This is a genomic window from Enterobacter sp. S-33 (genome assembly GCF_028735835.1).
In the GTDB taxonomy this organism is placed as follows: domain Bacteria; phylum Pseudomonadota; class Gammaproteobacteria; order Enterobacterales; family Enterobacteriaceae; genus Enterobacter; species Enterobacter vonholyi.
Window position 1 is genome coordinate 57,266 of record NZ_CP117838.1, and the last position, 57,671, is coordinate 114,936.

Annotated in this window: 51 protein-coding genes and 1 tRNA gene (2 of these 52 running past the window's edge); 21 read left to right on the forward strand and 31 right to left on the reverse strand. The window is 55.5% G+C overall.

The features are described 5' to 3' along the window. Both PUP35_RS00260 and PUP35_RS00265 read left to right on the forward strand, forming a co-directional pair. Positions 1–7,736, forward strand: partial view of a hemagglutinin repeat-containing protein gene (locus tag PUP35_RS00260; protein WP_274241493.1) — the 3' portion only. It extends 4,429 nt beyond the left edge of the window; the window shows 7,736 of its 12,165 coding nt (coding positions 4,430–12,165); its start codon lies beyond the left edge, outside the window; it ends in the stop codon at positions 7,734–7,736. Further along, positions 7,733–7,963 carry a hypothetical protein gene (locus PUP35_RS00265; protein WP_047651828.1) on the forward strand — a complete coding sequence of 77 codons (231 nt, stop codon included), beginning with the start codon at positions 7,733–7,735 and terminating at the stop codon, positions 7,961–7,963. Before PUP35_RS00260 ends, PUP35_RS00265 begins: the two co-directional genes overlap by 4 nt. 40 nt (positions 7,964–8,003) lie before the next feature. Here the strand turns inward: PUP35_RS00265 and PUP35_RS00270 are convergent, their stop codons facing one another. The 4 genes from PUP35_RS00270 to PUP35_RS00285 form a co-directional block, all read right to left on the reverse strand. After that, on the reverse strand, positions 8,004–9,092 hold the full coding sequence (locus PUP35_RS00270; RefSeq protein WP_274241497.1) for an AAA family ATPase: 1,089 nt from the start codon (positions 9,090–9,092) through the stop codon (positions 8,004–8,006). Positions 9,093–9,237: 145 nt separating this feature from the next. Further along, on the reverse strand, positions 9,238–10,197 hold the full coding sequence (locus PUP35_RS00275) for a YbgA family protein (RefSeq protein ID WP_111964276.1): 960 nt from the start codon (positions 10,195–10,197) through the stop codon (positions 9,238–9,240). A 102-nt stretch (positions 10,198–10,299) separates the two neighbouring features. After that, the gene (gene uraH / locus PUP35_RS00280; RefSeq protein WP_045907932.1) at positions 10,300–10,713 is read right to left on the reverse strand and encodes a hydroxyisourate hydrolase; all 414 of its coding nucleotides are present in this window, start codon (positions 10,711–10,713) and stop codon (positions 10,300–10,302) included. 99 nt (positions 10,714–10,812) lie between these two features. Continuing rightward, positions 10,813–11,538 carry a MerR family transcriptional regulator gene (locus PUP35_RS00285; protein ID WP_111964278.1) on the reverse strand — a complete coding sequence of 242 codons (726 nt, stop codon included), beginning with the start codon at positions 11,536–11,538 and terminating at the stop codon, positions 10,813–10,815. Between the two features lie 117 nt (positions 11,539–11,655). Between PUP35_RS00285 and PUP35_RS00290 the strand changes: the two genes are divergently transcribed. Further along, positions 11,656–12,180, forward strand: coding sequence for a lipocalin family protein (locus tag PUP35_RS00290; RefSeq protein WP_109845916.1), 525 nt, complete (start codon positions 11,656–11,658; stop codon positions 12,178–12,180). A 3-nt stretch (positions 12,181–12,183) separates the two neighbouring features. Here the strand turns inward: PUP35_RS00290 and PUP35_RS00295 are convergent, their stop codons facing one another. The 6 genes from PUP35_RS00295 to PUP35_RS00320 are packed head-to-tail and all read right to left on the reverse strand — an operon-like array spanning position 12,184 to position 18,220. Continuing rightward, a complete protein-coding gene (locus PUP35_RS00295) occupies positions 12,184–13,194 on the reverse strand; it encodes a fimbrial protein (RefSeq protein ID WP_274243359.1) in 1,011 nt (336 codons plus the stop codon). After that, complete coding sequence (locus PUP35_RS00300) at positions 13,194–13,712, reverse strand: fimbrial protein (RefSeq protein ID WP_274241506.1); 519 nt, start codon at positions 13,710–13,712, stop codon at positions 13,194–13,196. Before PUP35_RS00300 ends, PUP35_RS00295 begins: the two co-directional genes overlap by 1 nt. Further along, on the reverse strand, positions 13,703–16,228 hold the full coding sequence (locus tag PUP35_RS00305; RefSeq protein WP_274241508.1) for a fimbria/pilus outer membrane usher protein: 2,526 nt from the start codon (positions 16,226–16,228) through the stop codon (positions 13,703–13,705). The genes PUP35_RS00300 and PUP35_RS00305 overlap by 10 nt, the downstream gene beginning before the upstream one ends. Before the next feature lie 20 nt (positions 16,229–16,248). Further along, complete coding sequence (locus PUP35_RS00310; RefSeq protein ID WP_111964281.1) at positions 16,249–16,926, reverse strand: fimbrial biogenesis chaperone; 678 nt, start codon at positions 16,924–16,926, stop codon at positions 16,249–16,251. 53 nt (positions 16,927–16,979) lie between these two features. Then, a complete protein-coding gene (locus tag PUP35_RS00315; protein WP_115876728.1) occupies positions 16,980–17,564 on the reverse strand; it encodes a fimbrial protein in 585 nt (194 codons plus the stop codon). Positions 17,565–17,617: 53 nt separating this feature from the next. Beyond that, positions 17,618–18,220, reverse strand: a complete 603-nt coding sequence (locus tag PUP35_RS00320; protein ID WP_143344467.1) for a helix-turn-helix transcriptional regulator — start codon at positions 18,218–18,220, stop codon at positions 17,618–17,620. Positions 18,221–18,926: 706 nt separating this feature from the next. Here PUP35_RS00320 and PUP35_RS00325 point away from each other — a divergent pair. From PUP35_RS00325 to PUP35_RS00345, 5 genes are all read left to right on the forward strand, one after another. Further along, positions 18,927–19,688, forward strand: a complete 762-nt coding sequence (locus tag PUP35_RS00325) for a winged helix-turn-helix domain-containing protein (RefSeq protein ID WP_127729064.1) — start codon at positions 18,927–18,929, stop codon at positions 19,686–19,688. A gap of 1 nt (position 19,689) precedes the next feature. Beyond that, positions 19,690–20,169, forward strand: a complete 480-nt coding sequence (locus PUP35_RS00330; RefSeq protein WP_127729066.1) for a hypothetical protein — start codon at positions 19,690–19,692, stop codon at positions 20,167–20,169. Positions 20,170–20,358: 189 nt separating this feature from the next. Beyond that, a complete protein-coding gene (locus PUP35_RS00335) occupies positions 20,359–21,297 on the forward strand; it encodes a GlxA family transcriptional regulator (RefSeq protein WP_115876788.1) in 939 nt (312 codons plus the stop codon). Between the two features lie 85 nt (positions 21,298–21,382). Beyond that, the gene (locus tag PUP35_RS00340; RefSeq protein ID WP_274241515.1) at positions 21,383–22,381 is read left to right on the forward strand and encodes a class I SAM-dependent methyltransferase; all 999 of its coding nucleotides are present in this window, start codon (positions 21,383–21,385) and stop codon (positions 22,379–22,381) included. 72 nt (positions 22,382–22,453) lie between these two features. Beyond that, positions 22,454–22,909, forward strand: a complete 456-nt coding sequence (locus PUP35_RS00345) for an acetyltransferase (protein ID WP_274241517.1) — start codon at positions 22,454–22,456, stop codon at positions 22,907–22,909. On the opposite strand, the gene PUP35_RS00350 is transcribed toward PUP35_RS00345, so the two are convergent. Beyond that, positions 22,899–23,936, reverse strand: coding sequence for a virulence RhuM family protein (locus PUP35_RS00350; protein WP_274241519.1), 1,038 nt, complete (start codon positions 23,934–23,936; stop codon positions 22,899–22,901). The two genes, PUP35_RS00345 and PUP35_RS00350, sit on opposite strands and share 11 nt — an antisense overlap. Positions 23,937–23,995: 59 nt before the next feature. Further along, entirely contained in the window at positions 23,996–24,337 is a 342-nt protein-coding gene (locus tag PUP35_RS00355; protein ID WP_274241522.1) for a SymE family type I addiction module toxin, read from the reverse strand. A 128-nt stretch (positions 24,338–24,465) separates the two neighbouring features. On the opposite strand from PUP35_RS00355, the gene PUP35_RS00360 reads away from it, so the two are divergent. The 3 genes from PUP35_RS00360 to PUP35_RS00370 all read left to right on the forward strand — a co-directional run bounded on the left by PUP35_RS00360 (position 24,466) and on the right by PUP35_RS00370 (position 27,481). Next, positions 24,466–24,627, forward strand: coding sequence for a YlcI/YnfO family protein (locus PUP35_RS00360; protein ID WP_219284393.1), 162 nt, complete (start codon positions 24,466–24,468; stop codon positions 24,625–24,627). Positions 24,628–24,698: 71 nt separating this feature from the next. Continuing rightward, positions 24,699–26,786 (forward strand): DEAD/DEAH box helicase, encoded by a 2,088-nt coding sequence (locus PUP35_RS00365; protein WP_274241525.1) that lies wholly within the window; start codon positions 24,699–24,701, stop codon positions 26,784–26,786. Beyond that, the gene (locus PUP35_RS00370; protein ID WP_219284392.1) at positions 26,783–27,481 is read left to right on the forward strand and encodes a DUF2290 domain-containing protein; all 699 of its coding nucleotides are present in this window, start codon (positions 26,783–26,785) and stop codon (positions 27,479–27,481) included. The genes PUP35_RS00365 and PUP35_RS00370 overlap by 4 nt, the downstream gene beginning before the upstream one ends. A gap of 30 nt (positions 27,482–27,511) precedes the next feature. On the opposite strand, the gene PUP35_RS00375 is transcribed toward PUP35_RS00370, so the two are convergent. Beyond that, positions 27,512–27,606: transfer RNA gene (locus PUP35_RS00375), tRNA-Sec, on the reverse strand. Positions 27,607–27,894: 288 nt separating this feature from the next. Between PUP35_RS00375 and PUP35_RS00380 the strand changes: the two genes are divergently transcribed. After that, complete coding sequence (locus PUP35_RS00380; RefSeq protein ID WP_274241528.1) at positions 27,895–29,286, forward strand: glycoside-pentoside-hexuronide family transporter; 1,392 nt, start codon at positions 27,895–27,897, stop codon at positions 29,284–29,286. A 12-nt stretch (positions 29,287–29,298) separates the two neighbouring features. After that, complete coding sequence (gene yicI / locus PUP35_RS00385) at positions 29,299–31,617, forward strand: alpha-xylosidase (protein ID WP_274241530.1); 2,319 nt, start codon at positions 29,299–29,301, stop codon at positions 31,615–31,617. Positions 31,618–31,671: 54 nt separating this feature from the next. On the opposite strand, the gene PUP35_RS00390 is transcribed toward yicI, so the two are convergent. Together PUP35_RS00390 and xanP are read right to left on the reverse strand one after the other, a co-directional pair. Continuing rightward, positions 31,672–33,375 carry an AsmA family protein gene (locus PUP35_RS00390; protein ID WP_274241533.1) on the reverse strand — a complete coding sequence of 568 codons (1,704 nt, stop codon included), beginning with the start codon at positions 33,373–33,375 and terminating at the stop codon, positions 31,672–31,674. A gap of 119 nt (positions 33,376–33,494) precedes the next feature. Then, entirely contained in the window at positions 33,495–34,886 is a 1,392-nt protein-coding gene (xanP, locus tag PUP35_RS00395) for a xanthine/proton symporter XanP (RefSeq protein WP_023309879.1), read from the reverse strand. A gap of 225 nt (positions 34,887–35,111) precedes the next feature. Here xanP and gltS point away from each other — a divergent pair, with 225 nt between their 5' ends. After that, positions 35,112–36,314 (forward strand): sodium/glutamate symporter, encoded by a 1,203-nt coding sequence (gltS, locus tag PUP35_RS00400; protein ID WP_274241536.1) that lies wholly within the window; start codon positions 35,112–35,114, stop codon positions 36,312–36,314. Between the two features lie 2 nt (positions 36,315–36,316). On the opposite strand, the gene recG is transcribed toward gltS, so the two are convergent. The 5 genes from recG to gmk are packed head-to-tail and all read right to left on the reverse strand — an operon-like array spanning position 36,317 to position 42,183. After that, positions 36,317–38,398 (reverse strand): ATP-dependent DNA helicase RecG, encoded by a 2,082-nt coding sequence (gene recG / locus PUP35_RS00405; RefSeq protein ID WP_274241538.1) that lies wholly within the window; start codon positions 38,396–38,398, stop codon positions 36,317–36,319. A gap of 3 nt (positions 38,399–38,401) precedes the next feature. Next, positions 38,402–39,091, reverse strand: coding sequence for a tRNA (guanosine(18)-2'-O)-methyltransferase TrmH (trmH, locus tag PUP35_RS00410; RefSeq protein ID WP_047059694.1), 690 nt, complete (start codon positions 39,089–39,091; stop codon positions 38,402–38,404). Between the two features lie 4 nt (positions 39,092–39,095). Beyond that, on the reverse strand, positions 39,096–41,210 hold the full coding sequence (gene spoT / locus PUP35_RS00415) for a bifunctional GTP diphosphokinase/guanosine-3',5'-bis pyrophosphate 3'-pyrophosphohydrolase (RefSeq protein WP_133293505.1): 2,115 nt from the start codon (positions 41,208–41,210) through the stop codon (positions 39,096–39,098). Positions 41,211–41,229: 19 nt separating this feature from the next. Further along, positions 41,230–41,505 carry a DNA-directed RNA polymerase subunit omega gene (rpoZ, locus tag PUP35_RS00420; RefSeq protein WP_000135058.1) on the reverse strand — a complete coding sequence of 92 codons (276 nt, stop codon included), beginning with the start codon at positions 41,503–41,505 and terminating at the stop codon, positions 41,230–41,232. Between the two features lie 54 nt (positions 41,506–41,559). Next, positions 41,560–42,183: a guanylate kinase gene (gene gmk / locus PUP35_RS00425; RefSeq protein ID WP_010426438.1), complete on the reverse strand. Its 624-nt coding sequence runs from the start codon at positions 42,181–42,183 to the stop codon at positions 41,560–41,562. 251 nt (positions 42,184–42,434) lie between these two features. On the opposite strand from gmk, the gene ligB reads away from it, so the two are divergent. Then, positions 42,435–44,105 carry an NAD-dependent DNA ligase LigB gene (ligB, locus tag PUP35_RS00430; protein WP_274241546.1) on the forward strand — a complete coding sequence of 557 codons (1,671 nt, stop codon included), beginning with the start codon at positions 42,435–42,437 and terminating at the stop codon, positions 44,103–44,105. Positions 44,106–44,107: 2 nt separating this feature from the next. Here ligB and PUP35_RS00435 read toward each other — a convergent pair whose 3' ends face one another. Then, positions 44,108–44,725 (reverse strand): trimeric intracellular cation channel family protein, encoded by a 618-nt coding sequence (locus PUP35_RS00435; RefSeq protein WP_023334014.1) that lies wholly within the window; start codon positions 44,723–44,725, stop codon positions 44,108–44,110. A 205-nt stretch (positions 44,726–44,930) separates the two neighbouring features. Continuing rightward, the gene (locus PUP35_RS00440; RefSeq protein WP_090420358.1) at positions 44,931–45,794 is read right to left on the reverse strand and encodes a YicC/YloC family endoribonuclease; all 864 of its coding nucleotides are present in this window, start codon (positions 45,792–45,794) and stop codon (positions 44,931–44,933) included. A gap of 125 nt (positions 45,795–45,919) precedes the next feature. Here PUP35_RS00440 and rph point away from each other — a divergent pair, with 125 nt between their 5' ends. Together rph and pyrE are read left to right on the forward strand one after the other, a co-directional pair. Next, positions 45,920–46,636 carry a ribonuclease PH gene (gene rph, locus PUP35_RS00445; protein WP_048975619.1) on the forward strand — a complete coding sequence of 239 codons (717 nt, stop codon included), beginning with the start codon at positions 45,920–45,922 and terminating at the stop codon, positions 46,634–46,636. 67 nt (positions 46,637–46,703) lie between these two features. Further along, positions 46,704–47,345 (forward strand): orotate phosphoribosyltransferase, encoded by a 642-nt coding sequence (gene pyrE / locus PUP35_RS00450; protein WP_111964296.1) that lies wholly within the window; start codon positions 46,704–46,706, stop codon positions 47,343–47,345. 40 nt (positions 47,346–47,385) lie between these two features. Here pyrE and slmA read toward each other — a convergent pair whose 3' ends face one another. From slmA to coaBC, 3 genes are all read right to left on the reverse strand, one after another. Then, entirely contained in the window at positions 47,386–47,982 is a 597-nt protein-coding gene (gene slmA, locus PUP35_RS00455) for a nucleoid occlusion factor SlmA (protein ID WP_008502690.1), read from the reverse strand. A 120-nt stretch (positions 47,983–48,102) separates the two neighbouring features. Further along, positions 48,103–48,561: a dUTP diphosphatase gene (dut, locus tag PUP35_RS00460; RefSeq protein WP_008502691.1), complete on the reverse strand. Its 459-nt coding sequence runs from the start codon at positions 48,559–48,561 to the stop codon at positions 48,103–48,105. Continuing rightward, the gene (coaBC, locus tag PUP35_RS00465; RefSeq protein ID WP_127732708.1) at positions 48,539–49,750 is read right to left on the reverse strand and encodes a bifunctional phosphopantothenoylcysteine decarboxylase/phosphopantothenate--cysteine ligase CoaBC; all 1,212 of its coding nucleotides are present in this window, start codon (positions 49,748–49,750) and stop codon (positions 48,539–48,541) included. Before coaBC ends, dut begins: the two co-directional genes overlap by 23 nt. A 172-nt stretch (positions 49,751–49,922) precedes the next feature. Here coaBC and radC point away from each other — a divergent pair, with 172 nt between their 5' ends. The 4 genes from radC to mutM all read left to right on the forward strand — a co-directional run bounded on the left by radC (position 49,923) and on the right by mutM (position 52,118). Continuing rightward, entirely contained in the window at positions 49,923–50,591 is a 669-nt protein-coding gene (radC, locus tag PUP35_RS00470) for a RadC family protein (RefSeq protein WP_248175463.1), read from the forward strand. Positions 50,592–50,809: 218 nt separating this feature from the next. Next, a complete protein-coding gene (gene rpmB, locus PUP35_RS00475) occupies positions 50,810–51,046 on the forward strand; it encodes a 50S ribosomal protein L28 (RefSeq protein ID WP_002436699.1) in 237 nt (78 codons plus the stop codon). 22 nt (positions 51,047–51,068) lie between these two features. After that, positions 51,069–51,236, forward strand: coding sequence for a 50S ribosomal protein L33 (gene rpmG, locus PUP35_RS00480; RefSeq protein WP_003024094.1), 168 nt, complete (start codon positions 51,069–51,071; stop codon positions 51,234–51,236). A gap of 72 nt (positions 51,237–51,308) precedes the next feature. Further along, positions 51,309–52,118 carry a bifunctional DNA-formamidopyrimidine glycosylase/DNA-(apurinic or apyrimidinic site) lyase gene (mutM, locus tag PUP35_RS00485; protein ID WP_111964297.1) on the forward strand — a complete coding sequence of 270 codons (810 nt, stop codon included), beginning with the start codon at positions 51,309–51,311 and terminating at the stop codon, positions 52,116–52,118. 2 nt (positions 52,119–52,120) lie between these two features. Here mutM and coaD read toward each other — a convergent pair whose 3' ends face one another. The 6 genes from coaD to PUP35_RS00515 form a co-directional block, all read right to left on the reverse strand. Further along, a complete protein-coding gene (coaD, locus tag PUP35_RS00490; protein WP_111964298.1) occupies positions 52,121–52,600 on the reverse strand; it encodes a pantetheine-phosphate adenylyltransferase in 480 nt (159 codons plus the stop codon). A gap of 3 nt (positions 52,601–52,603) precedes the next feature. Next, entirely contained in the window at positions 52,604–53,374 is a 771-nt protein-coding gene (locus PUP35_RS00495; protein ID WP_271369140.1) for a glycosyltransferase family 2 protein, read from the reverse strand. Continuing rightward, positions 53,374–54,648, reverse strand: a complete 1,275-nt coding sequence (gene waaA / locus PUP35_RS00500) for a lipid IV(A) 3-deoxy-D-manno-octulosonic acid transferase (RefSeq protein ID WP_029740803.1) — start codon at positions 54,646–54,648, stop codon at positions 53,374–53,376. The genes PUP35_RS00495 and waaA overlap by 1 nt, the downstream gene beginning before the upstream one ends. A gap of 66 nt (positions 54,649–54,714) precedes the next feature. Continuing rightward, positions 54,715–55,704, reverse strand: coding sequence for a glycosyltransferase (locus PUP35_RS00505; RefSeq protein ID WP_143344487.1), 990 nt, complete (start codon positions 55,702–55,704; stop codon positions 54,715–54,717). An 11-nt stretch (positions 55,705–55,715) separates the two neighbouring features. Continuing rightward, a complete protein-coding gene (locus PUP35_RS00510) occupies positions 55,716–56,816 on the reverse strand; it encodes a glycosyltransferase (RefSeq protein WP_271369141.1) in 1,101 nt (366 codons plus the stop codon). A gap of 2 nt (positions 56,817–56,818) precedes the next feature. After that, positions 56,819–57,671: the 3' portion of a glycosyltransferase family 4 protein gene (locus tag PUP35_RS00515; protein ID WP_149367271.1), read on the reverse strand. The gene runs 275 nt beyond the window's last position; the window shows 853 of its 1,128 coding nt (coding positions 276–1,128); the start codon falls outside the window, past its right edge; it ends in the stop codon at positions 56,819–56,821.

Genomic DNA, 57,671 nt, shown 5'->3' on the forward strand with positions numbered 1-57,671 from the left:
GCGGGCTGATGCAGGGAACGAATGGCCTGGCGCTCACCGGCACCACGCTGACCACGGGCGCGACCTCGCGCACCCTCTCCGGCGGCATGCTGACGCTGGACGCAGGCCAGCTGACCACCCAGGGCACGCTGCAGGGGAACGGCGCGGACATCCGCGCCACCGGCGACTGGACGCACGGCGGGTCCCTGCTCAGCCAGGGAGCGCTGACGGCCACGACCGGCGGCACGCTGACCTCAGCCGGCTCGCTGATGAGCCAGGGGCGGGCGGATATCACCGCACAGACGCTGGACAACCGCGGGCAGCTCCTCAGCGAGGGGGATGTGACGCTCGGCGGCAGCACGCTTAAAAACAGCGGCACCGTGCAGGGGAACACCCTCACGCTGCATCAGAACAGCATTAACAACCAGGGCACGCTGACCGGCCTGCAGAGCCTGACCGTTCAGGGGGAGCAGCGGCTGATGGCGCGCATGGCGATGGCCGCGCCGCAGCAGGCGCTGATTAACGGCGCAGGCGGCAGGCTTCTCACTCAGGGCGTGCTGACCATGGCATCCGGCGCGGTGACCAACGCCGGGAGCTGGCAGGCGCAGAACATTCTGCTTAACGCGCAGTCGCTCACCAACAGCGGCACGGTGCAGAGCGCCGACGGGCTGCAGATGACGCTGGCCGACACGCTCACCGGAACCGCGGGCAGTAAGATCACCGCGCTGGGTGCGGCGACGCTGCAGGCCGCGACGCTGGCGAACCAGGGGCAGTGGGCGGCGAAAAACCTGACGCTGACGGGCGGCACGCTCAGCAACAGCGGCGCCATCAGCGGCGTGAATGGCCTGACCCTCAGCCAGACCGGCGCGGTCAGCCAGCAGTCTGGCGGCACCCTGCTGTCCGGCGGGGCGCTGAACGTCACGGCGGCCTCCGTCACCAGCGACGGCAAAATGCAGGGGGGCACGCTCGGCATCACCACCGGGGCGCTCACCAACGGCGGACGTCTGCAGGGCGATAACGGCGCGACGCTGGCCCTCAGCGGGACGCTCACCAACAGCAGCGGAGGCGAAATCGTCAGCCGCGATGCGCTGACGCTGACCACGCCCGCGCTGTTTAACTACGGCCTGATTCAGGGCGGCGGCGAGACGCGCGTGACAGCCTCCTCGCAGGCGCGTAACGACGGCAGGCTGCTCTCCGGCGCGCGCCTGACGCTCGGCACGCCGCAGTTCACCGGCACCGGCTGGCTGCAGGCCACCGACCTGATACTCAATGCGGCAAACGCCACCAACGGCGGCACGTGGGTGGCCGATCGCGCCACCCTGACCGGCACCGCGTTTGCCAGCCAGGGCACCACCCAGGCGGGACAGCTGACGGTTAACTACGGCCAGCTGAACAACAGCGGCACGCTGCTCGGCAACGCGCAGCTGAACATCAATGCCGACCAGGTAATCCAGAGCGCGGGCGGCAGGCTGCTGAGCGGCGGCAACCTGTGGCTGCAGAGCCGGGGGCTGGACCTGACCGGCCAGCTGGTGTCCCTGGGGGACTTAACGCTGCAGCTGACGAACGCGTTTACCAGCCGGACCGCCGTGGCGGCAGGCCGAACCCTGACCATCAGCAGCGGCGGCGACATCGATAACCGCAGCGTGCTGCAGGGGCAGGCGGTTAACCTCAGCGCGGGCGGGCAGCTCAGCAACAACGGACAAATCACCACCGGCGGCGGCACCAGCACGCTCTCCGGCAGCAATGTGGCGCTGAACGCCGCGGGCTCGGTGCAGGGCGGGGGCGACATCACCATTGCCAGTAGGGGCAATATTACCGTCGACGGCTTCACCGGCACGCGCGGCTCGCTGACCCTCAGCGCGCCGGGCTCCATCGTTAATACCGCGCTGCTGTACGCGGCGAATAATCTGGCGCTGTTTGCCGACAGCATCACTAACCAGCGCGGCGACATCATGGCGGGGAACAACCTGTGGATGCAGCGGGATGCGGCGGGGAATGCGAACAGCCAGGTGGTGAACACGTCGGGGAATATTGAGACGCAGGGGGGTGATATTGCGATCAGAACGGGGCATTTGCTGAATACCCGTGATGGACTTTCGGTAAATAGCTGGACGGAGACTTCACAACTGGCTGAAAACGTCGGTGATGCAACGATTGAACTGCTTGTCCTGAGTCTCCCTTCAACGTCTTACAGAATCAGCAATACGAAAACCAAAGGATATCGCAACTGTACTTGTGCAATTGAGTACGATATTTACAGTTCATCTTTTGTTCCTACCGCAGAGAGCAGCCAAATGCGCTTTGCTGGCTCAGTGGTACATCTTGATGTAAGTGCGAGCGGTGGCGCGGGACGCATCGCTTCCGGGCGCGATTTGGTTATCAATGCTGGTACTCTGGAAAATAAATCAAGTCAAATACTGAGTGAACGTAACGCATCTCTTTCAGGCTCGCAGCTGAACAATGAGAGCTATCAATCGGGAACAACGGGGACTTTTTATAATTATAAGTATCTCAGTTCTACTGGGGGTTCATCTTCGGAATCGGGATATCCTGGACCAAAAGCTAACTCGACCTTTATTTATGAGTTACAAGGTCTGACGACTGAATCTGTGGAGGGCGAAACCTTACGCGCCGTCATCCAGGCGGGCGGCAACGTCACCGCAAACTTCACCAGCAACATCAGCAACACTAATACCACCGCTAACGCGGGCGGCGTCAGCAACGTTATCTCCACCCCGTCGCTGAACACCCTCAGCAACCAGACCATCGGCAGCGGCGTGCAAAAACAGGGGCTGAACGCTACCGGCACCGTGGCGGTGAACTCGCCGCAGTGGAACGATCGGCTCCAGGGCGCGCTGCAGCAGCTTAACGGCGGCGGCGCGCTGGAAAACGGCGGCGCGTCCGGCACGCTTCTCAGCAACATTGCCACCACGCAGAAAGGCAACGCGAACCTCGGCCAACTGGGCGCGCTGGCGAACGCCGGGGTCACCACCGCCGATCTCCGAACCGCTCAGGGCGGCGCCGTCGGGCATTATCAGGGCCAGCGCGTCGATACCAGCGCTTACCCGCTGCCGTCGGGCAACAACGGCTATTTTGTCTTCTCCGACAACCCGAAAAGCCCGTACCTGATCAGCATCAACCCGAAACTGAACGGTCTCGGACAGCTTGATCCCGCCCTGTTTGCCGACCTGAACGCGATGCTCGGGATCAAACCGTCGTCCACTGCGCCGCAGGAGACGCGGCTGGCGTTTACGGACGAGAAGCAGTTCCTCGGCTCGTCTTACATGCTGGGCCGCCTCAACCTGAACCCGGACTACGATTACCGCTTCCTCGGCGATGCGGCGTTCGATACCCGCTACGTTTCCAACGTGGTGCTCAACCAGACCGGTAACCGTTACCTGAACGGTATCGGCTCCGATCTGGATCAGATGCGCTACCTGATGGACAACGCCGCGGCGGCGCAGCAGTCGCTGGGCCTGCAGTTTGGCGTCTCGCTGACCGCCGATCAGATTGCCGCGCTCGACCACAGCCTGCTGTGGTGGGAGAAAGCCACCGTCAACGGCGAAACGGTGATGGTACCGAAACTCTACCTGTCGCCGAAGGACGTCACCGTCAACAACGGCAGCGTGATCGCAGGCAACAACGTCACCCTGAAGGGCGGCAGCATCACCAACGGCGGCAGCACGCTGCTGGCGAAAAACAGCCTGACGCTCGACAGCCAGAACAGCATCAGCAACCTCAGCAACGGCCTGATGAAAGCGGGCGGCGACCTGAACCTGAGCGCCATCGGCGATATCAATAACATCAGCTCCACCATCAGCGGCAAAACGATCGCGCTGGAGAGCCTGGACGGCAGCATCAATAACCTGACCCAGGTTGAGCAGATTGATATCAACGCCGGCGGGAAGTACGGCAACATCGGCCTGAAAGACACCCTGCTGGGCAACACGGCATCGATTACCGCGCAGGATGGTCTGTCCCTTGAGGCGGGGAAAAACATCACCGTTACCGGGGCGAACCTGGCCTCCGGCGGCGATATGCTGCTGAACGCGTGGGGCGATATTGCCGTCAACGCGAATCAGATCAACGACGCATTCAGCTCCAGCCGGGCGAAAACCAGCCGTTCGTCCGTCACGTATCAGGGCAGTAACGTCACCTCGGGCGGCAACCTGCTGGTGAACGCCGGGCACAACCTTGACGTGACCGCCAGCGACCTGAAGGCGGGCGGCAGCGCGGGGCTGAGCGCGGGCAACGATCTCAACCTGAACGCGGAGCAAACCAGCGAAAGCAGCCGTAAAGGGAAAAGCGAGTCCCACAGCACCGGGCTCGACCGCACCACGATTTCCGCAGGCGATAACCTGGTCCTGAAGGCCGGGCAGGATATCAACGCTCAGGCCGCCGCGCTGGCGGCGGAGAAAAGCGTCGGGCTGCAGGCGGGTCGCGACGTGAATCTGGCGGCGGAAGAGACCACGCAGGGCGACAGCTATAGGTCAGGCAAGAAAACCGTCATCAACGAATCGGTACGCCAGCAGGGAACCGAGATCGCCAGCGGGGCGAATACCCAAATCCTCGCCGGGCGCGATGTCACCACCGAAGCCGCGCAGGTGACGGCGAAGGGCGATATCGGCGTGGCGGCAGGCCGTGACGTCAATCTCAATACCGCAACCGAAAGCGACTATCACTACAAAGAGCAGACCAAAACCAAAAAAGGGTTCCTGAGCAAGAAAACCACCCACACCATCGAGGAGAACAGCGCGACGCGTGAATCTGGCTCATTGCTGAGCGGTGACAACGTGCAGGTGGTTGCGGGCAATAACCTGTTGGTGTCAGGCTCCGCCGTGGCGGGCGATGGCGACGTGCAGCTTAAGGCGGGCAACAACGTTGATATTGTGGCGGCCACGAACAGCGATACCTCCTGGCGCTTTAAGGAAGAGAAAAAATCCGGCCTGATGGGCTCGGGCGGGATTGGCTTCACCATCGGCAGCAGCAAAAGCACGCACGATCTCCGTGAGAAGGGCACTACCCAGAGTCAGAGCTTCAGTACGGTGGGTTCGACGGGGGGGAGCGTTGATATCGCCGCCGGTAATCAGCTGCATGTGGGCGGCGCGGACCTGGTGGCTGGCAAAAATATGGCGCTCACCGGTGACAGCGTGGTGATCGAGCCGGGTCATGACAAACGCGCCCGCGATGAGAAGTTTGAACAAAAATCCAGTGGCCTGACGGTGGCTCTGTCTGGCGTAGTGGGTAGCGCAATCAACAGCGCTGTTACCACTGCACAGGAGGCGTCTAAAGAAAGTGATGGACGTCTGGCTGCCCTGCAGGCAACGAAAGCGACACTTTCGGGCGTACAGGCAGCGCAGGGAGCGGTTGTTGCCCAGCAGACTGGCGATCCGGCGAACGGATTTGGTGTCAGCCTCTCTCTGACTAGCCAGAAATCGAAATCTCAGCAGCATGCCGAGAGCGACACGGTAGCGGGCAGCACGATCAATGCCGGAAACGATCTTTCCATTACCGCCACGGGCAAAGGTAAGAGTGCGAATAGTGGCGATATCCTGATCGGCGGTAGTCAGCTGAAAGCGGGCGGTGACGCCGCGCTGAATGCTGAAAACGACATCCTGCTGACGGGAGCGGCCAACACGCAGAAAACCACCGGCAAAAACAGCAGCAGTGGTGGTGGTTTGGGCGTAAGTATTGGGGGCGGCAGCGGCGGGATGGGGATCAGTGTCTTCGCCAATGTGAATGCGTCTAAAGGTAATGAAAAAGGTAACGGCACCGCCTGGACCGAAACCACGCTGGACAGCGGCGGCACGGTCTCCATGACCAGCGGTAGAGATGCCATTCTGAACGGGGCGCAGGTCAACGGTGAGAAGATTGTCGCTGATATTGGCCGCGATCTTTTGGTGAGTAGTCAGCAGGACAATAATGATTACAAATCTAAGCAGACCAGCTTAGCGGCGGGCGGCAGCTTCACCTTCGGCAGTATGACTGGCTCCGGTTACATCAGTGCCAGTCAGGACAAGATGAAGAGCACGTACGACTCCGTTCAAGAGCAGACGGGGTTGTTTGCCGGTAATGGTGGATTTGACGTCACGGTTGGCCGTCATACGCAGCTGGATGGCGCGGTTATTGCCTCCACGGCGACGGCTGACAAAAATTCGTTGGACACGGGAACGCTGGGCTTTAGCGACCTTCACAACGAGGCGGATTATAAGGTCAGCCATACGGGTGTGAGCCTCAGTGGGAGCGGTAGTTTTGGCGATACGTTTAAAGGCAAAATGCCGGGCGGCATGATTTCAGGCGCAAGCCACAGCGGTCATGCGGAAGGTACCACCCAGGCAGCGGTGGCTGACGGCACCATTATCGTTCGCGATCGGGATAATCAGAAGCAGGATGTGGCAAATCTGAGCCGCGATACCGAACATGCTAATGACAACATCAGCCCAATCTTCGACAAGGAGAAAGAGCAAAATCGCCTGAAAGCAGTCGGGCTTATCAGTGATATCGGCAGCCAGGCGGCGGATATCGCGCGGACACAGGGAGCGATAGCGGCACGGAATGCCATGACCGATCCAGAGGCGCTGAAGGCGGCCAAAGAGAAGCTGAAATCGGAAGGTAATGCTAACCCAAGTGATAAGCAAATCGTGAATCAGGCTGGCCAGACGGCAATGGAGAAGTACGGTACAGGCAGCGATATTCAGCGCGGTATTCAGGCGGCAACGGCGGCACTTCAGGGCCTGGCGGGCGGTAATATTGCGGGTGCCTTGGCAGGCGCGTCGGCGCCTGAGCTGGCGCATCTGCTTAAAGCAACCGAAGGCGATCCAACCGTCAATACCGTTGCGCACGCAATTCTGGGCGGCGCGGTGGCGGCTCTTCAGGGTAACAGCGCCGCTGCGGGAGCTGCAGGGGCGGCAACGGGCGAGCTAGCTGCGCATGCTATAGCCAGCCTGCTCTATCCGGATGTTAAAGACCTGTCGAAACTGAGCGAAGATCAAAAGCAGACGGTCATTACTTTGGCATCAATATCGGCGGGGATGGCTGGAGGAATTGCGGGGAATAAGACGGTCTCGACAGCAACGGGTGCACAAAGCGGGAAGAATGCGGCTGAGAATAATGCCAATTCTTTCCCTCTACCTGATGGTCTGGCCAAATATATGACTTCTGCAGGCTCATTGAACAATTATGCGGAAGCCAAAGGTGCATCTGCGGATGAAAAGCAGGCCATGATGAATAAGCTGGCAAAAGGAGACTTGCCTGAAAATCAGCAACCCGCTACCGGGCTGGTTAAAGCATGGGGTGCGGGTATGTCAAGTGTAGTTGCTCCAGCACTATTACCTGGAGCGGCAACGGCAGGATCCGTCGTGGCTTCTGGAATGATTGGTGGCACAGCAAATGTGTGGTCTCAATTAAACACTAATGAACCCTTCAGCGTAACCGACGCACTTATAGCAACAGGGGTTAGTGGATTAACACAAGGTCGTGGGTTCTGGTTTACAGAAGGTGCGAGTATGGCTGGTGCTTATGCGGGGGCTGTGTTGCAAGGGAAAGATCCGCTTGCTCCAACTGTTGGCGCAGGATTTGGAACTTTAGCGGGGGCGGGAATAGGTAAGGGATATGAGAAATTGCAAAATTACTTCCCGCAATATTCTTTGCCAAAATATACTAGTACTATTACCGAAGCTGTTGGTTCCGAATTTATTGGTAGCTACGCCCAAGCTTTAACTGAAAAACTACAAAAAAACCAGAGTAGCAATAAATGATGATTAATCCGCGACTAAAACTTTTCTTATTACTGGTATTACTCTGGATGTCAGGTCTCTTTATCACTATGGCTGCAGGCCGTCTGCTAATTGCAGCGGCCTCGTATCTCTTCCTTAATGATTTTGATTTCAAGTGGAGCGACTTGATTACTGCGCTCAAAATCTCTGTAGGCGCAGGGTTCATCATTGGAGGGGGGCAGTCCCTGCAGGTGAAAGAGAAAAAATGAAAATTTCATTTTACTGGGCTTTAAAAGAAGAGAATGCGGCCTACCCCAGCCTCTCCACCCTCGTCTCCCCCTCCGCCATAGACAGCTGATACAGCGAAAACGATCGCTGCTTCTCAATCAACTGCGCCAGCTCCGGCGAGTGGCTGGTGAGCCAGATCTGAGAGTAGCGGCTGGCCTCGGCGATTAAGCTCGCCAGGGCGGGCAGCATCTGCGGGTGCAGGCTGTTTTCCGGTTCGTTCAACGCGATAAACGCCGGTGGGCGCGGGCTTAACAGCGCTACCGCCAGGCACAGAAAGCGCAGGGTACCGTCGGAGAACTCCGCGGGTTCCAGCGGCCTGCTCAATCCCTCGCGCTGCATCATCATGCGAAAACGTCCGCCAGCGTTGTCGCTGTAAAACACGCAGCCGGGGAAGGCCTGGTCAAGGATGCGCATCAGCAGCAGCTCGTCGCCAATCTCGACGATAGTCTGAAACGCGGCCGCCAGGTTTGCACCGTCGCTGGCCAGCACCGGGGAACGGAAACCGACCTGCGGGGCCCGCATCGCCGAGCCGATTGATACAGAAAACTCATGATAAAAGCGCCAGTTACGCAGGGACTCGCGCATCTGCGACACTTCCGGGTAAAGGTGCGGTTCGCCGAGCTGGCCGAATACCGATTCGTTCTCGTACAGCGTACCGCTGTGGGTCACCTTCTCGTGATGCACGTTGTTCAGAAACACCGCCTGGTTCTTACGCTTCATCAGCTGTGACGAAGGACGACGGTGCTGGCCGCTCAGCCAGATGGACTCCTCTTTAATCACCGGGTCGAGCTGAAACTGCGAGGGATAGGGCAGCTTCTCCACAAACCCGACCTGCAGCTCGTATTCGTAGGCCTCTGTTTCCACCGCGAGGTTCATCCGCCGCAGCTGGTCGCTGCGGGTTTTGCCTGCCCAGAACACCTTCAGAATGCCGCCCTCGTTCGCCAGCGCCTGGGAAAACTGCCCTTGGGCGGCACTGTGCATCAGGTGTATCGCCTTGTAAATATTGGATTTCCCGGTGCCGTTCGGCCCGAAGACGATATTGAGCTGCTCCAGCTCCAGCGACATCTCGCGGATGGAGCGGTAGTTTTGAATGTGCAGGGTGTGGATCACAGGCAGGCCCCTTTCGCAGAATAAGCCTGTATATAATCACAGTCTTTGAGATGAAATGCAAAAAAGAGACGACAGTGAGGATGTCGTCTAAACGGGGTACTGCTTTGGGCCTCTATGGGTCAATGGGGCCTTCGCATTTTTTTCATCACTTGACTGCCAGACGCAGACCCAAATCATCAGGATAGGGATCAAAGTAGTTTTGCGTCATCAGATACCGGTCGGGGTATTCGGCCAGGTAGTGCTTCAGCAGCGTGATCGGGGCGAGGATTGGCAACTGTCCGTTGCGATAGTGCAGGATCACGTCGCGCAACTCGCCGCGCTGGCGGGTGTTAAGCTGGTTACGAAAATACCCCTGAATATGCATCAGCACGTTGGTGTGATTCTTCCGCGAGGCGGGTTTTTTCAGGATGGTCATCAGCTTTTCCCGGTACGCCACGAAGAAGGCGTCCAGGTCTTCCCACTCGTGCAGCGAGGCAACGAACGGGCCGATTTCACGGTAACCCGCCTGATGGTGCGCCAGCAGCTGGAGTTTGTAACGGCTGTGGAAGTCCAGCAGCGCGCGGCGCGTGAGGCCATTTTTACGCAGCGTGTTGAGTTCGTGCAGGGCAAAAACACGTTCGACAAAGTTTTCACGCAGCACCGGATCGTGCAGGCGTCCATCCTCTTCCACGGGCAGCCACGGCCAGGTTTCAAGGAGGGCAGCGGTGAACAGCCCGACCCCCTCCTTGCGGCCCCGGTTGCCGTTTTCATCGTACAGCCGCACGCGTTCCAGGCCGCAGCTTGGGGATTTTGCACAGACGATAAATCCCGACAGATCGCCGATTTTTGGCAGATAGTCCGCCGTAAAGTCGGCCATTTTCTGCGTGAGGTCATCATGAGGCGGCTTGCTAAAACGGAGCTGCGTTTCGCCGCTTTCCGTCAGCGTCAGGCGTATGGCCGGGCGAGGCGTCGGCAGGCCGATGGCCATCTCCGGGCAGACGGGCCTGAAATTTACCCACTGGGCCAGCTCATCCATGACGAAGCCCATACGCTTGTGTCCGCCGTCAAAGCGGACGGCGGATCCGGTCAAACATCCGCTAATACCCAGCACTGGTTTCGTCGTCATGGTGTAGTCCTCCCGTTCATATAATTAAAACTTACACAACATGACTAATTTGTCCAAGTATTCGCGGAACTATTTTTTTTATTCCTTTAGAATCAATGCGCCTTAGCTGCCTTTATAGGTCGAGTAACCGTACTGGCTCAGCAGAAGCGGGATGTGCAGCTTCTCGTTGGTGCGGGTCACGGTAAACAGCACCGGGATCTCCGGGAAGAAGGAGTCCAGTTTTTTGCCGTGGAAGTACTCTGCGGTTTTGAAGGTCACTTTATACACGCCAGGCTGCATGTCCTGGTCCTGCGGATAGAGTGATTTGATGCGTCCGTCCTGGTCAGTTTTACCGCTGGCGATCGGGGTCCATTTGTCCTGCTGCTGCTTTTCCAGCGTGACGGTGACGCCCGGTGGAGGCGTGCCGGTTTGCTGGTCGAGGATGTGTACGCTCAGGGTGCCGGCCGGGGCGGCGCTAAAGGCGGCAGGGGTAAAGGCCATCGCGGCCAGCATCAGCAGAGGGGCAGTTTTTTTCATGGTATTTTCCTGTGGAGTTATACGTCACAGGAAAACGTTAGCATCTGCGGCGCGGGAAAATATTCAACTTTTCGTGAAGATTCCCGCAGGAGAAAATTATCAGAGGATAATTACTTCAAGCGATACCTGCTGCTGCCACTGCTCCACCTGCTTTTTCCGCGCGGCGGTGAGCTTGCCGCTGGTGACCAGAAGCCATTTACGCTCCGGGAAAATTTCCGGCGCCAGCGCGTCAGGCGGAACCGGCAGGATGTCGATGCGGTGGCCCTGGCCGGTGCGCGTTAGGGCTTCGAGCCAGATCTCGCACGGGTCGTTCAGGTGCCAGCCGCTGAGCAGAATATTATCGCCCGGCGCTTTTTTATCGCCTTCGAGGCAAAACGAGGTGTAGGCCATGATGATGCCGTCGAGGATCGCGCGCAGGGTCATGGCGGCGGCGACGTTGGCCGAGACCTGGCTGCGCAGCGGGCGCAGCACGTTCGCGACCAGCTCTGGCCTTGGGTACTCGCGTCCGGCGTCGTAAATCATCTGGCGCAGGGACTCGACTTTGCCGTCCTGCAGGCGTTGCAGCATGTTCTGCTGGAGGGTTTGCCAGTTGTTGGTCCGTCCCGGCGTCGGGCGTTCCAGCAGCGGTTTGACCTGGCCGATCGGGACGCCTTTTTTTACCCAGTCGAGGATTTTGAGCGCCTGCTGGACGTCCTCATCGCTGTACTGGCGGTGGCCGCCTTCCGTGCGCTGTGGCTTGAGTAAACCGTAGCGACGCTGCCACGCCCGCAGGGTGGTGGCGGTGATGCCGCTGAGTCTGGCGAATTCGCCGATGGAGTAAGCCATGTCCGTGTCCAGAGTGGAGGAATACTCTCAATATACTACGAATTTTCCCGAACGGGATGAAGCGCCGAAACGGTGCACTACACTTAACATCCAACCGCGCAAATGAAAGGAATTCTCATGAAGCTATGGCCCGTTGTGACCGGTGTTGCGATTGCTTTGACGCTGGTCGCCTGTAAATCCCCCACGCCGCCGAAAGGCGTGCAGCCTATTACCAACTTCGAAGCCAGCCGCTATCTCGGCAAATGGTACGAAGTCGCCCGTCTGGAAAACCGCTTCGAACGCGGGCTGGAGCAGGTGACGGCGACCTACGGCGAGCGCAGCGACGGCGGCATTAGCGTGCTTAACCGGGGCTACGATCCGGTGAAGAACAAGTGGAACGAGAGCGAAGGCAAAGCGTACTTCACCGGCGAGCCGACCACGGCCGCGCTGAAGGTGTCGTTCTTCGGCCCGTTCTACGGTGGCTATAACGTCATCAGGCTGGACGATAAGTACCAGTACGCGCTGGTGAGCGGCCCGAACCGCGATTACCTGTGGATCCTGTCGCGCACGCCAACCATCCCGGATGCGGTGAAGCAGGATTACCTGAACACCGCGCGCAGTCTGGGCTTCCGGGTCGACCAGCTGGTGTGGGTGAAGCAGTAGCCCCTACTGGTAGGAAAACGTAATGCTGGCCAGCGCGTTGGCCGAGCCGGGGACCAGTTCGCCGGTTCGGATGTACTGCGCCTGGAACGGTAACGTGAGCGTCTGCGCCGCCGTGGTGCTCTGGATGAAGAACTGGCCGGTCGCACCAGCGGCCGAGCTGTCCGGCCCCATCGTCAGCGGCCCGCTGCCGTTGTAGAAAAACTGCACCCCAACGCCGGACGCCGTGGAGTCTCCGGTCAGCGTCACCACCGACGAGGTGTTCGACGGCGTGGTCTGATCGGTCATCACCGCGTGAACCGCCACGTTCGCGTCGCAGGTCAGGCCGACGGTAAACGTCCCTGATGGCGACGTGCTTCCTACCGTGGGCAGGGTGCGAATATCAATGGTGCCCAGCGCCACGCTGGCGTTTTTGCTGCCGACCGTACACCCGCTGGCGGTCACCGTGATGGTGGTCGGGCTGATAATCACCTGCGCCGTTTTTGTCTCGTTGTTATAGGCGGTGAGCACCGCGGCGTTGATGGTCGGGATGTTATAGACGCCGGATTTAAGGGCGGCACCGGTTTTAATAAAGGTGACCTTTGCCGACCATCCCAGATCCTGGGCAAACCCACTGGTGCCCTCTGCCGGGTAGCTTTGCGTGATACCGGTCTGCAGGGGAATATATTGTGTACTCTTAAAATCCTTCAGCCCGATGATATATCCCACGCCCGGTACGCCGGTCTCAAAAATGGTGTAATTCGCGCCGTCGACGGTGACCGTCGCACCGCTTGAGATGGCGCTGCTGCTGGGCTGCAGCGTGCCTTTGTTGCAGGTAAAAATAAGCCCGCACCAGAACACCTGCTGCACGCTGGCGGTGGCGCTCCAGGTTGAGCCGATAATGCTGCCCGGCACCACGGAGTCCGCTGGCCCGCTGTAGGTCATCGGCTGAGGGGAGAGCGTAATGTCCGATTTCCAGTCCAAAGCCTGCACGCTGGTGCAGAAAAGTAATCCGCTGAGAAGAAACGCTAAACGCATCATAGATACTCCGTTGTCCAGGTGGCGAGGGCTGACACATCACCGGCGCTCACCGGCGTAGCGGTGGCAACCAGCTGCGCGAAGAAGGTCATCTGTACGCTGTCATCCCCCGCGGTTCCGTATGCGGTGGTCTTTGTATTCAGGGGAATGAGTACGCTCTCTTTATCGAGGATTTGCACCGCCACGCCGGTAGCGCCACCGTCGGCAATTTTCAGCAGCTGCGGGTTGGCATCATCCGGCGTTCCGCTGAAGCGAATTTTTACGCCAGCAAAGGTTGGCCCGCACGCTTCAAGCCTGAGCGTGAAGGGCGTTTTGATATTGCTGACGGCCCCGGCACGGCTGAACTGTTTAATACCAATAGTACCCAGCGGCACGCTCTGCTCCACGGAGTCCTGCGCTACCACGCAGGTGTTGCCGATCAAATTGCCGGTGACGGAGACCAGCACGTCGTAGCCACGAACGGGGAGCGTGAAAACCAGCAGCAGCGCAATGCAGCCGATCCGAAGCGTTACTGACATACCACCTCCTGAGAATAAAGACCGGTGCGGGCGCTATAGTTCTGCTTGTTTAAGGCATAGGTAACGGCGCAGCGCTGGCGGTTGCCGCGACCCCACACGGCGTTCAGCGTGCCCTTCTCTGACAAACCGGAGAGATACAGGCTGCCGCCATCGCCGACGATGCCGCTGGTTTTGTCATCATCGAGCGAGACCAGCGTGCCGAAGGGGAGTACGTCGTTGCCGTGACGCACGATAAACATCGCTTTTGCCCCCTGGTGCGTAGCGAAGGTGGCGCGAGCCAGGGCGCCATCGGTAGGCGTTTTGTTGGCGATGGCGTTTTCCAGCTCCACGTCGTTGCCGGCGGTCGTCACGTCCAGCGCGACCTGGTTAACGCGGTACGGCGTGGCGTACGGGATCACCGCGTAGCCACGGCCGTCCGTTTTGATGCCCTTATGGTTAAGCACGGCGACGTTGCTTGCCCCCGGGGCTTTCACCAGAATGTTGGTGTTCCCGAGCGGCTGGCTCAGCGTCAGGCCATCTTCATGCACTACCGCGCCGCCGCTGATGCCGTAGCTGAGGTTGCGGGAGTCGCTGGCGTAGCTGTAGCCCAGGTTGTAGTCTCCCCACGCGCCTTCGTACTGCAGGTTGGCATCGCCGCCGTAGTGCTGTCGGGAGCTGTAGCGCTGGTTGACGCTATAGAACAGATTCTCCTCACCCGGCAGGTAGCCGCTCACGCCCGTGCTGGTGGTGGTGCCAGTGGAGTCCGCATGGGTCGTGGTAAAGCGCGCGCGGGTTGACAGCGTCGGGTTGCCCAGCGGGACCGAAATCGACATCGACAGGATGTTATCTTTCTTGTCGTCATACAGGCTCGAGCTTCGCTGGACGCTGACGCCAAGGGACACGTTACGAAACGTGGCGTTCCACGCAAACTGCAGGCTTTGCGTGGTATTTGATGTGTTCCAGTAGGTCTGCTGATCCCACGACAGTGACAGCGAGCCGTATTCTCCCATCGGCTGCGACAGCAGCAGCTGGTTTTTTGCCTTACGCGACATGCGCAGGTTGTACACGGTGTCGTATTGGGTGGTGACGGTGCCATCGTCTTCCACCGTCTGCTTTGGCGATCCGCCCGACATGCCTTTGTACGTGGTGTCGCTGAGGGTATAAAACCCTTTCGTGGAGTAGCGCAGCGAGAAGAAGTTAACCCGCGTGCCAATGTCGTTCAGCAGCTTGCTGTAGCGCAGGCGCACCGAATCACCGGTATAGTGCCGATCGTCCGCCAGCTGGCTGCGGGCGTGGATCAGGTCGATGGAGTAGGCTCCAAAGCGGCCGAGGTTTTGCCCAAACCCGAGGGCCAGGCCGTTATAGCGATCGGCAAACTGCGCCCCACCGTAAAACGTCAGGCCGTATCGCCAGCCGTAGAACAGCTCGCCCTGCGCGAAAGAGGGCGCGTCCTGATTGCCCGTCGGACGGTATTTCCCGGCGCCCAGGGCATATTTCACCTGTCCGTTACGCACCAGGTTCGGCACGCTGGCAAAGGGAAGCGTGTATTGCGTTTTGCTGCCGTCGTTCTCCTGAATGGTGACCGCCAGATCGCCTCCCGAGGAGGTCGGGTAGAGATCTTTCAGCACGAACGCCCCCGGTGGAACGGAGGTTTGATAGATGATGTTGCCGTTCTGGCGAACCGTGACCGTGGCGTTGCTGCGCGCAATGCCCCGGACTTCAGGAGCATAGCCGCTGAGGCTGGCGGGCAGCATGTTGTCATCGGTTTTCAGGGCGATACCGCGCAGGCCCACGGAGTCGAAAACCTGCGCCGAGGTGTACGTTTCCCCGGCGTACACCTGCGCGCGCAGGGCGTGAATATCGCGCTGCAGCCAGGTCTGCACGTGGGCAAGTTCATTGCTGTCTTTGGTCCACGTGGTGAAATCACGCAGCCGCCACGCGCCCAGGTTGACGCCGCTGTTGAGGCTTGCAAACAGCTGCTGTTCCCGTGTGCGCGTCTCGCCGCGATATTCATTATTCGAACCATTGACCACGTAATTCAGCCACGCGGCAGGAATGCCCGCCTCCCAGCTTTCCGGGCTGACATATCCGCGCGGCAAATTGCGCATCGCACTTTGCGGTACGGTGAAGCTCAGGGTGAGCGTCTTCTGGTCCAGATCAAACTGCGTATCCGCAAACGCCTTCGTTAAGACGATGCAGCGTTGCGCCAGCGGCAGCACTCCGCCCTTCGCCTGATGGCTATCGATGCCCAGCGCGTCGAATTGCTCGGGCGTGAGGCAGGGCAGTGCTTCACCCGTACTGTCTTCAGCAAGGCGGAACGTGACGTTACCTGTGAACGCGTAGTTGGTATTGATATACACGTTGAGGTTGTAATCACCCGGCGGCAACGCGCTCCCGGCGTTGACCCAGGCGAGATCGGCGCTGTTCGCGCTCTCGCCGTTGAGGAATGCGGGGTTAAATTGCAGCTCGCTTTCAGCAGCCACGGCTTGCCGAATCACCAGGGAGATCACCGTGGCGCACAGGATTTTTATTTTCACGTGGTCACGCCTTACTTTTTTTATTGGGATAACGACGCGCGCGTGGCGGGAGTCCATGCCCCGTAATCGTTAATGGTCTGATAGCTCATGCTGCCCGCATGGCTGAAGGTTTCGGCCAGCGTCACGCTGCCTTTCGGGGGCACCATCACCGGCTGCACCGGCATACCGTCAATTTTCACGTTGATTGTGGTGAGGTAGTACGGCGTGGGGTTGCTGAGCGTAACCTTTCCGGCACGGTAGACACCGGCCAGTTTTTTCCACGCCTCTGCCGGGCTCTCACTGAGTCCTTCTGGGCGATAAAAGACCTTGATGCGGTTAGCCGACGCAAACTGCAGCGTGTTCCCGGAGCCGCTTTTAGCCTGCTGGGGGATGGCTTTGACCGTCATCCAGTAGAGCGTCTCCCGATCCTCTGGCAGGGCTTTGCCGTTAAACATGATTTTTACCGCGCTTTCGCTGGCCGGTTTCATGACGTACAGCGGTGGCGTGATCACGAAGTCGTTGGTGCGTTCGCCTTTCTCATTCTCCATCCAGGACTGGATGAGGAACGTGGCGTCGGGATGGGTGTTTCTCACCTGCATCATGGCCTGGCTGGTGGCGCTGGAGTAGACCATTCGCGTTGCGCCCAATCCAACGCCGCCGGCATAGACGGCGGAGGAACATAACGCGCCCGCCAGGCAAATCCATGTGTTTACGCGCATAGTGTTTCTCCTGAAAGCTAAGACAGGCCCGGCTCGCAGACCGGGCCTGAAGATTACGAATAGGTCACGGTGTAAGTCGCGACGGCGCTGGCATCGCCTGCGGTGGCGCCGCCCTTCGGCGAGTAATATTTCGCGCTGAAGTTCAGTGTGTTGGCACCCTTACGCAGAGGGATGGCCGATGCCGGTTCACCCAGCTTCACCACATTGCCTTGCTCGTCATAAAGGCGAATAGCCACGTTTTGCGCAGAGTTGGCGCTGCCGTTTGCACCGACGGACAAGCTATTGACATCGGAACCGTCCGGCGTACCGGTGAAGGTGACGGCCACTGTGGTCGCAGCAATCGGGTTCTCTGCCGTTGAGGCTGAGGTATCGGCGATTTCACAATCTTCGAGGGTGATGGCAAACGCTTTTGCCGTGCTGGCTTCACTGCCTGCCGTCTTCAGCGTTGCGGTCCGCACTTCACCCATATCCACGTCAATGTTGGCGCTTCCTGCGCTGATGGCGCAGGCGGAGGTCACCACTTTGCCGCTAAAGTTCACCGTGCCGCCGCTGGTGCCGGCAGCCAGCACCGAGCCCACTGGCAGTACTGCCGCAATAGCGATCGCAAGCAGCGTTTTATTATTGAATTGAGCTTTCATTGTCCTGATTCCATTATGGTGTTATGTCGAGATTTGCTCTGAAAGCAGCAGGTCTAACTGGTTAAAAAGACCAGCAAATCTGTCTTGTTCCTGAGCCCTAGTTTTCTTATCGCTGAGCTTTTTAACGCGCTGACACGACGGTAAGAAAGCTGCTCTGTTTCGGCGATGTAACGCATATCCAGACCCTTTCGTAGTTCCTTCAATACCCTCCATTCACCCGGCGTCAGCGATAACGCCGTGGGTTTTTTTATTGGGCGATAACGGCTATCGACCATTTTTAATACGCTGGCTCGCCAGTGATAAAGCGGGTCCTGTAGCGAGATATAGGCGTCTATTTCACCGCGTATCCACAGCCAGGAATTTGCCGGTGCGGAATACATGCAAATAAGTACGTCGGGATAGAGGACTTTCATCTTCCTGATATATTTCAGGCAATCATATCCCGCGTGATATTTCTCCGTACCGGATAAAAAAATTAAGTCTACCGGTGCGGCCGCGAGTATTGTTTCGATCTCCGCATAATTATCGAACGATGCTGTTATCTGCATGGTCGGGGTGATATTTTTTAATAACGCGGCGATCCCCTGACGCGCAAAGTGATCTCCACCCAATAGCGCGATATTTAAATGACGTGTGTTGTTGAGTTTATTCGCCATGTCATTCCCTCGATTTATAATTGTAATGAGACTCCTCTGTCGGGCAGAGCGATGCCTGTATTTTCGAAGCAATTAAGCATTGCACGGTGTGAGCCCACTATACTCAGGGCGTTAAATAGGTAACCTGAATTAATCTTAATTTGTTTTAAGTACAGTTTAGGTGTGGCGTCAATTTCTCCTCGCTAAACCGGCTTTTGCTTATCTGCCTGTAAATAATCATACCGGTAGTTTTTATTGAAAAGTTAGCTTTAATAAATGTTTTGTAAGGAAATAGTCTGCTGACGTCATGTGATGAGGGTAGTTACTGACGGTAGCTAACAGTTTCGTGGCGAAATTGTTAATTAAGACGACAGCTTTCGAACTGGTTGTAATTTCGAAACCCGCTGGCAGAGAGCGTCCCCTCTGCTTTTTATCAAAAAAACAAATTAAGCACGCTGAATAATTCAGACAACAATGGCTAAAGCGTTCAACGGGCGCCTTTGTCGAGTTTTGTCAGTGTCAAGACGGCTTTAAATGGCGGTTAAGAAAACTTCAGACCGGTCAGATAAAGAGAAAGGAAAAATAAGATTTTTCGCCAGGTGCCAGGATATACAGTTGCGCAATTATCCGTCACATTAAGCCTTACACAGGCGAGGGATACGCAGGTTAACCGTGAAGGGAATCTACTGGAGCAACAGGCGTTGACCGGAGGTATTTAGCCTATTCTATGCATAAGCATTACATTATTAATGGCCTGGTAGAGTTTCACCCAGCCGCCAGCACATTACGCGATCTCAACAATCCTGACCGGGTGGTGGTATTAAATTCCCCGGCGGGCCGCTGTTTGTTGTTATTAATAGAAAGAGTCGGAAGTATTGTGACTCAACAGGAGTGCATGGATATTGTCTGGCAGCGCCGGGGGATGCTGGTTTCGCCTAATACCTATTACCAGAACATTTCTATTCTGCGCAAAGGTCTGAAGAAGGTGGGTTTCGAAACCGATCCAATTGTCACTATCCCGCGCATAGGGCTGACGCTCGCAAGCGATACGCAAATCACTATTAAAGAGATGCAGCCGCAGGCTGAAGAGGAAGAATGTGCTGCTCCGGATGTCTACGAAGAGACCGTCGCCCCGACGGTCTCAAGAAACCGCTTCTGGCTGTCGGGCGCGCTGGTGCTATTGCTGATGCTGGCTGGCGTGAGCGTTATCAGCCATAACCTGCTGCATGACAGCTATTTCGTAGACGGGTACCGCTTCGCGATGAAGATGGGCGAGTGTCAGCTCTATTTTTCTCGCGATATTGAAACGCAGCGCGACAGGGATAAAGCCCTGGCCTATGCCGCCCCGTTTAAGGACCAGTGCGCGAACTATCCCTGGGTGTACGTCAGCGGTTACATCCTGCTGCCCCGTGCATCGGTCATTCGCTGTGACAGACCGATGACGGAACCCAACCGCTGTATGTCCGATTATTTTATAGAGGATCGCTAGTATGGTTCGCTACCGTCAAACGCTTGTTGTGCTCTGCCTGTGCCTGCTGATAGGGGCTGTCGTGGCGACGTATTACCTCTTGCATCGCCATTACATCAAGCCCTTTTCCTGCCAGGCGAACTTTATTCAGCATCACCGTGATGAGACGCTCTCTCTGTGGCTGAATTACACCGTGGAGGGTAACAGCGGAATACTCAGCATGAATGGCCGGTTGAAAAGCGATCCTACGAAGACCCTGAATCGCAAAGTTTTCTTTCAGATTGAGCGCAAAGACAGCGTCTATAATCTGACGTCCATACGCAATATGAAATTTCCGGACGACAACATCAGCGACAGCTGGCTGGAGAAGTACGAACCCTTATTTTTTATCTATCCGAATAAGAATATTTATATGCGTATTAAGAAACAGCAGAATGAGAATTATTTATTTATTCTGGGAACGCTGCCGACCTATGTGTGCCACACGTCAAAAAACGGATAGCGACAGGGAGAAATGTTTTTAAGTTTTTGCAACCATCATTTATGTTTGATTTAACAGCCAGGACCTATCTTAGGAAAATATAACAGCAACAACAATGTTGCGATAATGTAATTATTCTTCGGCAAGTTAATGAAAAATATAATTGATGATAGCGTCAGAATGACGCCTGCGCGGAAAAAATCCCTGCATATGGGGTTACTCCTGTGGCCTCATTTCTCGCTTTTCGCATATTCAGGATTGATAGAGGCGTTACGTATTGCTTCCAGCGTCCAGAAGCGTAGCCAGAAAATACGCTTTAAACTCAGCCTGATAAGCACTTACCCCGACTTACCGGTAGTGAGCAGCTCAGGGCTCAGCGTGCGGCCCGAGGCCGCCCATGCGCCGCCCGGCGACTTCGACTATATTGCGGCGATCGGCGGAAGTCTTGCTCATCTTCACCTGGGACACCGTGGCGACAGAGCGTTTCTCACGGATGCTCATCACAACAACGTTCCCCTGATTGGTATTGGTACCGGCAGCTTTATTCTGGCGGAGGAAGGCTTACTGAACGAGCGCCGCGCCTCGATTCATCCGCATCACCATGACGTTTTCACGCAACGTTTTCCGCAGGTTTATGCTGAGCAAAGCCTCGATTTTATCGACGAAGGCGATGTGCTGACCTGCCCGGGGGGGATCTCAACGCTCACCCTGATAACGGCGCTGATCCGCGCCCACGGGGGAGACGACATTGCGGCCACCACCTCCCGGCGGCTGTCCCTTCCTCCGCATGATGCCGCCACGCCGCGGCCCGCGAATATCGCCATGATCCCTGATTCGCGCCTGCGCAGGGCGGTGACGATCGTCGAACAGTATCTGACTCACCCGCTGAACGCCGCCAGGCTCGCGCAGGACGTTAAGCTGAGCGAACGTCAGCTTAATCGCCTGTTTCACGCCGAGTTTGGCAAAACGGCGCGGGAGTTTATTCGCAGCGCCAGGCTGCGCTATGCCTGCTGGCTGCTGAAAAACTCTCAGCAAAGCGTTACGGATATCGCGCGACGGATGCGGTTTAGCGACTGCGCCCACTTTATTCGTCATTTTCAGAGCGAGTACGGCTGCACGCCGGGGGTATGGCGCATGTCGCAGAACTGATGCACCTATTTCGTGCTTTCTTCGTAGGGTTTTACTGGCTCGCCTGGATAGACTTCCGTTAAAAGCCTAACGGAGGGAAGACGACATGAACTGGCAGCCTTTTCGCGGCGATGCGCCGGAAAATATGACGATTTTCAGCGCGTCATTTCCCGACGTCAGTGACCAGTGGCCGATGAAAGACGATGCTGCCCGTGAGATCGCCTCCCTTGACCGCGCTCTAAAAGCCGAGCCAGCGCTCCGCCCTCCGAAGGTAGAATACGACGAAGGGGGGCTGGCCGTGCTTGTCCCGCAGAATCGCTATTCCGAACAGGCCTTTCGCAACCGCCCGGCGCTCACCGCGTGGCGCACCCGGCTGGTGCCCTCCGCGCTGGCGCTGTTTGTGGTGCAAAACCCGCTGGAAGACCGCCTGCCCGACGGCACGAAAATGGACAGCGACAGCCGCCAGTGGTTTATCCACGCTAACGATGCGGTTGGCGTGCGTTCCCGCGCCCGGGTGCTGGCCGCGCTGGTGGATAAGTACATTCACAATGAGAGCGAGAACAACTGGGTCAGCCTCGCGAGCGGCGCCGCCATCCCGGTGCTGGAGGCGCTGCGTGAAGCAAAGCTTGATGGCCAGCAGGTCTATCTCACGCTGGTGGACAAAGACCCGGTGGCGCTGAGCTGGGCGGAAACCATGGCGGCGCAGGAAGGCATTGTGGTGGGCGAACAGCTGACGCTGCTCAGGCGCAACCTGCTCCATACGCTGGTGCGTAACGAGGACCTGCTGCTGGAGCTGGGCGAGCATCAGGCCGAACTGGTCGACGCGCTGGGGATATTTGAATACTTCAACGACGTCGATGCGGTGACTTTCCTCCAGCGCGCGCTGCGGCTGGTCAAGCCCGGCGGGGCGGTGATTGTGTCGAACATGCTCACCAGCAGCCCGCACATTGACTTTGTGCTGCGCGGTATCGGCTGGGAGGATATTCACCCGAGGTCGTTACAGCAGCTGCAGGATATTCACCTCGCGGCGGGCGTGCCGGTGGAAAACGTCACCGTGGTGGTGCCGAAGGACGGAGTGTACGCAGTGATGGAGATTAGGGGTTAGCGCGATCTGTGTGGGGGGACAGAGCGCAAAGCGTGGGTTGAAATAGTTCGATTTTCCAATCATGATCCCCCCATGAAAATAGAAACCGCACTCCCCACACACTTCGAACGTCTGGTCGCGATCTGGGAATCTTCCGTCCGCGCCACCCATCACTTTTTACAGGAAAGCGATATTGCTGCGCTGCGCCCGTTATTGCTCAACGCTTATCTGCCAAACCTCAAGGTCGTGATCGCTCGCGATGACGCAGGCGTTATTCACGGCTTTTTAGGCGTGGATGAAAACCGCATTGAAATGCTGTTTGTTGACGACGCGAGCCGCGGGAAGGGCGTCGGGAAATTGCTGCTGAAATACGCCATCGCCGAGTTTGGCGTAAACGAGGTGGATGTGAATGAGCAGAATCCGCAGGGCGTCGCGTTTTATCGCCATATGGGATTTGAGCAGGTCGGACGCTCGGAACTGGACGGGCAGGGGAATCCGTTTCCGTTGCTGCATATGAAGCTGAGCAGGAATACCGGGATTAGCGCTTAGCCTGCTTATCCCATTTTAATAAGCCGACGATATCTTTCTCACCTTCGGCTTCTTTCAGCAGGCGCTGCTTTTTTTCAAACTCAATGAATTCTGAGCACGCCTTTTCATCAGCCGCTTTCTTGCTGACCTTTCCTGCTCCTTCTAAAACGTCCCGGTCGTTAAATTGCAGAAACTGATCGAGCTTGGTTTGCCAGTCTCGTAAAAATACCTGCTTCCGGCGTTTGGCCTGATCTTCGGCAAAATCGAGCCACATATTAACGACGCGATTAAGTTCGCTCACCTCATCCTGAGACAGATAATTTTTTGCAGTGGTGACATCGCTTTTACGGACTTCTTCGCCTTTATAGCTTGTCAGCCCCATATGCGGTTGAGTGGCGTCCGCACGCTGGTGAATCAACTCTGCAGCGGTGTGGCCCATGCAGGCAAAATGCAGTTTATTCTGGATGGTCTGGAAGAATTGCGTGGTTTCTTTGAGTGACGGCTGATAGTCAGCGGCTAATGCAAAAATTTCCCTTACGCGAAGGTAGACCCGACGTTCGCTGGCCCGTATATCGCGAATGCGTTCCAGCATTTCATCGAAATAGTCAGGTACGGCGGATGATCCGACAGGTGGATTTTTCAGGCGCTCGTCGTCCATAACGAAGCCTTTTACCAGATATTCCTGCAGCGTTTGGGTGGCCCATTGTCGGAACTGGATGCCTCGAGACGAGCGCACCCGGTAGCCGACAGCTAGTATTGCTTCTAGATTGTAGTGCTCTATCTCTCTGGAAACCTGACGTTTTCCTTCCTGACGAACTAACCGGAATTTCCGGATAGTTGAATTTTGATCAATTTCGCCATCAGAAAATATATTCATCAGATGCTCGTTGATAGTTCGAACATCTTTACCGTACAGATCGGCCATTGCTGCCTGGGATAACCAGATCGTGTCTGATTCGAAGCGACATTCGACACGAACTCTTCCGTCACCGCTGGCAAACATAATAAATTCGCCTGCTGGAGATTGGATTACGTCTTTATCTGCCATGTCCCCTCCACATCCTCAACGATTAACGCACCAGGCACTTAGTATGCCAGAAACAGCCGCTAAGCCAGGTAGTTTGTATTTGATTTTGCGAGGCGCTTTCCAGGACGTGGAGTTTGAATCGCCGCAAGCGCGTTCTCTATCTCAATAAGCTTTGCTTTCGTCCGTTTATAATCATCCTGCAACCTCTGCTCCTGCTCGTTATACGCCACCAAAACGATGCATCCCTTCATGACCTTTACCGTGACCTGCTGCCCGGTATCAAAACCCGCCGCGCGTAGCCACTTGCCGGAAAGGATGATTTTCGGCGTGGATTTGTCGAAAACATTCGGGCGGTATCCCACAATTAACGAACGCTCGGTTCCGGATTGGTCAGTGTCTGGGGTAGAATGCGAATCAGCCATAATCAACTCCTTGATAGTTGGTGAGGTTAGACGCCCTTTAGTGCTCCAACACTGCTGGGCGTTGTCAGAATTCCGAATCCATGTGGTAGGTACCACATGCGGATAAATTAACCGAAGTGGTACCTACCATGCAAGAGAAAAAGAAACCAAATTTTGATCGCACCAAAAGCACGATGAAGAACATCCGGTTCGAGGATGAGCTTTTGGAACAGATTGAAAAGGCTGCGGGAAAAGGAAATTTTAGTAAGTGGGTGAAGGAAGCGTGTAGATTACGTCTAAATAATAACTAAGGAATAGAATTATTTCATTAATAATAGCTAACCAAATAAATAGTGTGCCAATATAAATCTAGGAGAATCAGATGAATATAAATCCTCAGGGCTTTGAAATTACAAACGAACGAGTAGGTGAATTATTAAGAGTACTTGAAAAATCCGATTTACTACTTTCTGATACAGAAGTTTTCTTAGACTTTCCTATGTATAAAGGTGATGATGACAATCTTGTCATATCTCAGGTGTTATTAATTAGTCCTAACTATGGAGTGATTGCTTTATATTCTTCTGGCGCTAATGATTACAATGTTTCAGCACTAAAAAAAGATGATAGAAGTTTAGAGCGAGTGGCTGGATTTGTTGCCTCACGATTAATAAAAAACGATCGGCTTAGAAAAGGAATGTTGGGATTTTCTCTTCCTGTTAATTCATTGTTATATGCACCTTCGATAAGTGATGAAAACAAAGAGATAGAGTTACTAAGAAATCCAATTGCTAAAACAAGTAATGAACTTTTTAAAACTATAGAATCGTATCGTTCTGATTTCGCTGAATTGTTATTCAAAGAAGCAATATCAACAATTCAAGGCGCAAAAGGATTACTTAAGCCAGAAGACAGGAATATTGAGAATTTATCTCAAGATTCAAAAGCAGCGAAAATTACTGATGTTGAATCAAAAATACTCATGTTTGACCGCGACCAACAAGAAGGTTATATACCTGCTTTAAATGGACCTCAGAGAATAAGAGGGTTAGCAGGCTCTGGTAAAACCGTAATTTTAGCAATGAAAGTTGCTCAGACATTATTGCGCGATGAAACAAATAAAGCAACAATACTATACACATTTAGTACAAAGAGTCTATACCAACATGTTTTAAGATTAATACAGCGATTTTATAGAGAATTCCATGATGATTCTACAAATTTAGACCGAGTTTCAGTAATGCATTCTTGGGGCGGGCGTTCAAACGCTGGTGTTTACTATGAAGCATGTAAAGCGTTTGGTCATGATTTTTTAACTTATCCTCAGGCTCAAGTCGAATCAAAAGGCCTCATTGATCCCTTTGAGTATGTATGCAAAGAATTAATGGATAATGTTGATATTAAACCTCTTTATGATTATGTTTTTGTGGATGAAGCGCAAGATTATGGCATATACTTTTTAAGGCTTTGCACTAAACTTGCAAGAAATAAACAAGTTTGTTTTGGTGCTGATGTTTTTCAGAATATTTTCCAAAAGAGAACTCCTACTGCAGCTGAAATTTTTGAAGATGGCACAGAATTCATAAAAGACAAATTTCTAGAGGTTTGTTATAGGACGCCACTTGCTGTACTAGTCACAGCTCATGCTGTTGGATTAGGTGTATATGGTAAGCAAGTACAAAAAATTGAGTCCGTAAGATATTGGAAAGATCTAGGCTATTCTGTAGTTTCACGAGCAGATGGTGAATTCGATGAATCAGAACTCGTCGATGTTTTGCGTGAAGAAAAGAACTCACCATCATTTTCGCAGCAAGATACCAGAGAGTTATTAACTTATAACTTTCATAGCAAAGATGTTGATGAGGAAATTAATAATGTTGCAGCTGCCATAGAAAATGATATTAGAGGTGAAGGGTTATTGCCAGAAGATATTATGGTTATTTGCGCAGATGATTATAATTGCAAAGTCTATTTTAACAGGTTAACTAGAATTCTTAACTCTAGAGAGATATTTGCAAATAATGTCCATGCAGAAAAAATATCTATACATGATTTTAAAGTAAAAGATCGAGTAACGTTGACTACTATTCATAAAGCTAAAGGAAATGAAGCTTATTCAGTGTATATTTTGGGTGCTGACTTTTTATGCCATAACTTGAATATAAGAAATAGGAATCTTTTATTTACTGCCATGACACGAACTAAAGGTTGGTTATATATTTCTGGAGTAGGAGATAAAACCGATGGACTGAAGAGAGAAATTGAAACATCGTTGAACAATGTACCTCATATAAAATTTAATTATCCAACTAAAGCCGAAGCTCAACAAATAGAACATGATATTAAACACGATGAACAATTAACTTCAAAGGATATTAATGAACTAGAAATGATGCTACGTCGTTTTGGAAGTTTTGAGAATATGCAAAAATATATGGAAGAGCAAATCTCGAAAAAGGGGAAAAAATGACGCATAATGATTTATTCTCGATTCGTGAATCTCTCGACATCCTAGAAGCTGCGGAGATTTTATCAGAGCCAAATGAGAGAGTATATATACCAATTAATTATGCTTCACAATCTCGTGAATTACCATATTTAGATTACTGGGAGTTGCATAAGCGGAATTTTTGGTATCATGCCCGTCTTTCAGATGATAGTCTATTACTTTTTGAAAGTGATAGTTTTAGATTTATTATGAGCCCTATATCAATACCGAGCCAAGAGGAGTATTTTCTCTCGGAATTGGGTGATGACTGGACTCATTTAGATGAAGAGACTAAGCATGCTTTTTTGGCATCGGGAGATTTTAAGAGTGAATATAATTTATTTTTAGAATCAGTTTCTGATTTTAAAAGTTTTACGCCTGTCAGATTGGACCAACATCCTAAGCAATATAAAGCCTTATCTCATCCAGCTCATCATTTACATATTGGCTATGAGAATGAGTCTAGGATCCCTGTCAAAAGAGTTTTGACCCCTTTAGCCTTTACCGCATTTATTATTTCAACATTTTATCCAAAGGGATGGGAAAAGTTATATTCTAATGAGTATTTTGCCGATGGGAAAATCGATTCACTTAAAGTAAGGCTTGATCTAGTTGCACATATTAATCAAGATTTTTGGAGTGATGAACATGACGAGAAAAGATTATATTTAGTTTGATCTATAGTAAAAGATGAGATTTAGCAAACTTGGCGGAAGATCACAGGAGTCGAACCTGCCCGGGAACGCTGGCGTCCCCAACTGGATTTGAAGTCCAGCCACCTCACCGGAGATGACGATCTTCCGCGCCTCGATTGCTACATGGAGGCGGGGCGCATTATAGCTACTTTCAGGCATTTACCACATACCCCACACCACTTTTTTCACCTCTCTTTTGACCTGTACACTCCTGTTTCAGTTAATTCCTAAGAAAATCCTCATGTTAGCCCCTCGTGCTCCCAACATTTACCGCGATCACAAAAAACAAGAAACGTAATCTGCTAACCAGAAAACGCAATACCCGCCCCTGAAACGATGGTTTAAAACGTTGTAACCGGTCTCAGCGCCCCCTACAGCGTGAAGGATAAAAAAAGATGAGCGAAGTATTGTCAGTGAAAGAGAAGATTGGCTACGGCATGGGAGACGCCGCCAGCCACATCATTTTTGATAACGTCATGTTGTACATGATGTTTTTCTACACCGATATTTTCGGCATTCCCGCCGGGTTTGTCGGCACCATGTTCCTGCTGGCGCGCGCGCTGGATGCGATCTCCGAACCGTGCATGGGGCTGATTGCCGACCGCACCCGCAGCCGCTGGGGCAAGTTCCGTCCGTGGATTTTGTTTGGTGCCATCCCGTTCGGCATCGTCTGCGTGCTGGCCTACACCACGCCGGACCTCAGCCTCAACGGCAAAATGGTTTACGCTGCCGTTACCTACACCCTGCTGACCCTGCTCTATACCGTGGTCAACATCCCGTACTGCGCGCTGGGCGGAGTGATCACCAACGACCCGACGCAGCGTATCTCCCTTCAGTCCTGGCGCTTTGTGCTGGCGACCGCGGGCGGCATGCTCTCCACGGTGCTGATGATGCCGCTGGTGAACCTGATTGGCGGCGACGATAAGGCGCTCGGTTTCCAGGGCGGCATCGCCGTGCTGTCGGTGGTCGCGTTCCTGATGCTGGCATTCTGCTTCTTCACCACCAAAGAGCGCATCCAGGTGCCGCCGAGCACCACCTCCATGCGGGAAGACCTGCGCGACATCTGGCACAACGACCAGTGGCGCATCGTCGGCGTGCTCACCATCCTCAACATCCTCGCCGTCTGCGTGCGCGGCGGCGCAATGATGTACTACTGCACCTGGATTATGGGCTCGCCGGAGGTGTTCGTCGCGTTCCTCACCACCTACTGCGTCGGCAACCTCATTGGCTCCGCGCTGGCGAAACCGCTCACCGACTGGAAGTGCAAGGTCAGCATCTTCTGGTGGACCAACGCCGCGCTGGCGGTGGTCAGCGCGGCGATGTTCTTCGTGCCGATGCACGCCACGGTGCTGATGTTCGCCTTTATCTTCGTCATCGGCGTACTGCACCAGCTGGTGACGCCGATTCAGTGGGTAATGATGTCCGATACCGTCGACTACGGCGAATGGACCAACGGCAAGCGCCTGACCGGCATCAGCTTTGCGGGCACGCTGTTTGTGCTGAAGCTCGGCCTGGCCCTGGGCGGGGCGATGATCGGCTGGATGCTGGCTGGCGGCGGCTACGACGCGGCAGCCAAAACCCAGAACAGCGCGACCATCAGCATCATTATCGGCCTGTTTACCCTGGCCCCGGCGGTCTGCTACGTGCTGAGCGCCATTATCGCCAAACGCTACTACACGCTGAAAACCCCCTTCCTGACCAAAATCCTGGGCGAGCTGGCGCAGGGCGCGCGCCGCAACCAGCAGGAGTTTGAAAACCTGCCGGTCAGTAAAGAATTACAGAACTAAGAGGACGAAAGCATGAAAATCAGTGATGGAAACTGGCTTATTCAACCGGGCCTGAACGTGACGTATCCGGTTCAGGTGTTCGACGTGGAGCAGCAGGGCAACGACCTGGTGGTGTTTGTTGCGCCGCGCGACGTGCGCGAACGCACCTGGCAGCTCGACACGTTGATGTTCACGGTGCGCCTGTTTGCCCCACAGGAAGGGATTATCGGGGTGCGCATCGAACATTTCCAGGGCGCGCTGAATAACGGCCCGCACTATCCGCTGAACGTTCTGAAAGACGTGAAGGTAGAGATTGAAAACAACGCCGATTTTGCCGAGCTGAAAAGCGGCAGTATCAGCGTGCGCGTCACCAAAGGCGAGTTCTGGGCGCTGGATTTCCTGCGTAACGGCCAGCGCATTACCGGCAGCCAGCTGAAAAACAACGGCTACGTGCAGGACAGCAATACCGATCGCAATTACGTGTTCGAGCGTCTGGATCTGGGCGTGGGCGAAACGGTCTACGGCCTGGGCGAGCGCTTTACCGCGCTGGTGCGCAACGGCCAGACGGTCGAAACCTGGAACCGCGACGGGGGCACCAGCACCGAGCAGTCCTACAAAAATATCCCGTTCTACCTGACCAACCGCGGCTACGGCGTGCTGGTGAATCATCCCGAGAACGTCTCGTTTGAAGTCGGCTCCGAGAAGGTCTCCAGGGTGCAGTTCAGCGTGGAAGGGGAATATCTGGAATACTTCGTGATCGACGGCCCGACGCCGAAAGAGGTATTAAACCGCTATACGCAGTTCACCGGGCGTCCGGCGCTGCCGCCTGCGTGGTCGTTCGGCCTGTGGCTGACCACCTCGTTCACCACCAACTACGACGAAGCGACGGTGAACAGCTTTATCGACGGCATGGCCGAGCGCGACCTGCCGCTGCACGTGTTCCACTTCGACTGCTTCTGGATGAAGGCCTTCCAGTGGTGCGACTTCGAGTGGGACCCGGTGACCTTCCCGGATCCGGAAGGGATGATCCGCCGCCTGAAAGAGAAAGGGCTGAAGGTCTGCGTGTGGATCAACCCGTACATCGGCCAGAAATCCCCCATCTTCCGGGAGCTGAAAGAGAAGGGCTACCTGCTCAGGCGCCCGGATGGCTCCCTGTGGCAGTGGGACAAATGGCAGCCGGGGCTGGCGATTTATGACTTCACCAATCCGGACGCGTGCCGGTGGTATGCCGACAAGCTGAAAGGCCTGGTAGATATCGGCGTCGACTGCTTCAAGACCGACTTTGGCGAGCGTATCCCGACCGACGTCCAGTGGTTTGACGGATCCGATCCGCAGAAGATGCACAACCACTACGCCTACATCTACAACGAACTGGTGTGGAGCGTGCTGAAAGAGACGGTGGGTGAAGAAGAGGCGGTGCTGTTTGCACGCTCCGCGTCCGTGGGTGCGCAACAGTTCCCGGTTCACTGGGGCGGCGACTGCTACGCCAACTATGAGTCGATGGCCGAAAGCCTGCGCGGCGGGCTGTCGATTGGCCTGTCCGGCTTTGGGTTCTGGAGCCACGATATCGGCGGGTTCGAAAACACGGCCCCGGCGCACGTCTACAAGCGCTGGTGCGCGTTCGGGCTGTTCTCCAGCCACAGCCGCCTGCACGGCAGCAAATCCTACCGCGTGCCGTGGGCATACGATGACGAGTCCTGCGACGTGGTGCGCCACTTCACCCAGCTGAAGTGCCAGCTGATGCCGTACCTGTATCGTCAGGCGGCGCTGGCCCGCGAGTTCGGCACGCCGATGCTGCGCGCGATGATGCTGGAATTTCCGGACGATCCGGCGTGCGATTACCTCGATCGTCAGTACATGCTGGGGGATTCGTTAACGGTGGCACCGGTATTCTCCGAGGCGGGCGACGTGCAGTTCTACCTGCCGGAAGGGCGCTGGACGCACCTGTGGCACAACGACGAAATTCAGGGCAGCCGCTGGCATAAGCAGCAGCACGATTTCATGAGCCTGCCGGTCTACGTGCGCGACAACACGTTGCTGGCGCTGGGCAACAATAACCAGAAGCCGGACTACGCGTGGCACGAGGGAACGGCCTTTCAGCTGTTTAACCTGGACGACGGTGCAACGGCGGTGAGCGAGGTGCCTGCGGCGGACGGCGCGGTGGCGTTTACGCTGAAGGCGTCACGTCGGGGCGACATCGTGACCTTTACCGGCGCGGGAGACGCGCAAAACTGGTCGGTGTGCTTGCGCAACGTGCAGAAGGTGAGCGGCGTGAAGGGCGGCTCGCGCGCGGGCAGCGAGTGGGGCGTGGTGGTGAAAGCGGAGGGCGATGAGGTGGTGGTTCACCTTTAATTCCCCTAACCCTCCCCCCAAAGGGGCGAGGGAATGGTTTGCTTCCTCTCCCTTTCAGGGAGAGGGCTGGGGTGAGGGTGGTGTTGAAACCACCCCGCCCGTCATCGTCTGCTGCACCTGCTGTTTATCCATATTCACCGCGCTCAGCTTCCCATTCACCGTCGGCTTCAGCGGGGCATTCGCCTGCACGCTGCCGCTGGCGGTGAGCTGAATATTGCCGTCGCCCGTAATCGGCAGAGCAGGCCAGCCCCACTGCTGCAGCACGTTGAGCGGCACGCCGCGCCCGTCCAGGCTTACCGTGGTCTGCCGCTGCGGGAGTTGTGAAACGGTCGCCGTGGCTTCCAGAATGCCTTTTTCGGTAAATGCGCTCAGGTCGGTAATGTTCACCGTGGCGGCGTTGGCATTCAGCGCCAGCGACGGGCGGCGCACGTCGACGCGGTTAAAGGTCGCCGCCGCGCCGTTCAGGGTTGCGCTCCCGCCCCAGACGCCCCACTGGCGATCTTTCACCAGCTGCAGGTTTGCGCCATAGCCGTCCAGAGAGGTGATCTGCCAGGGGAAGGCGGGATCGATGTCGATCACCAGGTTACGGCTCAGGCCGAATTTTTGCAGCGTGACGCTGTTCAGCCATTCCGGCAGAGGCTCCATCCACAATGTTTTCCAGTTCTGCGGCAGGGTGTACTCCAGTCCGGCGATGGCAACATCGTCCAGAACCAGCGCTTTACCGTCGCGTAGCCAGTTGCCCGAGGTGCGTACCATGCCGCCCTCCCAGCGGGAGGTGAACTGACGCAGCGCCATGCCCTGCGGGGAAAACTCCGCATTCAGGATCGGGTCGAAAAGATGCAGCGAGCCGTAGATAAACTCGCTGGCGTTCATGGACAGACGACCTTCCTGGCTCTGCCAGTCACCTTTGCTCAGAGTCAGGTTGCGCAGGCTTAAGTCGAGATCGGTCACCGCCCAGTCCGGGCCCTGAAGCCGGGCGTCGGTCACGTCCAGACGGCCAATCTGCAAAGAGGGAATGGTGGCCAGCGGCGCGAAGAACGCCGTCAGCGTTTTATCGCTCTGCAGGCGGATCTCGTTCAGGCGCATGGTGTCGATAATCCAGCTCCCGTCGGCGTTGCGCAGGGCGGAGCCGGTGAGTGAACCACGAGCCATGTCGGCGCCAATCGTTTTCAGCACCACCTCCTTGCCGTTAAGCTGGCCCTCGATCAGCACATTGGTGGCCGGTACGCCGTTCAGGGTCAGCGATCCTGCGCTCATCTGGATTTGCGCATTATGCCCCAGCACGTTGCCGGCTTCCGGCTGCCATGGGCTGACGCCGCCCGTGACCTTCTGCGCGCTCAAATCCCATTCGGTATTCGGGCTGTTAAACGCCATGTTGTTCAACTGCAGGCGATCCGCCTGGAAAGGCAGCGGTGCCGTCTGGGGCGAGAGATTCAGCGTGCCGTCGAAGAGGGTGATGGTGTCCATGTGCAGCGGATCGGTTATCTGACGGCTGCTCAGGCCAATATCGACTTTTTTGGCTACCAGCGTGGCGGGTTTACCGTCCCGACCAAAGGTGACGTTTTCCAGAATGATGTGGGAAGGCGACGAAAAGCGGTGATTCATCTTGTCGAAACTGAGTTCGTAGTCGGTATTCACCGTTATCCAGCTGCTGACCTGAGACGCGCCCCAGCGGGTCTGGAGCAAAATGTAGAACGCCAGCAGCACAATGAGCAGGGCTACCAGAAGATAGATGAGGAGCTTTCCAATAAATTTCATGGTCTTCCATCCCGCAAAACGCACATAAGGGAGTTATGCACGATTTATGCGCAATCCTCAAGGCGGGAATGGTGTAATTCGATGTCACGGCAGGCATTGACTGCCTGCCGTGAGAGAAATCAATTTTTCTCAGGCGGGAAAACGAGGTTTAGCACGATAGCGGTGATACCGCCCGCAGCAATGCCGGAAGAGAGCAGGTTTTTCACCCAGTCAGGGGCGAACTGCAGGATCAGCGGCTGCTGGGAAACGCCCAAACCAACGGCCAGCGACAGCGCGATAATCATGATCGCGCGGCGGTTCAGCGGCTCGCGGGAGACGATACGCACGCCGGAGGCTGCGATAGTCCCGAACATCACCAGCGTTGCGCCGCCCAGCACCGGCTCTGGGATGTGCTGCACAAAGCCGCTTACCGCCGGGAACAGGCCGAGAACGATCAGCATTAGCGCCACCACAAAACCGACGTAGCGGCTGGCCACGCCGGTCAGCTGGATGACGCCGTTGTTTTGACCGAAGCAAGAGTTCGGGAAGGTGTTGAATACCGCAGAGACAAACGAGTTCAGACCGTTCGCCAGCACGCCGCCTTTCAGTCGCTTCATGTACAGCGGGCCGGACACCGGCTGCTCGGAGACGTCTGAGGTAGCGGTGATGTCGCCGATGGTTTCCAGAGAGGTGATCATAAAGACCAGCATCAGCGGCAGGAGCAGACCCCAGTCAATGCCCAGACCGTAGTACAAAGGCGTGGGGACGACGATCAGCGCGCTGTTGGTCGGCGCGGTGTTCTCCGGCAGCATGCCCAGCGCCCAGGCCAGCAGGTAACCCGCCGCCATGGCGATCACCAGCGAGGCGACGCGCAGGTAAGGGTTACGCTGACGGTTAAGCAGAATAATGATCGCCAGCACGACGCCTGCCAGCAGCAGGTTTTTCGGCGCGCCGAAGGTATGGTCGCTCATCGCGGCATAGCCGCCACCGATGGAGGTAAGGCCCACCTGAATCAGCGACAGGCCGATAATCATAACGACGACGCCGGAAACCAGCGGGGTGATGACGCGGCGAGCCAGATGCAGAACGCGGGAGATCACCATCTCCGTACAGCTGGCCAGCATCAGCGTGCCGAACAGCGCCGCCATCATGGTCGGAACATCCGCACCGCCGGTTTTCAGCGCCGTACCGCCCATGATCAGCGGTGCCACGAAGTTAAAGCTGGTGCCCTGAATCGACAACAAACCCGACCCCACCGGACCCCACGCTTTAATTTGAATAATCGAGGCCACGCCGGAGGCGAAAAGAGACATGCTGATAATGTGCTGCGTGTCCTGCGCCGGTAAGCCGAGCGCCTGGCAAATCAGCAGCGCCGGAGTGATCACCGCAACAAACATAGCCAGAAGATGCTGGCAGGCAGCGAAAAGCGTTTGCGGCAGCGGCGGGCGGTCTTCAAGGCGGTAAATCAGTTCGCTATTTTGCTTCTGCGCAATCGGTTGCGCATCAGGCGACTCTATGGTGTTAACGGACATCGGCGGCAATCCCACGGTGGAAAAGCGGGCATTTTATCTGACCACCTGGTAAAAGCAAACGATTGCCAGCAAAAAAAGGCAAGAAATTCTGCCGCTGTGAGCAGGTTTTCTACAACGCATCGGGAAAAAAAATTACACTTTTTGCGCCGGGGGCTCATGAAGAGCGCAAACCGGCCCAGGATAACGCCGCGTGTGTATGGAACACGCGCAAAAAAGGAGCCTTCTATGATTCATCTCGATACGTTGTCGACCCTTGTTGCCGCAACGCTGGTCTTACTGCTTGGTCGTAAGCTGGTACATAGCGTTTCCCTTCTGAAAAAGTACACCATTCCTGAACCCGTCGCCGGCGGCCTGCTGGTAGCGCTGGCCCTGCTGGTGCTGAAAAAAAGCCTGGGCTGGGAAATCGATTTTGATATGTCCCTGAAAGACCCGCTGATGCTGGCCTTCTTTGCCACTATCGGCCTGAACGCCAACCTGGCGAGCCTGCGCTCGGGCGGTAAGGTGCTCGGCGTATTCCTGATTGTGGTGGTGGGGCTGCTGCTGATGCAAAACGCCATTGGCATCGGCATGGCGACGCTGCTGGGGCTGGATCCGCTGATGGGGCTGCTGGCGGGGTCGATTACCCTTTCGGGCGGTCACGGAACCGGGGCCGCGTGGAGCAAGCTATTCATCGAACGCTACGGCTTTGAAAACGCGACGGAAGTGGCGATGGCCTGTGCCACCTTTGGCCTGGTGCTGGGTGGCCTGATTGGCGGCCCGGTGGCGCGTTATCTTGTGAAGCGCTCCACCACGCCGGACGGCAGGCCGGACGATGAGCTGGTGCCTACCGCCTTTGAAAAGCCGGACGTTGGGCGCAGTATCACCTCGCTGGTGCTGATTGAAACCATCGCGACGATCGCCATCTGCCTGACCGTGGGCAAAGTGGTTGCGCAATGGCTGGCGGGCTCCGCGTTTGAGCTGCCGACGTTTGTTTGCGTGCTGTTTATCGGGGTGATCCTGAGCAACGGTCTGGCGCTGATGGGCTTCTACCGCGTGTTTGAAAGGGCGGTGTCGGTGCTCGGTAACGTCTGCCTGTCGCTGTTCCTGGCGATGGCGCTGATGAGCCTCAAGCTGTGGGAGCTGGCCTCGCTGGCGCTGCCGATGGTGGCGATTCTGGCAGTGCAAACCCTGTTTATGGCGCTGTACGCTATGTTCGTCACCTGGCGCATGATGGGCAAAAACTACGATGCGGCGGTGCTGGCGGCGGGTCACTGCGGGTTTGGTCTGGGGGCAACCCCAACGGCCATCGCTAACATGCAGGCGATCACAGAACGGTTCGGGCCATCGCACATGGCGTTTCTGGTGGTCCCGATGGTCGGGGCGTTCTTTATTGATATCGTCAACGCGCTGGTGATCAAGCTATACCTGATGCTGCCGATGTTTGCCTGAAATCAGGCGTTGGAATACCGCTCGGTTTCCGGCATCCAGCGCTCAATTAACGCTGCCGCCTGTTCGGGGTAGCGTTCATGAATGTGGCGCGCAAGGCGCTGAACTTCCGGGATCATAGCCTGATCGCGCAGCAAATCCGCCACTTTGAATTCGGCGTTCCCCGTCTGGCGCGTGCCCAGCAGTTCACCCGGGCCGCGGATCTCCAGGTCTTTTTGCGCAATCACAAAACCGTCGTTGCTGTCGCGCAGCACCTGCAACCGCATCTGGGCGGTTTTCGAGAGCGGGGCTTTGTAGAGCAGGACGCAGTGGGAGGCTACCGCGCCGCGGCCAACGCGCCCGCGCAGCTGGTGGAGCTGGGCAAGACCCAGGCGCTCCGGGTTTTCGATAATCATCAGGCTGGAGTTCGGGACGTCCACGCCCACTTCAATGACCGTCGTGGCGACCAGCAAATGCAGCTCGCCCTGCTTAAACGACTGCATCACCGCCTGTTTTTCAGCGGGCTTCATGCGTCCGTGAACCAGACCCACGTTCAGCTCCGGCAGCGCCAGCTTGAGTTCTTCCCACGTGGCTTCGGCAGCCTGCGCTTCCAGCAGTTCAGACTCCTCGATCAGCGTACAGACCCAGTAGGCCTGACGTCCTTCGTGGGTGCAGGCGTTGCGCACGCGGTCAATAATATCGCTGCGACGCGTGTCAGGAATCGCGACCGTCGTCACCGGCGTCCGCCCCGGCGGCAGTTCGTCGATAGTGGAGGTATCCAGATCGGCGTAGGCGGTCATTGCCAGGGTGCGCGGGATCGGCGTGGCGGTCATGATCAGCTGATGCGGGTGGAAGCCCTGTTGAAGGCCTTTTTCCCACAGCGCCAGACGCTGATGGACGCCAAAGCGGTGTTGTTCATCGATAATCACCAGCGCAAGGCCGTTGAACTGCACCTGCTCCTGGAAGATAGCGTGCGTGCCGACAATCATCTGCACCTGCCCGCTGGCGATGGCTTCCTGCTGCGCAAGTCGCGCTTTGCCTTTTTGCTTCCCGGCAAGCCAGCCCACTTCAATCCCCAGCGGCGCGAACCAGGCGCGGAAATTGTTGGCGTGCTGTTCAGCCAGCAGCTCGGTCGGCGCCATAAGCGCGACCTGTTTACCGTGGGCAATCGCGCGCAGGGCTGCCAGCGCGGCAACCAGCGTTTTACCGGACCCTACATCGCCCTGCACCAGGCGCATCATCGGCACGTCGAGCGCCATATCGCGTTCAATCTCAGCGGTGACGCGCGCCTGCGCGCCGGTGGGTTTAAACGGCAGAGAGGCCAGCAGCTTATCTTTGAGCGCATCATTCTGGCTTAAAGGCTGAGCGTGGAAACGCTGCGCGCCCGCACGAAGCGCCAGCATGCTCAGGTTATGCGCCAGTAATTCCTCAAGGATAAGACGCTGTTGGGCGGGGTGTTTGCCGCTTTCTAAATCGCTGAGCTGCAGCGTTGGCGGTGGACGGTGCAGGGTTCGCAGCGCCTCGGGCAGGCTCATCATGCCCTGCGCCAGCTCGGGCGGCAGCAGCTCGGTAATGGCGCAGGTATCCAGTAGCTCCAGCGCCTGATCGGTGAGCTTACGCAGCGTCGCCTGCTTGATGCCTTCGGTCGTCGGGTAAACCGGGGTGAGCGTCTCCTGCAGCTCCGGCGTGCTGAGATCGCCCTGCACGCGGTACTCCGGGTGGATCATCTCTGCACCGTATTTCCCGCGTTTGGCTTCACCATAGGCCAGCACCCTGCGGCCCGTCGCCAGGCTGTTTTTCATCGCCGCGCTGAAGTTGAAAAAACGCATGGTAAGAATGCCGGTGCCGTCGCTGATCTGGCAGGTCATCATCCGGCGTCCGCCGAAGGTGATATTGCAGTTCAGTACTTCGCCTTCAACGGTGGCGTAAATGGCGGGAAGGAGATCGCCAATCTTATAGAGCTGGGTGCGGTCTTCGTAACGCAGGGGGAGGTGAAGCAGGAGATCCTGCACGGTGTGCAGGCCAATTTTCGCCAGCTTATTGCTTTGCGCCGCGCCCACGCCCGTCAGGCTGTTAAGCGGGATGGCATCCAGCAGGCGGCCTTTCATCGCTTACCCGGCGTACTGCATGGTGGCCCACCACTCGGCATCGGCTTCAATTTCGCCCTGCGCGTTGACGTGGGGGTAAGGCAATTTTTTCTGCTTCGCAACGCGAGCCAGCACCGGATAACCACCTTCAAACAGCAGGCGCTGCTGTTCATCTTCCGGCAGCATGCTGTTGCTGCGCTCGTACATCCCCGCGTTCTGACGCTGGCGCTGCGCTTCATAAAGAATGAGCGCGGACGCCACGGAGACGTTGAGAGACTGGACCATGCCGATCATCGGAATGATGATGTCCCGATCCGCCAGATCCAGCGCTTCCTGGGAGATCCCGGTTTTCTCCTGACCCATTAAAATGCAGGTCGGGCGGGTGTAGTCGATCTCGCGGAAATCTACGGCTTTAGCGGACAGGTTAGTGGCAAGGATCTGCATCCCGCGCCCTTTCAGGTGCGATACGGCTTCGCCAATGGTGTGATGATTTTTGACGGACACCCAGCTGTTGCTGCCTGCCGCCGCTGAGACCGTATTTCGCATACGGCCGTCCGGCCAGACGGCGTGCACTTCATGCACACCGACAGCATCTGCGGTACGGACGATGGCAGAGACGTTATGAGGTTTATGCACCTGCTCCATGCAGACCGTCAGGTCAGGCTGACGCCTGGCGAGCATTTCGCAGATACGTGCATAACGTTGTGAATTCATAAACCTAGTTTCGGTTTCGGGTGACTTTAATCACGTCCGGCATGACGCGGATCTTGCGCATAATATTCGCCAGATGTACGCGGTCGCGGGCGGTCAGACGAATAAAGGCGCTATAAACGCGGCCATCTTTTTCTTCCGTATTCAGACTCTGAATGTTGGAAGAGGCCGTGTTGATCGCTGCCGTCAGGTTCGCCAGGGCACCCTGGTGGTTGAACATATCCACCTTAATTTCGGTGATAAATTCCTGCGCGGTCTCTTTATCCCACTCGACCGCCATAAACTTCTCGGCTTCTTTCTGGTAGCCGCGAATGTTACGACAGGATTCATGGTGGATAACCAGCCCTTTCCCCGGGCTGACGTGCGCAATAATCGGGTCGCCAGGAATTGGGCGGCAACATTTTGCGAAGGTGATCAGTACCCCGTCCGCGCCTTTAATCGGCAAATGAGCATGGCCAGATGCGCCTGGAGCAGAAGGTGTCGCTTCGCCCTGCTGCAAGTTTTTCGCTACTACGACGCTCATAGCGTTGCCCAGACCAATTTCCGCCAGCAGATCGTCCAGAGACGTGAGCTTCATTCGGTCGAGTTCGCGCTGGATATGCTCCGGTGGGATCTCAGCCAGCTTACGGCTACCGCCCAACGCGTGGTTGAGCAGCCGACGTCCCAGACTGACGGAATCATCACGCTTGAGGTTTTTCAGCAGCTGGCGAATTTTGGCGCGTGCTTTGGAGCTTACGACAAAGTTCAACCAGGCCGCGTTCGGACGTGCGCCCGGCGCGGTAATAATTTCTACCGTCTGGCCGCTGGAGAGCGGCTGAGACAGCGGATAAGGCTGTCTGTCGACGCGCGCGCCGACGCAGGCATGCCCGATATCGGTATGCACGGCGTAAGCGAAATCGACCGGCGTTGCGCCCGCAGGCAGTTCGACAATGCGACCTTCTGGGGTGAAAACGTAAATCTCATCCGGGAAGAGATCGGATTTAACGCTCTCGATAAATTCAAACGAGCTGCCCGCACTCTGCTGAAGTTCCAGCAGGCTCTGCATCCAGCGCTGGGCGCGGATTTGTGCGGTCGTACTGCTTTCGCCGCCGTGCTCTTTATAGGCCCAGTGTGCGGCTACACCCATCTCTGCCATCTGGTCCATGTCTTCGGTGCGAATTTGCACCTCAACAGGCACGCCGTGCGGCCCGATCATCGAGGTGTGCAAAGATTGATAGCCGTTCGCTTTTGGAATGGCGATATAATCTTTCATGCGCCCCGGACGCGGCTTGTAGAGGCTGTGCATCTGCCCCAGCACGCGATAACAGGTGTCCGAGTCATGGACGATCACGCGGAAGGCGTAGATATCCATGATCGAGTGAAAACGTTGCTCTTTGAGCACCATTTTGCAGTAGATGGAGTACAGGTGTTTCTCGCGACCGCTAACGCGGCACGGAATTCCCGCTTCCTGCAAGCGCCCTTCGATTTCAGAGAGGATTTTTTGAATCATCTCTTTACGGTTACCGCGTGCGGCTTTCACCACCTCTTTAATGACGCGATAACGGTTCGGGTACAACGCTTCAAAACCCAGCTCTTCCAGCTCGGTTTTAATGTGGTGAATACCTAAACGGTGCGCCAGCGGGCTGTAAATTTCGAGGGTTTCACGGGCAATGCGGCGACGTTTATCCGGACGAAGTGAGCCCAGCGTGCGCATGTTGTGGGTGCGGTCAGCGAGTTTGATGAGAATGACGCGAATATCCTGCACCATCGCCATAATCATCTTGCGGAAGTTTTCGGCTTGCGCCTCTTTCTTGTCGCGGAAATTCAGCTTATCAAGCTTAGAGACCCCTTCCACCAGTTCGGCAACGCTTTTGCCAAACAGCTGTTCCATGTCCTGATAAGTGGCAGGGGTATCTTCGATCACGTCGTGCAGCAGAGCGGCCATGAGCGTTTCGTAGTCGAGTTTCATCTCGGCCAGAATACAGGCCACCGCTACCGGGTGCGTGATATAGGGTTCACCGCTTGAACGTGTCTGGCCCTCGTGAGCGTCACGTGCAACGAGATACGCCTGCTGAAGACGCTTAATCTGGTCTTCAGGCAGGTAGATTTGAATCAGTTGATTCAGGCTTTCAAACAGATACAAGGGCGACCCGCAGGTTTAATTAACGACGACCTTCAGCAATAGCGGTTACGGCCTGCAGTTCTGCGGCTTCCTGCTCTTGCTGCTCCTGGCGCTCACGCACGTCGAGGATCTGGTTGTTGATCAGACCTTCTTCGATTTCGCGAAGTGCAATAACGGTGGTTTTATCGTTTTCTTCCGGTACCAGCGGATCTTTACCGCCTACCTGCATCTGACGAGCGCGACGCGCGGCGACCAGCACCAGGTCAAAACGGTTACCAATTTTCTCTACAGCGTCCTGAACAGTTACGCGTGCCATACTTAAAATGCTCCACAGGTGAAGAAATGACTGGGCATGATACTGAAAGTGGGTTCAGTCTGCCAACAGTTTGGTGATTAATGCGTCATGTCGCTGCTTCTGGCGGCTCATACGCAGACGTTCTGCACGAAGAATGGTTTTGAGATCGCTCAGCGCGGCATCAAAATCATCATTCACAATTAGGTAATCATATTCCGCGTAATGGCTCATTTCTGCAACAGCCTGTTCCATACGCTTTGCGATCACTTCTTCGCTGTCCTGGCCGCGCCCACGCAGGCGGCGATCCAGCTCATCTTTCGATGGCGGTAAAATAAAGATACTGCGGGAGTCAGGCATTTTCTTGCGAATTTGCTGCGCACCCTGCCAGTCGATATCCAGGAACACATTCACGCCCGTGGCCAGAACCTGCTCAATGGTTTCACGCGAGGTACCGTAGTAATTACCGAAGACTTCAGCGTGTTCAAGAAACGCGTCTCTGCCGATCATCGCTCTGAATTCGTCGTGATCCACAAAGAAATAGTGTTCACCGTGCACTTCACCCGGACGCGGCGCTCGCGTGGTATGAGAAACAGAAACCTGTGTGTCGTACAACGGTTGGGTTTTTAACAGTGCCTGAATAAGGCTGGATTTACCCGCGCCGCTAGGGGCAGAAACAATATAAAGCGTGCCTTGAGCCATGAGAGTCTTTTGTATGTGTTAACGAAGAAGTCCTACATACGGGCTTATTATACACGTCACCGCCGTGTGACGTAGCCTTTGTCACACTTTTTCCCCTGGATTATTGAATTTTGCGTGCCGTTTTCAGGTTTTATCTGGGGTTTTCAGCCACCAAAAGAAATACCGGATAGCGTCTCGCATTGTGAAACGTTGCCGTTAGCCTTGTTTCAGGCATCAGGATATACCTCCTGCAATGCAAAGGAGGGGTAGCGATGTGGCGATGGATAAGCGGGGTAATGTTGTTGTGGTGTGGCTATGGCGCGGCGGTTTGCCCAGTGTGGTCGCAGGCAAAAGCAGAGAAAGAGATGGCGTCGTTAAGCGCGCAAATCAAACGCTGGGATAACGCTTACTGGAAGGAGGGGGTGAGCGAGGTCAACGACGAAGTTTACGACCAGCTTCACGGGCGCTTAACGCAGTGGCAGCGCTGTTTCGGCAGCGAGCCTTCAGAAGAGAAACTCCCTAATCTGACGGGGAGCGTAAAACATCCTGTCGCCCATACGGGCGTACATAAAGTGGCCAGCAAAGAGGCTCTGAGACAGTGGATGCTCGCTCGGCAACATCTGTGGATGCAGCCCAAAGTTGACGGTGTGGCGGTAACGCTGGTCTATCGTGACGGAAAGTTGACCCAGGCCATCAGTCGAGGTGATGGCCTGAAAGGGGAAGACTGGACCGATAAGGTACGTTTAATCCCGTCTGTTCCGCAAAAGCTCACCGGCAAGTTGGCAAATAGCGTCTTACAGGGCGAGCTTTTCTGGTTAAGCGACAATCACGTTCAGCGGCAGATGGGCGGGATGAATGCTCGCGCAAAAGTTGCGGGTGCGATGATGCGGCAAAAGGATAACGCGCTATCGAATAAGCTCGGCGTATTCATCTGGGCCTGGCCGGACGGACCGAAAGAGATGCATACATCTCTAGCTGAACTGTCTCAGGCCGGTTTTACGCTATCGGCACGGTATACGTTACCCGCCGATTCTGTTGATGCCGTCGAGAAACAGCGCGCGGCCTGGCACGTAACCGCATTACCCTTTGCCACGGATGGCATTGTGGTGCGTTCGGAGAATGAACCCGCGGGCGAAGATTGGTTACCGGGAGAAGGCAGCTGGGTCGTCGCGTGGAAATATCCTCCTGCAGCCCAGGTCGCCGAGGTGAGTGATATTCATTTTTCCGTGGGACGAACGGGCAAAATTTCCGTTGTAGCAGCGCTGGAACCCGTGCAACTGGATGATAAACAGGTGCAGCGGGTGAGTCTGGGCTCGGTTGAGCGCTGGCAGGGGCTGGATATTGCCCCGGGGGATCAGATCCAGATCAGCCTGGCCGGGCAAGGTATCCCCCGATTTGATAAGGTGCTCTGGCGCGGGACTGACAGACATAAACCAGAGCCTCCGGCCCCACGTTATCATTCTCTTAGCTGTTTCTATGCTTCACCGGAGTGTATGGAACAGTTCTTTGCCCGGCTGACCTGGCTTAGTTCAAAGCAGGTACTTGATATTGATGGATTAGGCGAGTCAGGCTGGCGAACCCTCTGGCAGGCGCATCATTTTGAACATCTCTTTTCGTGGCTGTTATTAACGCAGGCGCAGCTGCAGGCTGTACCGGGATTTTCCTCTGCGCGCGGGCTGGCGCTCTGGCACCGATTTAATCTGGTGCGCGAGAAGCCTTTTATCCGCTGGCTCATAGCATTGGGTGTGCCAATGTCGCAGTCTTCGCTGAAGGCAATGGGAGACATATCGTGGCAGAAGATGAGCGGGCGCAACGCAAAGGACTGGCAGACCCTGCCGGGAACGGGAGAGGAGAAAGCGCGACAAATCATTAACTGGCTGCACGCGCCTCAAATTGATGTGCTGGCGAAATGGCTCGCTGAACAGCACATCAATGGGTTCTGAAGCTAGTGTGCGCTGTGTTTGTAATGAAAAACGGGCAGCCCGAGCTTCAGACGCAGCGCCAGCATGCGGGCCGTAAAGCCAAATAGCAGCGTCGAGATGACCACCACGTCATGGTTAGAAACATAATGCTGCAGAGCGATATAAAGCACCGCTGCCGCAAAGGAAATGCCAGCATACAGCTCTTTTTGAAAGACCAGGGGGATGCGTTTGCAGAACATATCTCGCAGCACGCCGCCGAATACGCCCGTGACCACGGCAGCAATGGTGGCGATTACCGGGCCTTCCCCCATATCGAGCGCGATTTGCGCACCGATGATCGAAAAAACGATCAGCCCCAGCGCATCAAGCACCAGGAACAGGCGGCGAAGATGGGGCATAACGGGCGCCACGATGGTGGTTAACACGGCGGCCGTTGCCACGATAATCACGTACTCTGGGTGTTTAACCCAGCCGAGCGGGTAATGGCCAAGCAGAATATCGCGCACGGAACCGCCGCCCAGTGCGGTCGCTGTAGCAATAATGATTACGCCGAAGGTGTCCATACGGCGACGTCCGGCGGCAAGTGCGCCGGTCATGGCTTCTGCGGTGATGCCAATGAGATAAAGGATGTGAAGCAGCATATACCCTCCGGTGTGAACGCGTGGGAGGTTAGCGATTTGTGCGCAAGATCACGATTGAGATTTTCTAAGGCGACCTGATTTGCCCTATAAATTTTTATCAGGATATGTTGAAAAAGCTTGATGAGCGGCGGTAAAAAACAAAAATAGATGCAGGGATGGATTAGAAATAGTAATGGGTGGCACCATCGACACCACCCGAAATCCATTACTCGATATTCTGGATCTGCTCGCGCATCTGCTCAATCAGCACTTTCAGCTCAATCGCTGAATTCGTCACTTCTGCATTGATTGACTTAGACGCCAGGGTGTTCGACTCGCGGTTGAACTCCTGCATCATAAAGTCCAGACGGCGGCCCACAGCTTCTTTCTTCTTCAGAATGTTGTAGGTTTCTTTAACGTGCGCTTCCAGACGGTCCAGCTCTTCAGCGACATCGATACGCTGCGCCATCAGCACCAGCTCTTGTTCCAGACGGGTGTTTTCCAGCTGAACTTCCGCTTCTTCCAGTTTGGCGACAAGACGCTCGCGCTGCCATTGCAGCACTTCTGGCATATGGGCGCGGACTTTGGCTACTTCGGTGCTCACGCCTTCAAGGCGCTGCTCAATCATCGCTTTCAGCGCCTGGCCTTCGGTTTCACGGGCAACGATAAAGTCGTCCAGCGTGCCGTCGAGGGCTGCCAGGATTTCAGCGGCAATGGCATCCAGGTCCTGTTCACCGGCGGCCATGACGCCAGGCCAGCGCAGAATATCAACCGGGTTGATTTCGCCTTCATCGCTCTGCATTTTGACCCAGTTCGCCGCATTCACGAGCTGTTTCGCCAGTTTTTCGTTGAGGATCAGTTCGCCCTGAGCGCTGGCATCAGGCTCAAAGCGCAGGTTACATTCCACTTTCCCGCGCGTCAGACGCGTACGGATACGTTCACGTACGACAGGCTCAAGGCTGCGGAACTGCTCCGGCATACGGAAATACGTTTCCAGGTAACGCTGGTTTACCGAGCGCATTTCCCATGTGGCGCTACCCCAGCTACCCTTGATTTCACGCCGGGCGTAGGCGGTCATACTGCGGATCATAGACATTCCCGTTTTTAAAGGAGAGATGGGGGGATTATAGCTTTCGGGGGCTTCTCAGGATAGGAATAAGCGTCCTTTATCCGTATAATGCGCAGCCACATTCGTTTCAAGCCGGAGAATCCATCATGCGTCCATCAGGTCGTAGCGCCAATCAGGTGCGTCCCGTCACCCTGACCCGTAACTATACAAAACACGCTGAAGGCTCCGTGCTGGTTGAGTTTGGTGACACGAAGGTTCTCTGCACCGCGTCCATTGAAGAAGGCGTTCCGCGTTTCCTGAAAGGTCAGGGCCAGGGCTGGATCACCGCAGAGTACGGCATGCTGCCGCGTGCGACCCATACCCGAAACGCCCGCGAAGCGGCAAAGGGCAAGCAGGGCGGTCGTACCATGGAAATTCAGCGTCTGATCGCGCGTGCGCTGCGTGCAGCCGTTGATCTGAAAATCCTCGGCGAATTCACCATTACGCTGGACTGCGACGTTATTCAGGCAGACGGTGGTACGCGTACGGCGTCCATTACTGGCGCATGCGTGGCGCTGGCGGATGCCCTTAACAAGCTGGTTGCGGCCGGTAAGCTGAAAACCAACCCAATGAAAGGTATGGTTGCGGCGGTGTCCGTGGGTATCGTTAACGGTGAAGCGCTTTGCGATCTGGAATACGTTGAAGATTCTGCCGCCGAGACCGACATGAACGTGGTGATGACCGAAGACGGTCGCATCATTGAAGTACAGGGCACGGCGGAAGGCGAGCCGTTCACCCACGACGAGCTTCTCTCCCTGCTGGCGTTGGCCCGAGGGGGAATCGAATCCATTGTAACGACGCAGAAAGCGGCGTTAGAAAATTGATTTTAAAGGCGACCAATGAGTCGCCTTTTTTTTGCCTGTAAGACAGAAAAACCAAAGGAGCAAATCCATGAAATCGTATCAGCGCCAGTTTATTGAGTTTGCGCTTAACAAGCAGGTACTTAAGTTTGGCGAGTTTACGCTGAAATCCGGGCGTAAGAGTCCCTATTTCTTCAACGCCGGGCTGTTTAATACCGGGCGCGATCTGGCACTGTTAGGCCGTTTCTATGCCGAAGCGCTGGTGGATTCCGGGATTGATTTTGATCTGCTGTTTGGCCCGGCCTATAAAGGCATTCCGATTGCGACCACCACCGCGGTGGCGCTGGCGGAACACCATGACCGCGATGTGCCGTACTGCTTTAACCGCAAAGAGGCTAAAACCCACGGTGAAGGCGGGAATCTGGTCGGCAGCACACTGCAGGGCCGCGTCATGCTGGTCGATGACGTGATCACCGCGGGTACGGCGATCCGCGAATCGATGGAGATTATCCAGGCCAACGGTGCGACGCTTGCTGGCGTGCTGATTTCTCTGGATCGTCAGGAGCGTGGTCGCGGTGAAATTTCCGCTATTCAGGAAGTTGAGCGCGATTACAGCTGTAAAGTGACGTCGATTATCACCCTAAAAGAGCTGATTGCGTATCTGGAAGAGAAGCCTGAGATGGCGGACCATCTGGCGGCGGTACGTGCGTACCGGGAAGAGTTCGGGGTGTAGTTAAATTGCCCGGTGGCGCGACGCTTACCGGGCTTACGGATTACTGCAGCTGAGCAGCCACTAACGGCCAGCGGGCATCAAAATCGTCCGTTGGACGGTATTTGAATTCGCTACGCACAAAGCGGGAGAGCATTCCTTCACAAAACGCCAGAATCTGGCTCGCCAGCAGCGTTTCATCAATGCTGTAACCCTCGCCCTCACGCATTTTCTTTTCGCGCAGTACCTGGCGCAGCTGCGCTTCAATTCGCTCGAAAAGCTGGTTAATGCGGCCCTGCAGTCTGTCCTGTTCAAACATCAGCGCGTGGCCGGTGAGGATACGGGTTAAGCCCGGATTGCGTTCACCGAAGCCCAGGATTAACAGCACAATCAGACGCAGACGCGCGGTCGTGTCTTTTTCATCTTTCAGAATCAGGTTGATGCGCGTGATCAGGCTGTCTTCAATGAATTCGATCAGGCTGTCGAACATCCGGGTTTTGCTCGGAAAATGACGGTACAGCGCCGCCTCAGACACGCCCACAGAGGCGGCCAGTTTAGCGGTGGTGATGCGTTGACTTCCATCGCTGGATTCAAGCATCAGAGCCAGAGATTGAAGTATTTCTTCGCGACGATTCCTTTTCGCGGTTTGTTTTTCTGCCATGTTACAAAATACCCCTGAAAATAAGCACTTGCCAGGCTGGCATCCACACAGCGACCGCAAACTGGCGTTTGCGGTTTGTTATTGCATTATGACGCTGTGAGATACTTGTCTTTCGGGCCGTTATTTGCGCCCGGAATGGCCGAAGCCGCCTTCGCCACGGTCGGTGGCGTCAAAGTCTGCCACCAGGTTAAATTCTGCCTGTACCACCGGTACAAAGACCATCTGTGCGATACGCTCGCCTGGTTCAATGGTGAAGCTGTCCTGACCACGGTTCCAGACGGAGACCATCAGTTGACCCTGATAGTCGGAGTCAATCAGACCCACCAGGTTACCCAGCACAACGCCGTGCTTATGGCCCAGACCAGAACGCGGCAGGATCACCGCTGCCAGAGACGGGTCAGCAATGTGAATCGCCAGGCCAGTTGGAACCAGGGTAGTGGCACCCGGAGCCAGTTCTACGGCGTCATCGAGACAGGCGCGCAGGTCAAGACCGGCAGAGCCGGAGGTGGCATAGGTTGGCAGCGGGAATTGCTCGCCAACACGCGGGTCCAGAATCTTAACGTCGATTTTTTTCATCATAACGGGTAACGATCTCGTCCAGTAATTGTTGGCCCAGGAGTTCCTTGCGCTCAAGCGGTAAGACTTTATCTCCATCCTGCCAGAAAAGGTGCAGTGCGTTGCTGTCGCTGTTAAATCCCTGTGTGGCCAGCGATACGTCGTTCGCGCAAATCAAATCGAGGTTTTTGCGGGTACGTTTTTGCCGGGCATATTCTTCCACATTATTCGTTTCTGCGGCAAACCCAACAACGTATGGACGATGGCTTTTTAGTGCGGCGACACCGGCAACGATGTCCGGGTTTTTCACCATTTTTATTGTTAATTCATCGCCTTGCTTTTTAATTTTAGCCTCGGCGATCGTCTCGGCACGATAGTCTGCAACGGCTGCACAGCCGATAAAAATCTGCTGGCTTTGAGCATGTGCCTGCACGGCGGCTTCCATCTCCAGCGCGGTGGTAACGTCAATTCGCTTCACAAACGCAGGGGTAGGCAGCGATACCGGGCCGCTCACCAGCGTGACGTTCGCGCCGCGCTTCGCCGCTGCGGCGGCAATGGCAAAACCCATCTTACCGGAGCTGTGATTGGTGATATAGCGCACCGGGTCCAGCGGCTCGCGCGTAGGGCCCGCGGTAATCATGATGTTGAGATGTTGCAGATCGTTGACAGGCGAAAAATGGGCGGCGGCCATATCAACAATCGTCAGCGGATCAAGCATGCGACCCGGGCCAACGTCGCCGCAGGCCTGGCTGCCGCTGTCCGGTCCCCAGATAAGCAGTCCGCGTGAGGCCAGCGTCTCAAGATTGTGCTGGGTGGCCGCATTACGGTACATCTGCTGGTTCATAGCAGGAACGACGGCAACAGGCGCAGGCGTGGCCAGACAAATGGTGGAAACCAGGTCGTTTGCCATACCGGCCGCCACCCGAGCGATTAAATCGGCCGTGGCGGGGGCGAGGATAACCAGGTCTGCCCATTTACCCAGTTCAATATGGCCCATCGCGGCTTCGGCGGCCGGATCGAGCAGGCTGTCAGAAACCGGGTATCCTGAAACGGCCTGCAGGCTCAGGGGAGTGATAAAGGCTTTACCGCCTTCGGTTATCGCGACCCGCACGTCAGCCCCTCGCTCGCGCAGGCGACGCACGAGGTCCGGCGCTTTATAAGCAGCAATGCCGCCGCTCACGCCAAGAACGATTTTTTTACCGGCCAGGCTCATCATGATTCTTTCCTGTTGGGTTTCACCAGAGAGCAGGCATTTTATCACAATCCCCAAAGCGGGGTGATTTTGTCCTTCGGCCACTTTGCGAGGCGCCACGCAAGAACGCAATGTGGTCGTCGAGGGACGGATTGGCCTGTGGCAGCATGAGGTTAAAAAAGGGAGAAAGGGCATGGAAGAAAAGGATGAGGAGCTGCTGCCGCGCGAAAAACTGCTGCGCTATGGTGTCACCCTGTTAAAAGACGATGAACTATTGGCGCTCTTTTTACGTACCGGAACGCCCGGAAAAACGGTATTTACGCTGGCAAAAGAGCTGATAGCACATTTCGGTTCGCTGTACGGTTTATTGACCGCCGATCTGGCGCAGTTTAAGCACGTTGAGGGAATTGGCGTGGCGAAATATGCCCAACTGAGGGGCATAGCTGAACTTGCCCGCCGTTTTTATAATGTCCGCATGGAGAAGGAAGATCCGATCCTGACGCCAGAAATGACGCGTGAATTCCTGCAAAGTCAGTTAACCGATATTGAACGCGAGATCTTTATGGTGATCTTTGTCGATAACAGAAATCGAGTGCTTAAACATAGCTGTCTCTTTGCGGGCACATTGAGCCACGTTGAGGTGCATCCGCGTGAAATTGTGCGGGAAGCGATAAAAGTGAATGCAGCGGGCGTGATCCTCGCGCATAATCACCCCTCTGGCTGTGCAGAACCGAGCAGAGCTGACAAAGAAATCACCGAGCGCATTATCAAATGCTGTCAATTCATGGACATTCGTGTGCTGGACCATCTGATAATTGGCCGCGGTGAGTACATTTCTTTCGCAGAACGTGGCTGGATTTAGGCTATTTCTCGCGATCCATCGGGATCTTTGTCTGTTCGGGACTTGAGCACACCGCCGAGTCAGCGTATACTACGCCACCTTTGAGAATCTCGGGTTTGGCATTTGGGCCTGGCAATCGAGAGTTCACTTAGAACTATGCGATGACCGGGCTGTAAAGCCTGACGAGGCGCCGATACCCCATACGAAGCTCGAGCTAATTTGATTTTTGGAGAATAGACATGTCCCGAGTCTGCCAAGTTACTGGCAAGCGTCCGGTGACCGGTAACAACCGTTCCCACGCACTGAACGCGACTAAACGCCGTTTCCTGCCGAACCTGCACTCTCACCGTTTCTGGGTTGAGAGCGAGAAGCGTTTTGTCACCCTGCGCGTATCTGCTAAAGGTATGCGTGTAATCGATAAGAAAGGCATCGATACAGTTCTGTCCGAACTGCGTGCCCGTGGCGAAAAGTACTAAGTACTTAAAGAGGAAATAAATCATGGCTAAAGGTATTCGCGAGAAAATCAAGCTGGTTTCTTCTGCTGGTACAGGTCACTTCTACACCACCACGAAGAACAAACGTACTAAGCCGGAAAAACTGGAATTGAAAAAATTCGATCCAGTTGTACGCCAGCACGTACTGTACAAAGAAGCTAAAATCAAATAATTTTAGTCTCCTTGTAACGAAAAACCCCGCAACTGCGGGGTTTTTTGCATTCTGTATCTCAACGGAGGAACCATGCCTGAATTACCTGAGGTAGAAACCAGCCGCCGCGGTATTGAGCCCCATCTGGTCGGCGCGACGATTCTTCACGCGGTGATCCGCAATGGACGTCTGCGCTGGCCGGTGTCCGATGAGATCCACGCGTTAAGTGACAAACCCGTCCTGAGCGTACAGCGTCGCGCGAAATACCTGCTGCTGGAGCTGCCCGACGGCTGGATCATTATCCACCTGGGGATGTCCGGAAGCCTGCGCATTCTTACCGAAGAACTGCCTGCGGAAAAGCACGACCACGTCGATCTGGTGATGAGCAACGGCAAAGTGCTCCGTTATACCGACCCACGGCGCTTTGGCGCGTGGCTGTGGACGAAAGAGCTGGAAGGGCATAACGTGCTCGCGCATCTGGGCCCTGAGCCGCTCTCAGACGCGTTTAACGCGGAATACCTGAAAGCGAAGTGCGCGAAAAAGAAAAGCCCGATTAAGCCGTGGCTGATGGATAACAAGCTGGTGGTCGGCGTGGGGAATATCTATGCCAGCGAATCGCTGTTTGCCGCCGGGATCCATCCCGATCGGCTAGCCTCTTCGCTGTCGGCGGAGGAGTGTGAGCTGCTGGTCCGCGTGATTAAAGCCGTATTGCTGCGCTCGATTGAACAGGGGGGAACAACGCTGAAGGACTTCCTGCAAAGTGACGGCAAGCCGGGCTATTTTGCCCAGGAGCTGCAGGTGTATGGCCGTAAAGGCGAACCGTGCAGAGTCTGCGGCACGCCAGTGATTGCCACGAAGCACGCCCAGCGCGCCACGTTCTACTGCCGTCAGTGCCAGAAATAGCGCTACTTGAGCTTTTCCATCAACGCCTGGTGGACGTTAACCGGCAGGAAATGGGTAACGTCCCCATGATGGCGCGCCACCTCTTTTACCAGCGTGGACGAGATAAACGACCACTCTTTGGAGGGCATCAGGAACACGCTTTCCAGCTCCGGCATCAGGTGGCGGTTCATGTGCGCCAGCTGCATCTCATACTCGAAGTCTGCTACCGCGCGTAAACCTCGGATCAGAATATTGGCCTGCTGAGCGCGGGCGAAGTTAGCCATCAGATCGCTAAACCCGACCACCTCAACATTCGGTAGGTGCGAAATGGCATCGGTGGCGAGCTGCACGCGCTCGTTGAGATCAAACATCGGCTTTTTGCTGGGGCTGGCGGCAATGGCCAGGATCACCTTATCGAACATGCTCGCCGCACGGGTGATGATATCAAGATGACCGTTGGTGATCGGATCGAAGGTACCCGGATAAATCGCTTTTGTGCTCATGGCTCACGTTTTCTCTGAGTAGCCGCGGCAGAGCGCCCACAGCTCGGTGTATTTGTTGAAAGTATACTGGGCATTTACTACCGCGAGTAACCAGCCCTGCTTACCGTCCAGCACGCCACCACGCAGCAGCAGCGTTTTCAGAAACGCGCCCAGCGTGTGGGTGAAGATACCCGTCAGCGAGGCCTTCTTGCCGCGCTGGTGACGCTCCTGCGCCCATGCGGTGGCATAGTTGAGCTGTTTACGCTGGAAGCTCGCGAAATCACGGCAGGTCAGATGCAGCAAATCGCCCCTCAGGGGGATGACCTGGGCGCTATCGCAGCTCAGGGATTCATGAACCAGATTGTCATTGTACTGATACCGCTCGCGCTCGTAGAGGCGCATGACGCGATCGGGATACCAGCCGCTGTGGCGCATAAAACGACCAAGGAAGTAGTTGCGGCGGGCAATGCTGTATACGGCGCCAGGCTGGGGCGAGGAAAGCACCGCCTGAATGGCCTGCTGAAGTTCTGGCGTAATGCGCTCGTCAGTATCGAGCATCAGGACATAATCACCTGTGGCATACCCCTGCGCGCGCTGGCGCTGGATGCCATAGCCCTGCCAGTCAACGTTGACAAAGACTTTTGCGCCCGCTGCCCGGGCAACGTCCACCGTGTTGTCCGTACTTCCGGAGTCAAGAATGACTATCTCGTCAGCCCAGGCAACCGACGCCAGGCAGTCCGGAAGCAGGTCGGCGGCGTTTTTGGCGATCATCACGACCGACAGACGCGTTGACATTAGTGGCTCCGCTGAGGCAGATAAGGTTGCAGAAGCTGCAGCAGACGGGTCAGTGCGCCCTGGTTCTGGTGCAGCACTTCGACGGCATGGCGGCCGTACCACAGGCGATAATCTTCGTCAGTCAGAAGGGTCGATACTTCTTTGACCACCGAATCCGCATCGGTCACGGTAATTAAACCATCGGCCTGCTGTAATTTCGCGCAGATGTCTTTAAAGTTAAACGTGTGCGGTCCCATCAGCACCGGAATGGCGTGGGCTGCCGGCTCCAGCGGATTATGGCCTCCGCGCTCGACCAGGCTACCACCGACAAACGCGAGGTCAGCAATGCCGTACAGCAGCATCAGCTCGCCCATCGTATCGCCAATCACCACCTGGGTGCTGCCGGAAGGGATTTCACCGCTGCTGCGCAGCGTGAAGCTGAAGCCGCCTTTCTGGACCATTTCACGGGCATCTTTAAAACGCTCCGGATGGCGAGGCACGAGGATCAGCAGTAAATCAGGGAATTTTTCCAGCAGCTTGCGGTGAGCCTGCAGGATGATCTCTTCTTCGCCATCATGGGTACTGGTTGCAATCCAGACCTGACGACGTGGGGCCCACTGGCGACGCAGCGTGATGGCGCGAGCGGCGAGTTCAGGGGTTACAGAAATATCAAATTTCAGGCTTCCCGTTACCGCAAGCTGGTTGCGTTTCAGGCCCAAAGAGATAAAGCGTGCTGCATCTTCTTCATTCTGCGCGGCAATCAGCGTGATCTTACTGAGCAGGCGGCGCATAAATTTACCCAGCTTGCCGTAACCTTTCGCCGAGCGCTCTGAGAGGCGCGCGTTGGCAATGACCAGCGGGATTTTACGGGCATGCAGGGCGGAAATCATGTTCGGCCACAGTTCGGTTTCCATCACGATCACCAGCTTCGGGCGCACGGTGTTGAGGAAACGATTCATGGCGCAGGGCAGATCGTAAGGCAGATAAACATGCTGCACGTCTTTACCGAAAGCGGATAACGCGCGCTCCGAGCCGGTTGGCGTCATCGTCGTGACGGTGATTGGCAGTGAAGGGTAGCGGTGACGCAGGGCGCGAACCAGCGGGATCGCCGCCAGCGTTTCACCAACAGAAACGGAATGCAGCAAAATACCGTCCGGTACGACTTTATTGCGGCAGAAGCCATAGCGTTCAGCCCAGCGTTTACGATACGCAGGCGCTTTCCGGCTACGAAGCAACAGTCTCAGCCACACCAGTGGCTGAATGATGTAGAGCAGAGCGGTATACAACAATTCCAAGCGATTATCCGTTTTTTTAGTTTCGGCGGGCAAATTCTAAGCATTTAGGCCAGGTAAAGCTATCTCTTATGCCAGATACCGTTTCAAACGGAAATAACGTCTACCCAGCCGCCAGCGCAGACGCGGACTTTTTGCACTTTTCCAGATGAGTTTCCAGATGCCTGTTTCGAAGAACTCTTTAATAATCATTGATTTCTTCTTCTCATCCTTCATGTTGTCGAAGGTGTGAATAATTCCCAGCCCCTCTTTGGCAATTTGCCAGTGGCAGGCAGGGATCCCTTTTACCTTATCCGGGTAACGCTGATTAATGGCGTCGAGCATCTGCAGGATTTTCATGTAGTGACGCGCGGAACGAATCAGCGTGTCGTCATTGTCCGGCATATGGGACACCGATGCAGAGTGAATGTAGTAGTCGTAATAACGTTCACTGGTGTACTGAACCCGCTCTGCCGCGAGCAGCACTTCGGTGGTCCACGGAATATCCTGATGGCGCAGGCCGGGTTCAAAATGGAAGCTGTGTTTACGGATAAAGTCGTGGCGATAGATGTTCAGCCAGGTGACGTGAAGGAATTTGCGAGAATCCAACGCCATTTTTAACCACGCAGGGCCAGCCATGACCCCTGTCGAAGCCAGTTTGTCTTCAGGAAAAATCGGGCGCGAGGGTTTCTTGTTATTCTCCCAGACGTAGTTCCCGTTACAGGTGGCGACATCCAGATCCTGCGTGACGGCCATATCCAGCAGGCGCTGGTACATGCCTGGTTTAAAGACATCATCAATATCCGGGAAAGAGAGATATTGACCCGTCGCAACGGCCAGACCGGTATTACGCGCGATGGATACACCCTGGTTTTGCTGTTCTATGACCTGCATCTGCGGCAGTTTTTCTCGCCATTTCTCGACGATCTCCATCGAGCGGTCAGTAGAGCCGTCATTAACAATGATGACTTCCATGCTGTCGATGCGTTGATGGACAAGGCAGGTAAAGAACTGATCCAGGAAAGCTTCACCGTTATAAACGGCAACCACCACGCTTAACAATGGGGCTGAATTTTGCATAAGAAACCTGATTATTTTTGATTGTCGACCAGAGCAATATATTGTTGGCAAATGGCATTGATACCGAACGACGCGATGGTTGCATCGCCAACGACCGGCGGGGTGGTATAAATATCCGCCAGCGTTTTTGCCAGTGACTCGTCATTTAACTCTGCCAGGCCGCGCGCTAAAGCCCCGGTAAGGATTTCGGCAGGGCCTCCTGGGCAATTTGTACTGACCGGTGGCGTCTGGCAGATAATGGCTTCGACCAGCACATTACCAAAACCTTCGCAGTCAGAACTTAACACTAAAAGGCGTGCCCCTTTAATCCAGGGATAGGGATTGGACTCGAACGGGCGGAAAACCGTTTTGTTTTCAATGCCCAAATCGCGGGCAAGCTGCTTGAGTTTTTGAATTTGAGCGTCAGATCCATTGCCCATCATGACCAGCGTTGTGTCAATTTTACTCAGAGCGAACGCACGTAAGAGACGGTCGTGGCGTTTGTGCTCATGGAAGCGGCCAACATGAATGATGTAATCCTTTCCCTGCATCTCGAAGGGCGCATCCGCCAGACGCTGAATTTCAGGAATATCGAAAGGATTATGGATAACCGCTTTGCGTCGAAGATTGAGCGCCAGCGTCTCGGAAAGATCGTTCAACACGGCGCCTGAGACGGCGACGACGTTGCGGTTTTCGTAGGTATGACGAATTTTAAGATGTTTAAACCAGCGCGAAAGCCCGCTGCGATGGCGAAGATAGGAGAACGAGAACATGCCATGCACGCAGAACCAAACTTTGTTACGTTCAAGGGCGCGGCAGTGCGCCACAATCCGGTCTGTTTTGTGCAGATGAGAGAACACCACATCAAATTTGCCGCTGCGTTCAGCCCGCTCAATAGCTTGATCCAGCAATTGGGCGCGGCGTGGAATTTCCGTCAGCTTTCGCCACGGTTTTTTACATGTGTCCTGAACAACCTGATAATCGATGCCCTCCGGGATGGCGTAGTCGCACACTTTCCGCAGAGAGAATAGAGAGACCTGATGCCCCATATCTATTAATCCGCGGGAGAGTGTAAGAACCGTTTTTTCAGCTCCTCCACCGGGTAAACCATCAATAATCATTAGGATGCGCATTTTTAATCCAGTAATTTTTGATAAAGCGTAATAAGCTGACTTGACAGTTTTTCGGGAGTGGCGTCTTTTACACGTTCACGTGCCGCTCGTCCCATATTGTTATTTTTTTCCAGTGAAGGGATAGCGGCTACCGCTTCCTTCAATGTACTGATATCAAGCGCGTCACAATAAAATCCGTTCTGGCCTTGTTGAATAAACTCTGCACCACCGCAACTCTCTGAAGTAATGACGGGCAAGCCGCAGGCCATCGCTTCAAGAATAACGTTAGGAAAGGGATCATACAGCGTTGGTAACAGTAAACCATCGGATAGCTGATAAAAAGGCAGAGTTTCTTTTTGCACCCCCAGGAAACGGATTTGCCCCTCGCAGCCTAACGAACGGGCGAGGTCGCGATAACGATTTTCTGCTTTATCTTGTCCAACCACAATCAGCCAGGCCGATGTTCCAGCAATAGCGCGTATGGCGCTCGCCAAGCCTTTTCGTTCAAACCCTGATCCTACAAAACAGAACACCACCGCATTGACCGGCAAACCAAATTGTTGGCGCAAAATCGCACGTTGCGCCGCCTGGGCCGGAACGAATCGGCTGGAATCAATAGAATTATAAATCACATGGATTTTATTTGCGTCAATATCAAAGTCTTCAACGATTTCGCGTTTGATCATCTCCGCATTACAAATTACGGCTTTTAACTCAGGTGCCTGATACATGTCCCGTTCCGCGCGCATCACGTAGCGGTGATAGCGGTCATACATCAGCATTTGCGCACGCCAGGCAGGTAAAATGCGCGCGCGCTGAAGCAGCCAGCGACGATGCACTCCATCACCCGCGCGATAGATATCACAACCCGGGATG

Bases quoted from the DNA above. Each gene is read 5' to 3' on its own strand.
- PUP35_RS00265 (WP_047651828.1), top strand. From the start codon at position 7,733: ATGATGATTAATCCGCGACTAAAACTTTTCTTATTACTGGTATTACTC.
- PUP35_RS00275 (WP_111964276.1), bottom strand. From the start codon at position 10,197: ATGACGACGAAACCAGTGCTGGGTATTAGCGGATGTTTGACCGGATCC.
- uraH (WP_045907932.1), bottom strand. From the start codon at position 10,713: ATGAAAAAAACTGCCCCTCTGCTGATGCTGGCCGCGATGGCCTTTACC.
- PUP35_RS00285 (WP_111964278.1), bottom strand. From the start codon at position 11,538: ATGGCTTACTCCATCGGCGAATTCGCCAGACTCAGCGGCATCACCGCC.
- PUP35_RS00290 (WP_109845916.1), top strand. From the start codon at position 11,656: ATGAAGCTATGGCCCGTTGTGACCGGTGTTGCGATTGCTTTGACGCTG.
- PUP35_RS00295 (WP_274243359.1), bottom strand. From the start codon at position 13,194: ATGCGTTTAGCGTTTCTTCTCAGCGGATTACTTTTCTGCACCAGCGTG.
- PUP35_RS00300 (WP_274241506.1), bottom strand. From the start codon at position 13,712: ATGTCAGTAACGCTTCGGATCGGCTGCATTGCGCTGCTGCTGGTTTTC.
- PUP35_RS00310 (WP_111964281.1), bottom strand. From the start codon at position 16,926: ATGCGCGTAAACACATGGATTTGCCTGGCGGGCGCGTTATGTTCCTCC.
- PUP35_RS00315 (WP_115876728.1), bottom strand. From the start codon at position 17,564: ATGAAAGCTCAATTCAATAATAAAACGCTGCTTGCGATCGCTATTGCG.
- PUP35_RS00320 (WP_143344467.1), bottom strand. From the start codon at position 18,220: ATGGCGAATAAACTCAACAACACACGTCATTTAAATATCGCGCTATTG.
- PUP35_RS00325 (WP_127729064.1), top strand. From the start codon at position 18,927: ATGCATAAGCATTACATTATTAATGGCCTGGTAGAGTTTCACCCAGCC.
- PUP35_RS00330 (WP_127729066.1), top strand. From the start codon at position 19,690: ATGGTTCGCTACCGTCAAACGCTTGTTGTGCTCTGCCTGTGCCTGCTG.
- PUP35_RS00335 (WP_115876788.1), top strand. From the start codon at position 20,359: ATGGGGTTACTCCTGTGGCCTCATTTCTCGCTTTTCGCATATTCAGGA.
- PUP35_RS00340 (WP_274241515.1), top strand. From the start codon at position 21,383: ATGAACTGGCAGCCTTTTCGCGGCGATGCGCCGGAAAATATGACGATT.
- PUP35_RS00345 (WP_274241517.1), top strand. From the start codon at position 22,454: ATGAAAATAGAAACCGCACTCCCCACACACTTCGAACGTCTGGTCGCG.
- PUP35_RS00350 (WP_274241519.1), bottom strand. From the start codon at position 23,936: ATGGCAGATAAAGACGTAATCCAATCTCCAGCAGGCGAATTTATTATG.
- PUP35_RS00355 (WP_274241522.1), bottom strand. From the start codon at position 24,337: ATGGCTGATTCGCATTCTACCCCAGACACTGACCAATCCGGAACCGAG.
- PUP35_RS00360 (WP_219284393.1), top strand. From the start codon at position 24,466: ATGCAAGAGAAAAAGAAACCAAATTTTGATCGCACCAAAAGCACGATG.
- PUP35_RS00365 (WP_274241525.1), top strand. From the start codon at position 24,699: ATGAATATAAATCCTCAGGGCTTTGAAATTACAAACGAACGAGTAGGT.
- PUP35_RS00370 (WP_219284392.1), top strand. From the start codon at position 26,783: ATGACGCATAATGATTTATTCTCGATTCGTGAATCTCTCGACATCCTA.
- PUP35_RS00380 (WP_274241528.1), top strand. From the start codon at position 27,895: ATGAGCGAAGTATTGTCAGTGAAAGAGAAGATTGGCTACGGCATGGGA.
- yicI (WP_274241530.1), top strand. From the start codon at position 29,299: ATGAAAATCAGTGATGGAAACTGGCTTATTCAACCGGGCCTGAACGTG.
- PUP35_RS00390 (WP_274241533.1), bottom strand. From the start codon at position 33,375: ATGAAATTTATTGGAAAGCTCCTCATCTATCTTCTGGTAGCCCTGCTC.
- xanP (WP_023309879.1), bottom strand. From the start codon at position 34,886: ATGTCCGTTAACACCATAGAGTCGCCTGATGCGCAACCGATTGCGCAG.
- gltS (WP_274241536.1), top strand. From the start codon at position 35,112: ATGATTCATCTCGATACGTTGTCGACCCTTGTTGCCGCAACGCTGGTC.
- recG (WP_274241538.1), bottom strand. From the start codon at position 38,398: ATGAAAGGCCGCCTGCTGGATGCCATCCCGCTTAACAGCCTGACGGGC.
- trmH (WP_047059694.1), bottom strand. From the start codon at position 39,091: ATGAATTCACAACGTTATGCACGTATCTGCGAAATGCTCGCCAGGCGT.
- rpoZ (WP_000135058.1), bottom strand. From the start codon at position 41,505: ATGGCACGCGTAACTGTTCAGGACGCTGTAGAGAAAATTGGTAACCGT.
- gmk (WP_010426438.1), bottom strand. From the start codon at position 42,183: ATGGCTCAAGGCACGCTTTATATTGTTTCTGCCCCTAGCGGCGCGGGT.
- ligB (WP_274241546.1), top strand. From the start codon at position 42,435: ATGTGGCGATGGATAAGCGGGGTAATGTTGTTGTGGTGTGGCTATGGC.
- PUP35_RS00435 (WP_023334014.1), bottom strand. From the start codon at position 44,725: ATGCTGCTTCACATCCTTTATCTCATTGGCATCACCGCAGAAGCCATG.
- PUP35_RS00440 (WP_090420358.1), bottom strand. From the start codon at position 45,794: ATGATCCGCAGTATGACCGCCTACGCCCGGCGTGAAATCAAGGGTAGC.
- rph (WP_048975619.1), top strand. From the start codon at position 45,920: ATGCGTCCATCAGGTCGTAGCGCCAATCAGGTGCGTCCCGTCACCCTG.
- pyrE (WP_111964296.1), top strand. From the start codon at position 46,704: ATGAAATCGTATCAGCGCCAGTTTATTGAGTTTGCGCTTAACAAGCAG.
- slmA (WP_008502690.1), bottom strand. From the start codon at position 47,982: ATGGCAGAAAAACAAACCGCGAAAAGGAATCGTCGCGAAGAAATACTT.
- dut (WP_008502691.1), bottom strand. From the start codon at position 48,561: ATGATGAAAAAAATCGACGTTAAGATTCTGGACCCGCGTGTTGGCGAG.
- coaBC (WP_127732708.1), bottom strand. From the start codon at position 49,750: ATGAGCCTGGCCGGTAAAAAAATCGTTCTTGGCGTGAGCGGCGGCATT.
- radC (WP_248175463.1), top strand. From the start codon at position 49,923: ATGGAAGAAAAGGATGAGGAGCTGCTGCCGCGCGAAAAACTGCTGCGC.
- rpmB (WP_002436699.1), top strand. From the start codon at position 50,810: ATGTCCCGAGTCTGCCAAGTTACTGGCAAGCGTCCGGTGACCGGTAAC.
- rpmG (WP_003024094.1), top strand. From the start codon at position 51,069: ATGGCTAAAGGTATTCGCGAGAAAATCAAGCTGGTTTCTTCTGCTGGT.
- mutM (WP_111964297.1), top strand. From the start codon at position 51,309: ATGCCTGAATTACCTGAGGTAGAAACCAGCCGCCGCGGTATTGAGCCC.
- coaD (WP_111964298.1), bottom strand. From the start codon at position 52,600: ATGAGCACAAAAGCGATTTATCCGGGTACCTTCGATCCGATCACCAAC.
- PUP35_RS00495 (WP_271369140.1), bottom strand. From the start codon at position 53,374: ATGTCAACGCGTCTGTCGGTCGTGATGATCGCCAAAAACGCCGCCGAC.
- PUP35_RS00505 (WP_143344487.1), bottom strand. From the start codon at position 55,704: ATGCAAAATTCAGCCCCATTGTTAAGCGTGGTGGTTGCCGTTTATAAC.
- PUP35_RS00510 (WP_271369141.1), bottom strand. From the start codon at position 56,816: ATGCGCATCCTAATGATTATTGATGGTTTACCCGGTGGAGGAGCTGAA.